This window comes from Microvirga sp. (assembly GCF_014699075.1).
In the GTDB taxonomy this organism is placed as follows: Bacteria; Pseudomonadota; Alphaproteobacteria; order Rhizobiales; family Beijerinckiaceae; genus Microvirga.
This window is the reverse complement of sequence record NZ_JACXAB010000010.1, coordinates 1-56941: the sequence shown is the minus strand read 5'-3', so window position 1 is coordinate 56941 and position 56941 is coordinate 1. Positions and strand designations below refer to the sequence as shown.

At 64.8% G+C, this 56941-nt stretch carries 53 protein-coding genes and 1 pseudogene (1 of these 54 cut by a window edge); 28 read left to right on the top strand and 26 right to left on the bottom strand.

All coding sequences use genetic code 11. The annotated features are described in order from the left end of the window. On the top strand, positions 1-2400 hold the 3' portion of the coding sequence (acnA, locus tag IC232_RS16045; protein ID WP_190845995.1) for an aconitate hydratase AcnA. 306 nt of this gene lie to the left of the window's left edge; 2400 of the gene's 2706 nt are visible here — the last part of the coding sequence; the start codon falls outside the window, past its left edge; the stop codon is at positions 2398-2400. A gap of 136 nt (positions 2401-2536) precedes the next feature. On the opposite strand, the gene IC232_RS16040 is transcribed toward acnA, so the two are convergent. Then, entirely contained in the window at positions 2537-2935 is a 399-nt protein-coding gene (locus IC232_RS16040; RefSeq protein WP_190845994.1) for a hypothetical protein, read from the bottom strand. Continuing rightward, positions 2928-3986 carry a glycosyltransferase family 4 protein gene (locus IC232_RS32435; protein WP_246812243.1) on the bottom strand — a complete coding sequence of 353 codons (1059 nt, stop codon included), beginning with the start codon at positions 3984-3986 and terminating at the stop codon, positions 2928-2930. Before IC232_RS32435 ends, IC232_RS16040 begins: the two co-directional genes overlap by 8 nt. Before the next feature lie 444 nt (positions 3987-4430). On the opposite strand from IC232_RS32435, the gene IC232_RS32430 reads away from it, so the two are divergent. Beyond that, a complete protein-coding gene (locus tag IC232_RS32430; protein ID WP_246812242.1) occupies positions 4431-4769 on the top strand; it encodes a hypothetical protein in 339 nt (112 codons plus the stop codon). Here the strand turns inward: IC232_RS32430 and IC232_RS33275 are convergent. Then, positions 4737-5042 (bottom strand): annotated as a pseudogene (locus tag IC232_RS33275) (glycosyltransferase family A protein); the annotation flags it as partial. The gene IC232_RS32430 and the pseudogene IC232_RS33275 overlap by 33 nt on opposite strands. A gap of 517 nt (positions 5043-5559) precedes the next feature. Here IC232_RS33275 and IC232_RS16030 point away from each other — a divergent pair. Together IC232_RS16030 and ppa are read left to right on the top strand one after the other, a co-directional pair. Then, positions 5560-6066, top strand: a complete 507-nt coding sequence (locus IC232_RS16030) for a GNAT family N-acetyltransferase (protein ID WP_190845992.1) — start codon at positions 5560-5562, stop codon at positions 6064-6066. Positions 6067-6314: 248 nt separating this feature from the next. Then, positions 6315-6842: an inorganic diphosphatase gene (gene ppa, locus IC232_RS16025; RefSeq protein ID WP_190845991.1), complete on the top strand. Its 528-nt coding sequence runs from the start codon at positions 6315-6317 to the stop codon at positions 6840-6842. A 59-nt stretch (positions 6843-6901) separates the two neighbouring features. Here ppa and IC232_RS16020 read toward each other — a convergent pair whose 3' ends face one another. Beyond that, positions 6902-7642, bottom strand: a complete 741-nt coding sequence (locus IC232_RS16020; RefSeq protein WP_190845990.1) for a cation transporter — start codon at positions 7640-7642, stop codon at positions 6902-6904. 71 nt (positions 7643-7713) lie between these two features. Between IC232_RS16020 and IC232_RS16015 the strand changes: the two genes are divergently transcribed. Next, positions 7714-8142 (top strand): helix-turn-helix domain-containing protein, encoded by a 429-nt coding sequence (locus tag IC232_RS16015; RefSeq protein ID WP_312895179.1) that lies wholly within the window; start codon positions 7714-7716, stop codon positions 8140-8142. Positions 8143-8157: 15 nt separating this feature from the next. Here the strand turns inward: IC232_RS16015 and IC232_RS32905 are convergent, their stop codons facing one another. Together IC232_RS32905 and IC232_RS16005 are read right to left on the bottom strand one after the other, a co-directional pair. After that, positions 8158-10215 carry a M10 family metallopeptidase C-terminal domain-containing protein gene (locus tag IC232_RS32905; RefSeq protein WP_190845988.1) on the bottom strand — a complete coding sequence of 686 codons (2058 nt, stop codon included), beginning with the start codon at positions 10213-10215 and terminating at the stop codon, positions 8158-8160. Positions 10216-10311: 96 nt separating this feature from the next. After that, positions 10312-11577 carry a ubiquinone biosynthesis hydroxylase gene (locus tag IC232_RS16005; RefSeq protein WP_190845987.1) on the bottom strand — a complete coding sequence of 422 codons (1266 nt, stop codon included), beginning with the start codon at positions 11575-11577 and terminating at the stop codon, positions 10312-10314. Between the two features lie 184 nt (positions 11578-11761). On the opposite strand from IC232_RS16005, the gene tesB reads away from it, so the two are divergent. The 3 genes from tesB (at position 11762) to IC232_RS15990 (ending at position 14706) form a co-directional block, all read left to right on the top strand. Continuing rightward, positions 11762-12622, top strand: a complete 861-nt coding sequence (gene tesB / locus IC232_RS16000; RefSeq protein WP_190845986.1) for an acyl-CoA thioesterase II — start codon at positions 11762-11764, stop codon at positions 12620-12622. Positions 12623-12991: 369 nt separating this feature from the next. Continuing rightward, on the top strand, positions 12992-13330 hold the full coding sequence (locus IC232_RS15995) for a P-II family nitrogen regulator (RefSeq protein WP_190845985.1): 339 nt from the start codon (positions 12992-12994) through the stop codon (positions 13328-13330). A gap of 35 nt (positions 13331-13365) precedes the next feature. Next, positions 13366-14706, top strand: coding sequence for an ammonium transporter (locus IC232_RS15990; protein WP_190845984.1), 1341 nt, complete (start codon positions 13366-13368; stop codon positions 14704-14706). Between the two features lie 312 nt (positions 14707-15018). Here IC232_RS15990 and IC232_RS15985 read toward each other — a convergent pair whose 3' ends face one another. The 3 genes from IC232_RS15985 to IC232_RS15975 are packed head-to-tail and all read right to left on the bottom strand — an operon-like array spanning position 15019 to position 16992. After that, positions 15019-15618, bottom strand: a complete 600-nt coding sequence (locus IC232_RS15985) for an SCO family protein (RefSeq protein WP_190845983.1) — start codon at positions 15616-15618, stop codon at positions 15019-15021. Positions 15619-15633: 15 nt separating this feature from the next. Beyond that, positions 15634-16572, bottom strand: a complete 939-nt coding sequence (locus IC232_RS15980) for a DUF1775 domain-containing protein (protein ID WP_190845982.1) — start codon at positions 16570-16572, stop codon at positions 15634-15636. A 39-nt stretch (positions 16573-16611) separates the two neighbouring features. After that, on the bottom strand, positions 16612-16992 hold the full coding sequence (locus tag IC232_RS15975; RefSeq protein ID WP_190845981.1) for a hypothetical protein: 381 nt from the start codon (positions 16990-16992) through the stop codon (positions 16612-16614). Positions 16993-17179: 187 nt separating this feature from the next. Between IC232_RS15975 and IC232_RS15970 the strand changes: the two genes are divergently transcribed. The 5 genes from IC232_RS15970 to IC232_RS15950 all read left to right on the top strand — a co-directional run bounded on the left by IC232_RS15970 (position 17180) and on the right by IC232_RS15950 (position 24602). Then, on the top strand, positions 17180-19765 hold the full coding sequence (locus IC232_RS15970; RefSeq protein WP_190845980.1) for a DNA translocase FtsK: 2586 nt from the start codon (positions 17180-17182) through the stop codon (positions 19763-19765). A gap of 100 nt (positions 19766-19865) precedes the next feature. Continuing rightward, positions 19866-20792 carry an outer-membrane lipoprotein carrier protein LolA gene (locus IC232_RS15965; protein WP_190845979.1) on the top strand — a complete coding sequence of 309 codons (927 nt, stop codon included), beginning with the start codon at positions 19866-19868 and terminating at the stop codon, positions 20790-20792. Positions 20793-21019: 227 nt separating this feature from the next. After that, positions 21020-21835 carry an exodeoxyribonuclease III gene (gene xth, locus IC232_RS15960; RefSeq protein WP_190845978.1) on the top strand — a complete coding sequence of 272 codons (816 nt, stop codon included), beginning with the start codon at positions 21020-21022 and terminating at the stop codon, positions 21833-21835. 39 nt (positions 21836-21874) lie between these two features. Further along, positions 21875-22774: a Gfo/Idh/MocA family protein gene (locus IC232_RS15955; RefSeq protein WP_190845977.1), complete on the top strand. Its 900-nt coding sequence runs from the start codon at positions 21875-21877 to the stop codon at positions 22772-22774. A 115-nt stretch (positions 22775-22889) separates the two neighbouring features. Then, positions 22890-24602 carry a methyl-accepting chemotaxis protein gene (locus IC232_RS15950; RefSeq protein ID WP_190845976.1) on the top strand — a complete coding sequence of 571 codons (1713 nt, stop codon included), beginning with the start codon at positions 22890-22892 and terminating at the stop codon, positions 24600-24602. A 12-nt stretch (positions 24603-24614) separates the two neighbouring features. Here the strand turns inward: IC232_RS15950 and IC232_RS15945 are convergent, their stop codons facing one another. After that, positions 24615-25109, bottom strand: coding sequence for a cyclic nucleotide-binding domain-containing protein (locus tag IC232_RS15945; RefSeq protein ID WP_190845975.1), 495 nt, complete (start codon positions 25107-25109; stop codon positions 24615-24617). A gap of 9 nt (positions 25110-25118) precedes the next feature. After that, positions 25119-25805 (bottom strand): response regulator transcription factor, encoded by a 687-nt coding sequence (locus tag IC232_RS15940; protein ID WP_190845974.1) that lies wholly within the window; start codon positions 25803-25805, stop codon positions 25119-25121. Positions 25806-26039: 234 nt separating this feature from the next. On the opposite strand from IC232_RS15940, the gene IC232_RS15935 reads away from it, so the two are divergent. Together IC232_RS15935 and IC232_RS15930 are read left to right on the top strand one after the other, a co-directional pair. Next, positions 26040-26573: a L,D-transpeptidase gene (locus IC232_RS15935; protein WP_190845973.1), complete on the top strand. Its 534-nt coding sequence runs from the start codon at positions 26040-26042 to the stop codon at positions 26571-26573. 4 nt (positions 26574-26577) lie between these two features. Next, positions 26578-27426, top strand: coding sequence for a RimK family alpha-L-glutamate ligase (locus tag IC232_RS15930; RefSeq protein WP_190845972.1), 849 nt, complete (start codon positions 26578-26580; stop codon positions 27424-27426). 263 nt (positions 27427-27689) lie between these two features. Here IC232_RS15930 and IC232_RS15925 read toward each other — a convergent pair whose 3' ends face one another. Then, positions 27690-29204 (bottom strand): ABC-F family ATP-binding cassette domain-containing protein, encoded by a 1515-nt coding sequence (locus IC232_RS15925; RefSeq protein ID WP_190845971.1) that lies wholly within the window; start codon positions 29202-29204, stop codon positions 27690-27692. Between the two features lie 335 nt (positions 29205-29539). Next, positions 29540-30475 carry a LysR family transcriptional regulator gene (locus IC232_RS15920; protein WP_190845970.1) on the bottom strand — a complete coding sequence of 312 codons (936 nt, stop codon included), beginning with the start codon at positions 30473-30475 and terminating at the stop codon, positions 29540-29542. Positions 30476-30593: 118 nt separating this feature from the next. Here IC232_RS15920 and IC232_RS15915 point away from each other — a divergent pair, with 118 nt between their 5' ends. After that, on the top strand, positions 30594-31586 hold the full coding sequence (locus IC232_RS15915) for an aldo/keto reductase (RefSeq protein ID WP_190845969.1): 993 nt from the start codon (positions 30594-30596) through the stop codon (positions 31584-31586). 150 nt (positions 31587-31736) lie between these two features. On the opposite strand, the gene IC232_RS15910 is transcribed toward IC232_RS15915, so the two are convergent. Beyond that, entirely contained in the window at positions 31737-32423 is a 687-nt protein-coding gene (locus IC232_RS15910; RefSeq protein ID WP_190845968.1) for a YggS family pyridoxal phosphate-dependent enzyme, read from the bottom strand. Between the two features lie 125 nt (positions 32424-32548). On the opposite strand from IC232_RS15910, the gene leuS reads away from it, so the two are divergent. From leuS to holA, 3 genes are read left to right on the top strand one after another with little or no spacing between them, the layout of a single operon-like run. Then, the gene (gene leuS / locus IC232_RS15905) at positions 32549-35170 is read left to right on the top strand and encodes a leucine--tRNA ligase (RefSeq protein WP_190845967.1); all 2622 of its coding nucleotides are present in this window, start codon (positions 32549-32551) and stop codon (positions 35168-35170) included. Continuing rightward, positions 35157-35687, top strand: a complete 531-nt coding sequence (gene lptE, locus IC232_RS15900; RefSeq protein WP_190845966.1) for an LPS assembly lipoprotein LptE — start codon at positions 35157-35159, stop codon at positions 35685-35687. The genes leuS and lptE overlap by 14 nt, the downstream gene beginning before the upstream one ends. A gap of 4 nt (positions 35688-35691) precedes the next feature. Continuing rightward, complete coding sequence (holA, locus tag IC232_RS15895; protein WP_190845965.1) at positions 35692-36711, top strand: DNA polymerase III subunit delta; 1020 nt, start codon at positions 35692-35694, stop codon at positions 36709-36711. 27 nt (positions 36712-36738) lie between these two features. On the opposite strand, the gene IC232_RS15890 is transcribed toward holA, so the two are convergent. The 7 genes from IC232_RS15890 to mnmE form a co-directional block, all read right to left on the bottom strand. Next, entirely contained in the window at positions 36739-36990 is a 252-nt protein-coding gene (locus IC232_RS15890; RefSeq protein ID WP_190845964.1) for a hypothetical protein, read from the bottom strand. Positions 36991-37112: 122 nt separating this feature from the next. Then, the gene (locus IC232_RS15885) at positions 37113-37307 is read right to left on the bottom strand and encodes an SMI1/KNR4 family protein (protein ID WP_190845963.1); all 195 of its coding nucleotides are present in this window, start codon (positions 37305-37307) and stop codon (positions 37113-37115) included. 31 nt (positions 37308-37338) lie between these two features. After that, positions 37339-38220 (bottom strand): ParB/RepB/Spo0J family partition protein, encoded by an 882-nt coding sequence (locus IC232_RS15880; RefSeq protein ID WP_190845962.1) that lies wholly within the window; start codon positions 38218-38220, stop codon positions 37339-37341. Between the two features lie 17 nt (positions 38221-38237). Next, positions 38238-39077: a ParA family protein gene (locus IC232_RS15875; RefSeq protein WP_190845961.1), complete on the bottom strand. Its 840-nt coding sequence runs from the start codon at positions 39075-39077 to the stop codon at positions 38238-38240. Next, positions 39074-39700 (bottom strand): 16S rRNA (guanine(527)-N(7))-methyltransferase RsmG, encoded by a 627-nt coding sequence (rsmG, locus tag IC232_RS15870; protein ID WP_190845960.1) that lies wholly within the window; start codon positions 39698-39700, stop codon positions 39074-39076. Before rsmG ends, IC232_RS15875 begins: the two co-directional genes overlap by 4 nt. Next, positions 39697-41583, bottom strand: coding sequence for a tRNA uridine-5-carboxymethylaminomethyl(34) synthesis enzyme MnmG (mnmG, locus tag IC232_RS15865; RefSeq protein ID WP_246812240.1), 1887 nt, complete (start codon positions 41581-41583; stop codon positions 39697-39699). Before mnmG ends, rsmG begins: the two co-directional genes overlap by 4 nt. A 214-nt stretch (positions 41584-41797) precedes the next feature. Continuing rightward, positions 41798-43108, bottom strand: coding sequence for a tRNA uridine-5-carboxymethylaminomethyl(34) synthesis GTPase MnmE (gene mnmE / locus IC232_RS15860; protein ID WP_190845958.1), 1311 nt, complete (start codon positions 43106-43108; stop codon positions 41798-41800). 126 nt (positions 43109-43234) lie between these two features. Here mnmE and IC232_RS15855 point away from each other — a divergent pair, with 126 nt between their 5' ends. Then, a complete protein-coding gene (locus tag IC232_RS15855) occupies positions 43235-45259 on the top strand; it encodes a thioredoxin domain-containing protein (RefSeq protein ID WP_190845957.1) in 2025 nt (674 codons plus the stop codon). A gap of 9 nt (positions 45260-45268) precedes the next feature. Here the strand turns inward: IC232_RS15855 and IC232_RS15850 are convergent, their stop codons facing one another. Beyond that, positions 45269-45778 carry an Lrp/AsnC family transcriptional regulator gene (locus IC232_RS15850; RefSeq protein ID WP_190845956.1) on the bottom strand — a complete coding sequence of 170 codons (510 nt, stop codon included), beginning with the start codon at positions 45776-45778 and terminating at the stop codon, positions 45269-45271. Positions 45779-45902: 124 nt separating this feature from the next. Here IC232_RS15850 and IC232_RS15845 point away from each other — a divergent pair, with 124 nt between their 5' ends. Next, positions 45903-46832, top strand: coding sequence for a DMT family transporter (locus IC232_RS15845; RefSeq protein ID WP_190845955.1), 930 nt, complete (start codon positions 45903-45905; stop codon positions 46830-46832). A 201-nt stretch (positions 46833-47033) separates the two neighbouring features. Here the strand turns inward: IC232_RS15845 and rho are convergent, their stop codons facing one another. From rho to hemE, 3 genes are all read right to left on the bottom strand, one after another. Continuing rightward, a complete protein-coding gene (rho, locus tag IC232_RS15840; RefSeq protein WP_081928863.1) occupies positions 47034-48299 on the bottom strand; it encodes a transcription termination factor Rho in 1266 nt (421 codons plus the stop codon). A 439-nt stretch (positions 48300-48738) separates the two neighbouring features. Then, entirely contained in the window at positions 48739-49167 is a 429-nt protein-coding gene (hemJ, locus tag IC232_RS15835; RefSeq protein WP_409564936.1) for a protoporphyrinogen oxidase HemJ, read from the bottom strand. A 9-nt stretch (positions 49168-49176) separates the two neighbouring features. Continuing rightward, complete coding sequence (gene hemE / locus IC232_RS15830; protein WP_190845953.1) at positions 49177-50214, bottom strand: uroporphyrinogen decarboxylase; 1038 nt, start codon at positions 50212-50214, stop codon at positions 49177-49179. A gap of 380 nt (positions 50215-50594) precedes the next feature. Between hemE and IC232_RS15825 the strand changes: the two genes are divergently transcribed. From IC232_RS15825 to dnaQ, 5 genes are read left to right on the top strand one after another with little or no spacing between them, the layout of a single operon-like run. After that, the gene (locus IC232_RS15825; RefSeq protein WP_190845952.1) at positions 50595-51425 is read left to right on the top strand and encodes a pyruvate, water dikinase regulatory protein; all 831 of its coding nucleotides are present in this window, start codon (positions 50595-50597) and stop codon (positions 51423-51425) included. A gap of 3 nt (positions 51426-51428) precedes the next feature. Next, the gene (locus IC232_RS15820) at positions 51429-52046 is read left to right on the top strand and encodes a Maf family protein (protein WP_190845951.1); all 618 of its coding nucleotides are present in this window, start codon (positions 51429-51431) and stop codon (positions 52044-52046) included. An 11-nt stretch (positions 52047-52057) separates the two neighbouring features. Beyond that, complete coding sequence (locus tag IC232_RS15815) at positions 52058-52906, top strand: shikimate dehydrogenase (RefSeq protein ID WP_190845950.1); 849 nt, start codon at positions 52058-52060, stop codon at positions 52904-52906. Continuing rightward, the gene (gene coaE / locus IC232_RS15810) at positions 52903-53508 is read left to right on the top strand and encodes a dephospho-CoA kinase (protein WP_190845949.1); all 606 of its coding nucleotides are present in this window, start codon (positions 52903-52905) and stop codon (positions 53506-53508) included. The genes IC232_RS15815 and coaE overlap by 4 nt, the downstream gene beginning before the upstream one ends. A gap of 13 nt (positions 53509-53521) precedes the next feature. Then, positions 53522-54244 (top strand): DNA polymerase III subunit epsilon, encoded by a 723-nt coding sequence (gene dnaQ / locus IC232_RS15805; RefSeq protein WP_190845948.1) that lies wholly within the window; start codon positions 53522-53524, stop codon positions 54242-54244. Positions 54245-54516: 272 nt separating this feature from the next. On the opposite strand, the gene secB is transcribed toward dnaQ, so the two are convergent. Then, positions 54517-54999, bottom strand: a complete 483-nt coding sequence (gene secB, locus IC232_RS15800) for a protein-export chaperone SecB (RefSeq protein WP_190845947.1) — start codon at positions 54997-54999, stop codon at positions 54517-54519. A gap of 263 nt (positions 55000-55262) precedes the next feature. Between secB and IC232_RS15795 the strand changes: the two genes are divergently transcribed. Then, the gene (locus IC232_RS15795) at positions 55263-55985 is read left to right on the top strand and encodes a Tim44/TimA family putative adaptor protein (RefSeq protein ID WP_190845946.1); all 723 of its coding nucleotides are present in this window, start codon (positions 55263-55265) and stop codon (positions 55983-55985) included. 62 nt (positions 55986-56047) lie between these two features. Then, the coding region (locus IC232_RS15790; RefSeq protein ID WP_246812239.1) for a murein transglycosylase A at positions 56048-56941 on the top strand (894 nt) is incomplete at its 3' end.

Here is a 56941-nt window from a genome sequence, read left to right as displayed (position 1 = left end):
GCCGCTATGCGCGACGCCATGAAGAACCTCGGTGGCGACCCGCGCAAGATCAACCCGCTGGTGCCCGTCGACCTCGTCATCGACCACTCGGTGATCGTGGACGAGTTCGGCACGCCCAAGGCCTTCGACCGCAACGTGGAGCTGGAATACCAGCGCAACGGCGAGCGCTACCGCTTCCTCAAGTGGGGCCAGACCGCCTTCGAGAACTTCTCCGTCGTGCCCCCGGGCACCGGCATCTGCCACCAGGTGAACCTGGAATTCCTCTCCCAGACCGTCTGGACCCGCAAGGACACGGCGACCGGCGAGGAAGTGGCCTATCCGGACACCCTGGTCGGCACCGATTCGCACACCACCATGGTCAACGGCCTTGCCGTTCTCGGCTGGGGCGTGGGCGGCATCGAGGCGGAGGCCGCCATGCTCGGCCAGCCGGTCTCCATGCTCATTCCCGAGGTGATCGGCTTCAAGCTCACCGGCAAGCTGAAGGAAGGCGTGACCGCCACCGACCTCGTGCTCACCGTCACCCAGATGCTGCGCAAGAAGGGTGTGGTCGGCAAGTTCGTGGAGTTCTACGGCCCCGGCCTCACCGACATGTCGGTGGCCGACCGCTCAACCATCGGCAACATGGCTCCCGAATACGGCGCCACCTGCGGGTTCTTCCCCATCGACGTGAAGACCATCGATTACCTGCGCACCACGAGCCGCACGGACGAGCGCGTGGCTCTCGTCGAGGCCTATGCCAAGGCGCAGGGCATGTGGCTCACCCCCGATATGGCGGACCCGGTCTTCACCGACAGCCTCGAACTCGACCTGGGCGACGTGGTTCCCTCGCTGGCCGGCCCCAAGCGCCCGCAGGACCGCGTGACGCTGGACACCTCCAAGACCGAGTTCCTCGGCGCCATGGAGAAGGAGTTCCGCAAGGCCGGCGAAATCGGCAAGCGCGTGAAGGTGGACGACGCCAACTACGATCTCGGCCACGGCGACGTGGTGATCGCGGCGATCACCTCCTGCACCAACACCTCGAACCCGAGCGTGATGATCGGCGCAGGCCTGCTCGCCCGCAATGCGGTGAAGAAGGGCCTCACCTCCAAGCCGTGGGTGAAGACCTCGCTGGCGCCCGGATCGCAGATCGTCGAGGAGTACTTCAAGAAGGCCGGCCTCCAGGGCGACCTGGATGCACTCGGCTTCAACATCGTCGGCTTCGGCTGCACCACCTGCATCGGCAACTCGGGCCCGCTGCCGGAGAACGTCTCGAAGGCGATCAACGACAACGATCTCGTGGCCGTGTCGGTGCTCTCCGGCAACCGCAACTTCGAGGGCCGCGTGAACCCGGACGTGCGGGCGAACTACCTCGCCTCGCCTCCTCTGGTGGTGGCCTATGCGCTCGCCGGCTCGATGCTAGTGGACCTCGCCAAGGATCCGCTCGGCACGGGCTCCGACGGCAAGCCGGTGTACCTGAAGGACATCTGGCCCTCGTCGGCGGAAGTGCAGGACTTCATCGACCGCACGATCACCAGCGAGCTGTTCAAGAGCCGCTACTCGGACGTGTTCTCGGGCGACGAGAACTGGAAGAAGGTCACCTTCGAGCCGGGCCTGACATACGAGTGGGACATGGGCTCGACCTATGTGCAGAACCCGCCCTACTTCGAGGGCATGACCAAGGAGCCGAAGCCCGTCACGGACATCCTGAACGCGCGCATCCTCGGCCTCTTCCAGGACTCGATCACCACCGACCATATCTCGCCCGCAGGCAACATCCGCGCGGCGTCGCCGGCCGGTGAATACCTGCAGTCGCATCAGGTGCGGGTGGCCGACTTCAACCAGTACGGCACCCGGCGCGGCAACCACGAGGTCATGATGCGCGGCACCTTCGCCAATATCCGCATCAAGAACCAGATGGTTCGGGACGAGAGCGGCCACGTGGTCGAGGGCGGCTACACCATCCATCACCCGTCGGGCGAGCGGATGTTCATCTACGACGCCGCCATGCGCTACAAGGACGAGGGCGTTCCGCTCATTGTGCTCGCCGGCAAGGAATACGGCACCGGCTCGTCCCGCGACTGGGCGGCCAAGGGCACGAACCTGCTCGGCGTGCGCGCGGTGATCGCCGAGAGCTTCGAGCGCATCCACCGCTCGAACCTGGTCGGCATGGGCGTGGCCCCCTTCGTGTTCGAGCAGGGCACGTCCTGGGAGACGCTGGGTCTCAAGGGCGACGAGACCATCACCATCAAGGGCCTCGCCGGCGACCTGAAGCCGCGCATGCGCATGGAGATGGAAGTCGCCTCCGCTGACGGCTCGGTGAATCGCGTTCCCGTGCATTGCCGCATCGATACGCTGGAGGAAGTCGAGTACTTCCGCAACGGCGGCATCCTGCACTACGTCCTGCGCCAGCTCGCGGCGTAAGGCATACAACGAACGAAGCGCCCGCTCTTCATGTGAGAGCGGGCTTACTAAAGAAAAGAGGGGCGCTTCAGGAATGGAGCGCTCCTTTTTTATGTGTGGATTCGCCCGACCAATGCGGTAGAGCGAAGCCAGATCCTCACTCCTGATCGTAAGGGGCTTCGGCACCTTGCGGCCGTGGAAACACTATGTGAGCGACGCGTCGAAGAGGCTGCAGGGCTCTGGCTAGGACAGAATTTCCGGTGGCAAGCCTTATATAAGCGTCCGCCAATGCATGCGCTCGCGACGCTGCCAGAGCTGCATGTGTTCTCCGAAACTCCTCCAATTCGATCCTGGCCTTGTTCAGATCGTTCTGTAATTGGAAAGAAGCCGTCTTACTTCCTCTCCTGGCAGCAAATTTTTCGAGCTGCTCCCGCTCGAGGGCCGCGATCCGACGGATATCCCGTGCCCGCTGTTCTGCAAGGCGTGCAAGCAATTTGTAGTATTCAAGATCTTCGGAGCCGCAAGGCGACGGCTGGATATCGCTCTTCTTAAGCATGCTGCAACTGCCTCTGGCGAAGGCCGAAAAGATCGGCGACCCGCGCCCTGTAGGCGCCGGGCGAATGGACTCTGCGGACAAAAGCGTGGGCTTTTTCAGCAACCGAGCGGATGAGGTCGGGATCGTTCACAAGCGTGCGAATGGCCTGTACATAGGAATCCGCCATGTCGCGGTCATCGGCCAGCGAGGGCAGCAGAATCCCGGTTTTACCGTCAACAACCTCTGCAATGCTGCCGACATCCGGGGCGATGACCGCGAGGCCGTAGCTCATGGCCTCAAGAATGACGTTGGGAATGCCGTCATGCAGGCTCGTGTAGAGAAAGATCGCAGACTGGGAAAGCGGCAGGGAGCCGAAGCCGTCATAAGGTCCGTGGTATCGAAGGTTGGGCAGGCGTTCCAGCATACGGGGATTGAATCCCTTGGCTACGGAGCCGCCGAACACATCCATGTGGATATCGGGTGCGCTGCGGCTGAGATGCGAGGCGATTAGCGGAAGCAGAGAAGGTCTCTTCTCCATGTCCGTCCGCGAAGCCCAGAGAATGCGCTGGCTAGCAGCGGCATCTCGGGACGGCAGCACCGCCGGTGCCTCAACGGCGGGATGGAGGCAATGCCATTTATGATTCTGAAGGCCGATCCGATGATGATCCTTCTGGATCGTCGTCATGCTGTCGCAAACGATCTTGGAGAGATGATCGAGGTTGTCGGCGATGAGGTCGACCGATGAATGAACGATTGAGCGCTGACCGTTTATGATGCGCTCTATGTCGGCAAAGTGGTAATAGATGGCCTCCCGATCCTTCAAGACCACGCCATACAGCTCCAGGAATTTGTCGCCGAATGCGGAATTGCGTATGTGAATCCGCGTCTCGGGTGGACACGTCTCGATGATTTTCAAGGTGAGCAGACAGCGCTGATCCAGCGACATCAAATGGCAGTGAAGCGCCATGTCGACCACCACCGCATTCGGCGGCAGGCGGTCCATCCATTGCGACCTGTCGATATGCTCCCCCAGAATGACGAGAAAGTTCTTGAAAGGGTCGAGCTCGTACATGGTCTCCATGAGGTTGAGGAAGTATTTCTCCGCTCCACCGCGCGGCATGAAGGGCAACAGAAACACGTCGCTGAAGTTTCGGTCCCTGACGAGAGAGCATAGATCCAGATAAGCCGTACCCAGGGGGTAATCCTGCTTGAAATTCCGGGAGATTGGGCAGGCAATATATTTCTCGACCGAGATGGACGGCTCGATCGCATTGGCCTGCACAATGAAGTCCCTGATGCTGGGATCGTGGACCGACCAGCGTCTTGTCGCAGAGACAGCGGATCTGGATTGTGCGGCTCCCGCCGGACAATCCTGCTCGTAACGGCGTGAGAGCTTCAGGAAGGTTTCTGGCTCGAAGAGCCGGGTCGGCGGAATTTGCCGGACCGACATTGCATCCGCCGCCTTCAACAGACTTCCGGGCCTTTGGCGGTAGAACAGAACGGTTCCGGGAACCGTATGGACCTCCACGCCCAAGGCCACCGCTTCTGCATTGAAGTGCCAATCCTCATAGGCATACCCCTTCTGGAGACGGACATCCCAGTAAGGAATGCTGAGGAATATGTCCTTGTGAGCACAGACCCGAGAGATATAGGGCTGCCCATCAACGAACGCTCGGGGAGGCACAGCCTCCGATCCCTGATAGAGCGTAATCCAAGGCGGATTCCCGAAGCTCAGAACGGCCTCGGGAAAGTACAGGGAGTTCTTTCCCTTGCTCTGGGCTTCTCTCAAAATGGCATGAAAGTAGTTGTAGGATACGAGATCGTCTGCATCGGCCGTGAAGATGAACTCTCCTGACGCGTGATTGATGCCGTCGTTGCGGGACAATCCAAGGGAGCCGTTGTCGACTTCAATGATCTTGGTGCTCTGGTAGGGACTCAGATCAAAGGATGTGAGGACTTGACGGGTCTGGTCGTCCGTTCGGTCAAGGACAGCGACAAGCTCGAGGCGGGTTCCATTCGAATGGGCAAACTTCGCTGCTTCGGCCAGAGAAAGGAGCGTACGCCGCAAGAAAACGGCTTCTCGATGTATATTGAGGACGAGCGATGCGTGAAAAGGAAGGTCTGCCATCAATGTATTACCAACTTCGAGCGTTCCTTGAGCAGGTACGCCACGCATCTGATCCAGAATCAGCTGCTATCAATGCAGGTAATATGATTGTATTTCAATGCGAAAAGCCAACGACCCTGCCGGTCTGAGATCACTAGCCGCAGGAGCCAATCAACCTAACATAGGTTAACCCTCTGCTGCCTTTGCTCGAATTTTATGCTTGTCCAGCTGTTGTCTTCCTGCACCCGTTCGTTTGACGAGAGCGGGCGCTGTTCCTGAACAGTATAGGCATCTCCGGAGATGGAGCGATCTTCTCGATTAGCTTAGATCACGAAAAGTCGTGATAGTAGAGCTCGGTTTCAGTGGATGTTCATGAACAGCTCTCGATCCATTGTGACGTTTTGACATGCTTCCCATCTCATAAGTTGTGCTTAGGACGCCACACTTTCATCAGCCGGCTCCAGCTCCGTTAAGCCCCCGTTAACCGTCCCGGCATGACACTGAATTCATTGCTTCTCTCACCCGTTTTGCCAAAGCCATGAGCGACCTCCTCGTCAGTATCCGTCATGCGAAGCCCGACGATGCGGCTTTCCTGTCGAAGGTGTTCGACACGGCTTGGCGGGAGGCATATTCCGGCATCATTCCGGGCGTGACCCTCGAAAAGATGTTTTCCCGGCGCAGCGAGCACTGGTGGCGCTCCACCGTGTCGCGCGGGCGTCCGCTTGTGGTGCTGGATCTCGGCCAGGGCGCGGTGGGCTATGCCTCCTATGGCCGCTGTCGCGACCGGTCGCTGCCGGCGAACGGCGAGATTGACGAGCTCTACCTGCTGCCGGAATATCAGGGCATCGGCTTCGGACGCCGCCTGTTCAAGGCGGTGCGCAACGACCTGCGGCACCGGGAGCTCGACAGGACCGTGGTCTGGGCCCTGGAGGACAACACCCGCGCCTGTGCCTTCTACGAGAGCATGGGCGGGCAGAGCGTCGCCCGCGTCGAGGAGCGCATCGGCGGAACGCCGCTGGCCAAGGTAGCCTATCTCTTCCGCTGACGCCGGTTCTCCCCGGATGAGGCCGCCTTTCGGCTAAAACCCTCAAAAATTCAACCCTCGGTCCTTGTTGCCGAAGCCTGCTCCGGCTAGTGAAGCGTCCAGCTTCGGGAGCGGCCGTCCGGCGTTCGGGCTCACGCCGCTCCCAAACCCAGCTTCTGCCGCATTTTCACCGGTGTCGCGGTGTCCTGTTCAACACGGGAACGCCGCGCCCGCAAAGATGCTCAAGCCTTGTTCCGGAGAACAGCTCTATGCGCCTTGACGCGTTAAAGATTGGAAAGAACCCGCCGGACGACGTGAATGTCGTGATCGAAGTGCCGATCGGCGGCGAGCCCATCAAGTACGAAATGGACAAGGAATCCGGCGCCCTCGTGGTGGACCGCTTCCTTTATACCGCCATGCGGTATCCCGGAAACTACGGCTTCATTCCCCATACCCTGTCGGGCGACGGCGACCCCTGCGACGTGCTCATCGCCAACACCCGGGCGATCATCCCCGGCGCCGTCATGAACGTGCGCCCTGTGGGCGTTCTGGTGATGGAGGACGATGGCGGCCAGGACGAGAAGATCATCGCGGTGCCGTCGAGCAAGCTGACCCAGCGCTATGACCGGGTGGCGAACTACACCGACCTGCCCGAGATCACCATCAAGCAGATCGAGCACTTCTTCGAGCACTACAAGGATCTCGAGCCCGGCAAATGGGCCAAGATCATCCGCTGGGGCGACGCCGAGGAAGCCCGGCGCCTGATCCTCGAGGCGGTCGAGCGCGCCAAGAAGTAAGCTTCGCTCCCACCGGAGACGATAAAGGCCGGGCAAATGCCTGGCCTTTTCTTTGCCCGCTACTCGGCCGGGACCGGTGAGGTCGGGCCGGTGCTGCAATACTCGGCCCAAGCCTGCCGCAGGATCTGCACCGCCGAGGACAGGAACAGCCCGGCCATGAGGCCCGCCACGATCAGGTCCGGCCAGGCGCTCGCGGTCCACCAGACGGCCCCCGCCGCCCCGGTGACGACAATGTTGCCGATGGCGTCGTTGCGCGAGCACAGCCACACTGAGCGCACATTGGCGTCGCCGTCCTTGTAGCGCATCAGCAGGAGCACGCTGGTGACGTTGGCGGCCAGCGCCAGAAGCCCGATCACGCCCATGATTTCAGCCCGCGGCAGGCCGAGGATCAGCACGTGATAGAGGGTCGAGCCCAGCACCCAGGCGCCCATCAGCGACAGGCTCACGCCCTTGAACAGGGCCGCGGTGGCGCGGGTGCGAAGCGATGCGCCGATCACCGCAAGGCTCAACCCGTAGGTCACCGTGTCGCCGAGGAAGTCGAGGGCGTCCGCCTGGAGGGCCTGTGAGCGGGCCAGATGCCCGGCCACGATCTCGGTCACGAACATGGCGGCATTGATCAGGATCACCGTCCAGAGCACCCGCTTGTAGCGCGGATCGACCCCGTCGAAGACCGGCACGCCGCCGTGGCAGCCGCAGGCCTCCTCGGCATGAGCATGCCCCTTCGCCGGATGGGCCTCATGCGCAGGGTGGTCGTGGGACGAACAGCATGCCCCGTGCTGGTGACCGCAGGCCTCACCCATCCGAATCTCCTTTTCGTCATCGGATGCCATCTATACAATCTCTAGCGACTAGAGGTTCAAGAGGAAAAATCGTGGATCTGTCGATTGGGGACCTGTCGCGCCGGGTGGCCGTAAAAGTACCGACCATCCGCTATTACGAGCAGATCGGTCTTCTGCCCGCACCGCCGCGCACCGAAGGGCGCCAGCGCCGGTATGGGGCTGAGCACGTGTCCCGCCTCAGCTTCATCCGGCATGCGCGGGATCTCGGCTTCGACGTGGAGGCGATCCGCGAGCTTTTAAGCCTGGCGGCACAGCCGGATCAGTCCTGCGAGCCGGCGGACCAGATCGTGCTGCGGCACTTGGAGAGCGTGGAGCGCCGCATCGCGCAGCTGACCCTCCTGCGCTCCGAGCTGCGGCACATGCTGGAGGATTGCCGGCATGGGCCCGTGCGGGAGTGCCGGATCATCCAGGTGCTGGCCGATCACGACCAATGCCGGCATGAGCATGGAAAGGTGAGTTAGAGCGTCCGACCGGCGTCAGATCACGAAGAAGTCCTTGTGGCTGATCTTGAGGTTCTTCGAGATGGTGGCGAACTGGATCGCCTTGGCCGATCCGGATCCGTCGGGATCGTAGAACAGGGCGCCGCCCTGCTTGTAGTAGAGGATCCGGTCGCCCTCGTCCTTGAACTGGTTGCCGGTGACGAAGGCCTTGCTCGACAGGGCACCTTTCGCGATTTTGGTAAAGATTGTCCGGGACAGGTGAATGACGTCGTCCGTCGGGTTGAAATCCTGGATGTAATCGAGGTTGGATTTCGCGTTTGGCTTCTGATCGAACACGAAAACGTCCTTGCCCGTCCCGCCGACCAGAGTGTCGCTGCCTGCCCCGCCGGTGAGCGTATCGTGGCCGATCTGGCCGAAGAGCGCATCGTTGCCGCCCAGGCCGAGGAGCCGGTCGTTGCCTGACTCGCCGACCAGCTGATCCCCCTTTGCGGTGCCGGAGCGGATCAGCGGGTTCGTTTCGACGACATTCCGCACACTGATGATAAACGTCTCGGTATAGGCGCCACCGTACTTGTCCTCGGCCTTGATCGTGATCGTGTGCTGCGCGGCCGACTCGTAATCGAGGGCTTTCAGCAGGACGAGCCCGCCGCTGCTATTGAGGCCGAAGATGCCGTTCGGGTTCGACGACAGGCTGAAGGTCAGGTCGTCGTCATTCGGGTCGGTGCCACGGGGAGTTCCCAGAACAGAACCCACGGCTTTGTCCTCGGACACCGATGTTCCCGACAGGAAGATGTCGGTTGGATTCGCGTTGGTGAGGGCGATGGTGGTGTCGGAGAATTTCACCAGACGCAGATCTTTGAGCGTATCGGTGCCGTCCGCCTGGGTTCCTCGCGCATGGGTGATCGTGAAGGTGCCGTCGGCGTTCTTGACCCGGTCGTAGTCACTGCTCCTGCCCGAGAACACAGCCATGGTCTCCCCGGACCCGCCGGTGAGCGTGTCGTTGCCCTTGCCGCCTTCAAGCGTGTTGTTTCCGCCCCCGCCCTGCAGCCGGTTGTCCGCGTCGTTGCCGATGAAATGGTCGGCGCTGGAGCCGCCTTCGAGATTCACGATTCCGGTCAGAGTGTCGGAGCCGTAGCTGCCGGTGTTCTGAGCGACCGCAATCCGAAGATCGACCTTGGCTCCGGAAGAGCCGGTGTAGCGGGCCGTATTGGTGCCGGCGCCCCCATCGAGCCTGTCGTTGCCCTGTCCGCCGTCGAGCGTGTCGTTGCCGTCTCCGCCCTTGAGCGTGTCGTTGCCCGACCCGCCCTGCAGCGTATCGAGGCCGTTGCCGCCTTCGAGAACATTCTGGCCCGTGTCGCCGATGAGCGCATCGTTACCGGAACCTCCGACGACATTCTCGATGTCGATGAGGGTATCGGTGCCTTGGTCGCCGTGGATGGCCTGAGCGGTCGTCCTGCTGAGATCGACGGTCACGCCACCGCCGGTCGCCTCCGAATAATCGGCCGTGTCGTTGCCGCCTCCGCCAAAGAGAACGTCGTCGCCAGCCCCGCCGGCGAAGATCTCCGATCCTGCGCCTCCGAAGGCGGTATCGTTGCCGAGTCCGAGCTTGATGGCCCCGCCCGCCACGGTGCCGAGAATGCCGTCATAAACGTCGTTGCCTGCCCCGAGATCCAGAAGAACGGCATTGGCTGCAGCAGATGTCGTCTTCAGTTCACCTGTGTTGACGATCCGGTCGACGCCGGCACTGCCCTGGATGGCGCGACCTACGGACACAATCGTTCCCGAATTGACGACGGAATAGGTCGTCGTCCCTGTGAGCCGAATGGCAGCTCCAGTCTCTGATAAGGCCTGTATGCTACCCTCGTTGGTGACGGTACTGCCGTGTCCCGTCAGTGCGATGCCGTCGATCTCTCCACGGATCGTGCTGCTTTTCCGGATCAGGATGTGGTCGATTTCGTTGGCTTTGATCGCCGCTGGGGTGTTGCTGATGATGTCGAGATCGATCACGACCATGTCGAAACCGGCGAGTTCGAGCCTTGCCTCGGTGCCGGGATCAGGGAGCGGGTTGGAGTCGTCGTAGATCACGTTGGGCATGGCGCATCCGCAGCTTGACGGGACTAAGGGCGCACCGAGACTACATTATCACATACCTAAAAGGAATTACTTCAAGGTCTGAATTTGGAAGTACTCCTAAAGGGCCTCGCCCCTGAGCAGTCGCGGCGCTTGCTGTCTCGTCAGTCCCGCCGCCTCGCGGATGAAGAAGCGCTTGAGGCCCGGCATGCGGTCGACGAGGCCTAGCCCCAGATCGCGGATCAGGCGCACGGGCAGCACGTCGTTGGAGAACAGCCGGTTGAGCCCGTCCGTCACCACTCCCATGGTGGTGATGTCGGTGCGCCGTGCCCGCTCATAGCCGTCGAGCACGTCTGCCGCGCCAGGGTCCATTCCCAGACGCATGGCGTCCGTGATGATCTCGGCGAGCGCCGCCGCGTCGTGCAGGCCGAGATTGAGCCCCTGGCCGGCGATCGGGTGGATCACGTGGGCGGCATCGCCCAGGAGCGCCAGACGCTCGGCCACGAAGGACCGCGCCACCCCGAAGGACAGGGGGAAGGCCTGCGGCTTCGTTTCGAAGGAGAGTTGGCCGAGTTGCAGCCCGAAGCGGCGTTCGAGTTCGATCAGCAGATCCTCGGGATGCGATTCGAGCAGGGCCGGCACGTTCTCGGCCCGCTCGGTCCAGACGATGGAGGAGCGGTGCTTGGTGGAGCCGTCGCCCTGCGGCTCGGCCTTCAGCGGCAGGATCGCGAAGGGGCCGGAGGGGAGGAAATGCTCCACTGCCCTGCCCTCGTGGTCACGCTCATGAGCGATGGTGGCGACGATGCCCGACTGCCGGTAGGGCCAGGAGATCCAGCCGATGCCTGCCTGCTCGCGCAGGCGCGAGCGCCCGCCATCGGCGGCAACCAGCAGGGCGGCGCTCAGGGTTTCGCCGTCAGTCAGGGTCACGTCGGTGCGGCTGCCCTGGACGGCAAAGCCCTTCACGCCCTCAGGTCTTAAGCTCACGCCGGCCGTGCGGCAGGCCTCATACAGCGTCGCCGTCAGGTCGCCGGCCGTGATCATGTGGGCGAAGGGCTCGTTGCCGTCCACCTCGCCCGCGAAGGTCAGGAAGGTCGGACGCACCGGATCCTGCAGACGGCTGTCGGTGATCACCATGTCGAGGATGGGCTGGGCGCGCTCCGCCACCTGGTCCCAGACGCCGAGCGCCGTCAGCATCCGGCGCGCCGCCGCCGCGATGGCATAGGAACGCTTGTCGCCATGCGGATCGCGCTTGAGCGCCGGATCGCACATGACCACGTCGATGCCGTCGGACAACGCGGTCTTCAGCGCCAGTGCCAGGGACAATCCGGCGAGGCCACCACCCGCGATGACGATGCGCGGTTGCGCCGAACCTGTTGCTGCGCTCATCGTGTGTTCTCCCAGGCCATCTGAGCGAAGAGCCCTTGGCGGCCGAAATCGCATGCGTCAGAGAAACTCTCCGACCCAGACGTTATAGGTGGGTGTCAGCCAATCATCGACCAGCGTCAAGCTTGACGTGTCGAGGCCGCTCCGTGATGGATGACCTTTCGTGATCACAGGATTTTTGAGGCCCATGTCCCGCGCCGTCACCGATCTTCTTGCCATCCTCGACCTCGAACAGCTCGAGGTGAACCTGTTTCGCGGCCAGAGCCCCAAGAGCGGCTGGCAGCGGGTGTTCGGCGGGCAGGTGATCGGGCAGGCGCTGGTGGCCGCCACCCGCACCGTGGAGGGACGCCATCCCCATTCGCTCCACTGCTATTTCATGCTGCCGGGGGATCCCAAGGTTCCGATCATCTACGAGGTCGACCGCATCCGCGACGGCAAGAGCTTCACCACGCGCCGGGTGCTGGCGATCCAGCACGGGCAGGCGATCTTCTCCATGTCGGCGTCCTTCCATGTGGAGGAGGACGGCTTCGCCCATCAGGCCGATATGCCGAAGGTGCCGGGCCCGGACGAACTCCCCAGCGAGGAGGAGGTGAAGGGCGGCCTGATCCTCAAGATGCCGGAGCCCATGCGCACCTATTACGAGCGCGAGCGCCCGCTGGAGATCCGCCCCGTGGAGCTCAACCGTTACATGTCCCGCGATCCGGGCGAGCCGCGCTTCCATGTGTGGATCAAGACCACCGGCCGGCTGCCGGACGATCCGGCGATCCACCAGAGCGTGCTGGCCTACGCGTCCGACATGACGCTCCTCGACACCTCGCTCATCCCCCATGGCCGGACGGTGTTCGAGCCCGAGATCCAGCCGGCGAGCCTCGACCACGCCATGTGGTTCCACCGGCCGTTCCGGGCCGACGAATGGCTGCTCTATGCGCAGGATACGCCCAATGCCGGCGGCGCCCGCGGCCTGTCGCGCGGCCTCATCTTCCGACAGGACGGCACCCTGATCGCCTCGGTGGCCCAGGAAGGCCTCATCCGCGAGCGCCGGCGCTGAACTAATTAAGGTTGCGACACTCCCAGCCCTCCTCCCCCTTGTGGGGAGGAGTTGGAGGTGAGGGTGTAAACGAGTGCCTATCCGCGTGTGGCGCCAGCACCCCACCCTGCCCCTCCCCACAAGGGGGAGGGAAAGAGAGCCTGGGCTAACTAAGAGAGCCGGCTCTCAACTGCTCAAAGATTCATCAAACGGGCTACTTTCCAGCCAAATCCCCACTGCCTTGAAAAGAGGCAGCAGCCTCTCGCCATAGCCGGCAAGGTTTGGCACGTTCCTTGCATAAAGCCCCCCGACACCCGCGCCTGGAGCCGGGTTCGCGTTGGAACCGTCACCCGGAGTTTTCGGGCAGACGCAAGCAAGGGGGCCTGACCCATGAAGATTGTGATGGCGGTCATCAAGCCGTTCAAGCTCGAGGAAGTGCGCGATGCGCTCACCACCCTCGGCGTGCACGGCCTCACTGTGACCGAGGTGAAGGGATATGGACGGCAGAAGGGCCATACCGAGATCTATCGCGGCGCCGAATATGCCGTGAGCTTCCTGCCGAAGCTCAAGATCGAGGTGGCCGTGCCGAGCGAGCTGGTCGACCCGGTGATCGACGCGATCACGGCCTCCGCGCGCACGGGCCAGATCGGCGACGGCAAAATCTTCGTCACCTCGCTCGAAAAGGCGGTTCGCATCCGCACCGGCGAGACCGACGGCGACGCCCTTTAATCCTCTTTTTTGCTGATTTTTCGAGGTTCGATCCGATGACCTTCTGTCCTCTTCTCCTGCCGGCGCTCGGTGCGCTGGGTATAAGTCTCGTGGCTCTCGATCCTGCCCTGGCGCAGGACGCCGCCGCTCCAACCGTCAACAAGGGCGACACCGCCTGGATGCTCGTCTCGACGATCCTGGTGATCCTCATGACGATCCCGGGGCTCGCCCTGTTCTATGGCGGCCTCGTGCGCACCAAGAACATGCTCTCCGTGCTCATGCAGGTCTTCGCAGTGTTCTCCCTCGTGTCGATCCTGTGGGTGTTCTACGGCTACTCAGTGGCCTTCACGTCCGGCGGCGAAGGCATGCTCGGCGCCATCGTCGGCGGATTCGGGAAGGCGTTTCTCGCCGGCGTGACGACGGATTCCACCGCCGACACCTTCACCAAGGGCGTGGCGATCCCGGAATTCACCTTCATCGCCTTCCAGCTCACCTTCGCGTGCATCACGCCGGCTCTGATCGTCGGCGCTTTCGCGGAGCGCATCAAGTTCTCGGCCGTGATGCTCTTCACGGGCCTGTGGCTGACCTTCGTCTACCTGCCCATCGCCCATATGGTGTGGTTCTCGGAAGGCTATCTGTTCGGTCTCGGAGCGCTCGACTTCGCGGGCGGCACGGTGGTGCACATCAACTCGGGCGTCGCCGGCCTCATCGGGGCGCTGCTCATCGGCAAGCGCATCGGCTACGGCCGCGACCTGCTCGCGCCGCATTCGCTGACGCTCACTTTTGTGGGCGCCTGCCTGCTGTGGGTCGGCTGGTTCGGCTTCAACGCCGGCTCCAACCTCGAGGCCACCGGCGGCGCGGCGCTTGCGCTCCTGAACACCATCGTGGCCCCGGCCGCGGCCGGTCTCGCCTGGATGACCGTGGAGGCGCTCCACAAGGGCAAGGCCTCGCTGCTCGGCATCGCCTCGGGCGCGGTCGCGGGCCTCGTGGCCATCACGCCGGCTGCGGGTCTTGCCGGCCCGATGGGCTCCATCGTGCTCGGTCTCGTGGCCGGCGCAGCCTGCTACTTCGCGGTCACAGGCGTGAAGAACGCGCTCGGCTATGACGACGCGCTGGACGTGTTCGGCATCCACGGCGTCGGCGGCATCATCGGCGCCATCGGCACCGGCATCGTAGCGGCTCCCTCGCTGGGCGGCTACGGCGTCGGCGAATACTCGATCGGCGGCCAGGTGGTGACGCAGGTCATCGCCGTGGTGGTGACCCTGGTCTGGACCGGCATCGGCTCCCTGGTGCTGTTCAAGATCGTCGATGCTATCGTGGGCCTGCGCGTCACGCACGACCAGGAGCGCGAAGGTCTCGACCTCGCCGACCACGGCGAGCGCGCCTACAATTACTGAAGAACAGCCTTCCAGAGGCACAAACGGAAAAGCCCCGGTCATGATGGCCGGGGCTTTTCTTATAATCATCCGAACAACGTCATCCCGGACGAAGCGGAGCGAAGATCCGGGATCGCATGCAGGATAGGGTGCAGGTCTCCCTCTCCCTGAGGGAGAGGGTTGGGGTGAGGGGTTACAGGCTCATCCGGAGAGGACGCTAACCCCTCACCCGGACCTCCGGTCCGACCTCTCCCCCCGGGAGAGGTGATCCTGCGCCACACTCGTCCGACGATCCCTGGTTCTGCTCCGCAGCCCCGGGATGACACTGATCAATTACCCGTTCTTCACCAACTGCCGCAGCTTCGCGCGCCGGGTCTCCTCCGGCTCCTGGAAATTGGATGTGCCGTAGAACTCGCCCTTGCTATTCATGAGAAACAGCGTCGCCGAGTGGTCCATGGTGTAGCTGCCGTCGGTGGGCACCTTGCGGTAATAGATCTTGTAGGCGCGGGCCGCCGCCGCGATCTCGTCCTGTGTGCCGGTGAGACCGACGATGCGCGGATCGAAGGACGACAGGTATGTCTTCATCAGCTCCTGCGTGTCGCGCTCCGGATCCACCGTGATGAAGGCGGCCTGCAGCTTTTCGGCATCTTGGCCCAGCGCCGCCATATCCTGCGTGAGGTCGTAGAGCGTCGTCGGGCAGACCTCCGGGCAATGGGTGAAGCCGAAGAACACCACGAAGGGCCGGCCCTTGAGGTTCTCTTCGGTGAACGGCTTGCCCTCATGGCTCGTGAGCCTAAACGGACCGCCGATCGGCACCTTGCCGGCGCTCTGCTGCGATCCGGACGGGAAGAGCAGCAGGCCCGCCGTGACGACGAGCACCAGCAGGCCCGCCGTGAAGACGAGAAAGGGAATGAGAAGGCGTTTCATGGTCATCGCTCGTCTCCCGTGTCAGTGCTTGTGCTCGGCGGGAGCTGCCCCACCCATGCCGCGCACGGTGTATTCCACCTCGACAGGTCCGGCCTTCTCGAAGGTGAGCGTTCCCTTCAGGGTCTGCCCCTCCTTCAGGGGCTCCTTCAGGTCCAGGAACATGAGATGGAGCCCGCCCGGCTTCAGTTCGACGGTGGCACCGGGCTTGATCTCGAGCCCGTCCTCCACCGGCTTCATGCGCATGACGTCGCCCTCGAGCTTCATCTCATGCACCTCGACCTTGGAAGCGAGCGGAAAGGATCCGCCGGTGAGGCGGTCGGGCGCTGTGCCGGTGTTGGTGATGCGAAGATACCCGCCGCCCACCTTGGCGCCGCCGGGGGTGGCGCGCGACCAGGGCTGCTCAAGGGTCAGGGACCCTGCTTTCATCGGGGTCGGCGCAGCACCTTGCGCGGCCGCGATCTTCACGCCCGGCGCAGGCGATTTGAGGTTGTGCGGGTCCTCGCCGGTGGCGGGCACCTGCGTCCATTCCTCCACTGCGCCGTCGCATTCCTGCACCACGGGGAAGAAGACCGTGGCGCCGGGCTGGTAGGCATCGGTGAAGCGGGCCTGGAACACGAACTCGTCGTAATGCCCGTCATCGAGGGAGCCGGTCCAGATGATGTCGGTCACACCCTCCGAAACGGCCTCGCCCTGGACCTGATAGGCGCGCACATAGGCGCCCTTGGTGGCCTCAAGCTTCCAGCCGGCCTTGGGCATGGGTTTCACGGCGACGATCCCTTCCGGGATACGCACGCGCACTTTCAAGGTCGGCTTGCCGTCGCATCCGTGCGGGATGCGTAAAGTGGCCTTGTAGGTAGAGTTGGGCGCCGCCTGCCCATTCTCGAAGGTCACATGGGCGAGAGCAGGGGAAGAAATGGCGATGAGCGCGCCAGCAAGCGCGCCGAAGCGGGACAAAGTCATGAATGGAAGTCCTTGCAGAATGGGAATCGAAGTCGGCGATTAACCGAGGCGCGGCGGCGCGCGCGATCCCAGGGGCAGGACATTGGAGGTAAGGCGTAGGCGCGGCAGCTCCGTCGTGCGGTCACTTGCGAGGCTGAAAGATGCGATCCGCTCGGGAGCAGCTGTAAGGGGTGCCGGCCCTGCCGTCCCGGAGCCGTGGCAGCTCAAGGTGCAGCAGAGAGTCCCGTGATCCTTGGCAGGCGAATGATCGGGCCCGGCCGAGCCGTCCTGAACGCAGATGATCCCCACCGTCTCGGCCGCAACCGCCGCATGAACGGCGCCGCTCGCGGACAGCAGCAGGGCCTGCAGGACGAAGGCATAGGCCATCACCGCCGCAATAGCGGCGCGTGTCCAGCCCTGTGCCGAGGTCCTGCATCTCATGGCCGGGACACTGGTCTTTTGCCCGGCGAACGTCAACCGCGCAAAAGGCCACTGGAGCTTCCAGCCATGCGCGACCAATGAAGCCACTTTTCCCCACCCGATGCACTTACGGTTAAAGGACCCTTAACCCGCCCGCGCTAGCATCCAGGCAATACTGTCTCGTCCTGTGGTTTTTTCGAGTGGTTTGATGCGCGCGGCCCGCCGTTCTTCTTCCGCCTATGATGGCCTCTTCAGCTCTTTGCGAGCCTTCCTGGCCCGCCGGGCCCAGGAGCTGACGGGCCTGTGCCTGATCGCCTTCGCGGGCGCGGTCGCCGTGGCGCTCGCCACCTGGTCGGTGGACGATCCAAGCCTGAACAACGCCACCGACCTGCCGGTGCGCAACCTCATCGGCTGGCCCGGCGCCATCGTGGCCGATCTGTTCATGCAGCTTCTAGGGCTCGGCGCCATCGCGGCCGTGCTGCCCCTGGCGCTGTGGGGCTGGCGGCTCATGAAATCGGGCGCGCTCGGCCGCCTGCAGCTGCGCCTCGCCCTCTGGGTGATCGGCGCGGGCGCCGCGACGGCGCTGGCCAGCGCCCTCCCCCCGACCCAGAGCTGGCCCCTGCCCACGGGCCTCGGCGGCGTGGTCGGCGATGCGATCCTGGCCGGCGCCAAGGCCATCACGGGGCTGTCCAACGGCTCGGCCAGCGCTGTGCTGGGCTTCCTGTTTGCCGGCGTCGCGATCCTGACCCTCTCGGCGGCCTGCGGCCTGGGACCTGCAGACGAGCGGCATCGCGAGGAGCCGGAGGAGATCGAGGATCCGGTCCCGGTGCGCCGGCGCAAGCTTCAGGACTGGGACGAGGCGGAGGAGATCGGCCGCGACGAGCCGGGCTGGGGCATCGTGTCCCTTGGGGCGCTGGCCCATGGGGCGATGAGCCTGCGCGCTGCCGCCCGCCGCTGGCGGGAGGGCCGCAGCGCCGTTCCCGACGAGGACTACGACGACGCGCCCGCACCCGCGAAGCGCTCCGCCCGTCAGCGGGGCGTCCGCCGCGAGCCCATCCTCGACGGCGCACCGGCCCGCCCGCGACAGTTGCCGGCCTCCGCTCCCATGCATGACGATGAAGACGAGGCCCCCTGGGACGAGGACGAGGCTCCCCCGGCGCGCCCTGCCGCCAGGCCCGAACCTGCCCCGACCCGGGTCGCGCCGGCCCACACGGCGCCGAAACCCGGCAAGCGCATGGCGCGTGAGTCGCAGCCGTCGCTGCTGGATGAGGAGAACTACCAGCTGCCGCAGCTCGGCCTGCTCGCCGAGCCCAAGCGCCCGGCCGGTCCCACCATCTCGGCCGAGGCCCTGGAGCAGAACGCGGCCCTGCTCGAAGGCACGCTCGAGGATTTCGGCGTCCGCGGCGCCATCTCCAAGGTCAATCCCGGTCCTGTTGTGACGTTGTATGAGTTGGAGCCTGCGCCTGGGACGAAGTCGTCTCGCGTGATCTCTTTGGCCGACGACATCGCCCGCTCCATGAGCGCGGTGTCGGCCCGCGTGGCGGTGGTGCAGGGCCGCAACGCCATCGGCATCGAGCTGCCCAACCACAAGCGCGAGACCGTGTTCCTGCGCGAGCTCCTCGCCTCCCAGGACTTCGAGAGCACCAAGCAGAAGCTCGCGCTCTGCCTCGGCAAGACCATCGGGGGCGAGCCGGTCATCGCCGATCTTGCCCGCATGCCGCACCTCTTGGTGGCCGGCACCACCGGGTCGGGCAAGTCGGTGGCGATCAACACCATGATCCTGTCGCTCGTCTACCGCCTCACGCCGGCCGAGTGCCGGCTGATCATGGTCGATCCCAAGATGCTGGAGCTGTCCGTCTACGACGGCATCCCGCACCTGCTCACCCCTGTTGTGACCGACCCCAAGAAGGCCGTGGTGGCGCTGAAATGGGCCGTGCGCGAGATGGAGGACCGCTACCGCAAGATGTCCAAGCTCGGCGTGCGCAACATCGACGGCTTCAACGCCCGCGTGGTGGAGGCGAAAGCCCGCGGCGAGACCATCACCCGCACGGTGCAGACCGGCTTCGACCGCGAGACCGGCGAGGCGGTGTACGAGGACGAGGTGATGGAGCTCGATGCGCTGCCGTACATCGTGGTGATCGTCGACGAGATGGCCGACCTGATGATGGTGGCCGGCAAGGAGATCGAGGGCGCCATCCAGCGCCTGGCCCAGATGGCCAGGGCTGCCGGCATTCACGTGATCCTGGCCACGCAGCGGCCGTCTGTGGACGTGATCACCGGCACGATCAAGGCGAACTTCCCGACCCGGATCTCGTTCCAGGTCACGTCGAAGATCGACAGCCGCACCATCCTGGGCGAGATGGGCGCCGAGCAGCTCCTGGGGCAGGGCGACATGCTGTACATGGCGGGTGGCGGGCGGATTACGCGCGTGCACGGGCCGTTCTGCTCGGACGAGGAGGTGGAGAAGGTGGTGGCGCACCTCAAGCGCCAGGGGCGGCCGCAGTACCTGGAGGCGGTCACCGCCGACGAGGAAGAGGCAGCCCCACCGGACACACCGGTGTTCGACCAGGGCGAGTTTGGGGCACCCAGTGGCGACCTGTACGATCAGGCGGTGGCGGTGGTGCTGCGGGACAAGAAGGCGTCCACATCCTACATCCAGCGCCGGCTGCAGATCGGCTACAACCGGGCGGCCTCGCTCATGGAGCGCATGGAGCAGGAGGGCATCGTCGGACCCGCAAACCACGCCGGAAAAAGAGAGATTCTGCTTGAATCTCCGGGAGTGGGAGACGATTAAAGCCCCTGACCGGAACCTTGGCCGCGGCCCTGCGTCATTGTTGAGCCCTATGCAATGGCCCGGCAACCGTCATGATGGTTTCGGTCAGGAGATTCTTCGGATGCGTCCCCTCCCCTTTGTTGCTTTGGTGACGGCCTTGTCCGCTGGTGCGGGCATCCTGCCGGCCATGGGGCAGACGCTGCCGATCGAGATGATCCTCCCGCCCGCGCGGCCCGCCGTCCACGGCTTCAGCCGCACGGCCGCGCCCCTGCCGACCGCCTCTTTCCATCATGCGGGATCCGCGCAACATGCGGCTCAGCCGGTCCGGCCGGTGATTCCCAGGCCCGCCAACGCGCAGCAGATGCTCGCCGCGACGGCGCCCCTGCCGCCGAGCCGCCCGGTCATGGATGAGCCCGAGGCTAACCCTGAACCAATCATCATTACCCCGAAGCCCATCGTCACTGCTTCGGCCGTTCCGGTGGCCCTCAACCAGCCGCTGCCCAACAGCGTGGTGGTGGAGCGGGCCAATGCCTTCTTCACGAACCTCAACACCATGGTGGCGGACTTCACGCAAGTGGGCGGCGACGGGCGCCGGCAGGGTGGCACGCTCTATCTCCAGCGGCCCGGCAAGGTGCGGTTCGAATACGATCCCCCGGCCACCCTCCAGGTGGTGGCCGACGGCCGCTCGGTGGCCGTGCGCGACCGCAAGCTCGCCACGCAGGATCTCTATTCCATCTCGCAGACGCCGCTGAAATTCCTCCTGCGCGAACGGGTCAATCTCGGCCAGGACATCAAGATCACCGGCATCACCAACGACGGCAATGCGGTGCGGATCAACCTGGAGGATTCCTCGACGCTCGGCGGCACCTCCCGGATCACGCTCTTTTTCGACCCCCAGGTGGAGAGCCTGAACCAGTGGCGCATCATCGACGCGCAAGGGTTCCAGACCATGGTGGTGCTCGACAAGGTCGAACGGGGCCGCCGGATCGACCAGGATCTGTTCAAGATCCAGTACGAGGCGGTCATCGGCGCGGGGAATAACCGGTAGCCGGGAGACCCAAGTGGAGACCGCAGCACCCCACAGCCTCATCCTGAGGAGGACCGTCAGGTCCGTCTCGAAGGACGAGGCGTCTCCAGGGACCACTGGATCATCCTTCGAGACGCCGCTGCGCGGCTCCTCAGGATGAGGCCAGAGTGAAAACGGACCTGAAGCCCGCCCTTCCCTCCAGACAAAATCTGTCGTAGCCGAAAAGGGTCTTCCGAGGGGCCTCATCCGTGCAACTGACCGTCTCGACCTGGAACATCAATTCCGTTCGCCTGCGCATCGATCAGGTGGGCCGCTTCCTGAAGGAGCGCCGCCCCGACATCCTGTGCCTGCAGGAGACCAAGTGCCCGAACGACAAGCTGCCCCTGAAGGACCTGCAGGCCTTCGGCTATCCGTTCGTGGTCCATATGGGCCAGAAGGGCTATAACGGCGTCGCCATCCTGTCCCGCTATCCCTTTGCCGAGACGAGCTTGATGGAGATGTGCGGACGCCAGGATGCCCGCCACATCACCGTGACCTTGAGCCGGGAGGCCAAGGCCGCGGCGGGTCTGACCATCCATAATTTCTACGTCCCGGCCGGCGGCGACATCCCGGATCCCGAGATCAACGAGAAATTCCGCCACAAGCTCGATTTTCTCGCCGAGATGCGCGCATGGGGCAGCAAGGCCAAGCCCGCCGCCGGCCCGGCGATCCTCGTCGGCGACCTCAATGTGGCGCCCCTCGAGCACGACGTGTGGAGCCACAAGCAGTTGCTCGACGTGGTGAGCCATACGCCGGTGGAGACCGAGATGTTCGAGGACCTGCGCCAGGAGGCGGAGTGGATCGACGCCATGCGGGTTCTGCGGCCCGAGCCGGAAAAAATCTATTCCTGGTGGAGCTACCGCTCGCCGGACTGGGCCGCCGCCGACAAGGGCCGGCGCCTCGACCACATCTGGCTGTCGAAGGGCCTGAAGGATACCTTGCGCACCATGGACGTCACCCGCGACACCCGCGGCTGGGAGCGCCCCTCCGACCACGCGCCCGTGACGGCGGTGCTGGAGCTGTAAGCCGCGCGTCCAACCCTCACACACTCGGCGGATTTGATCATGCACGGCATTGGAATTGTCGGCCTCGGCACGATGGGCCGGCGCCTCGCGGACAGCATCAGGGCGAATCCTGCCTTCACGATCGTGGCAGCCTACGATCCAGCCGTTACGGAGACTGCGATCCCGATGGCCGGCAGCGTCGCCGAGCTCGTCGGCAACCCGGCCGTTCGCTGCGTGTACGTGGCGACGCCGCCGCTCACCCATGAGGAGATCGTCAGGACCGTGGCGGCCAGTGGCAAGGCGCTTCTCTGCGAGAAACCGCTCGCAGCCTCGCCGGAATCAGCCCGGGCCTGCGTCGATGCAGTCACACGGGCGGGCATCCCGGCCGCCGTCAACTTTCCCTTTGCAAGCGCCCCCGCGGCCGTCCGCTTGAAGGAACTGGTCGACACCGGGGCTCTCGGCGAGAACCTGTCGGCCCATCTGACCCTGCGCTTCCGGCAATGGCCCAGGGAGTGGCAGCAGGGCGCCGCCTCGTGGCTCGCCGGGCCGGAGCAGGGCGGCTTCACCCGGGAGGTGGTCTCCCACTTCGCCTTCCTGGCCCTGCGCCTGTTCGGCCCGGGGCGCCTCGCGGAATGCACGGTCGAGCGCGGACCCATGGGTACCGAAACACGGGTCCGTGCCGTGCTGCAGTTCGCGTCAGCCTCCATGACCATCGATGCCGCCGTGGACGGCGACCAGAACGAATTCAACCGCTTCGAGGTGAAGGGCTCACGAAGTTCGGCCGTCATGAGCGAGTGGTACCGCCTGACCCATGAGAGCGGCGATATCGCGCCTGAGCGGGCCGATGCCCGACAGATCGCGGAGCTTGCCCTGCTTCTGGACGGCCGCCCCAACCGGCTGGCGACCTTCGAGGAAGCCGCCCAGGTTGTTTCGCTCATCGAAGAGATTCTGAAATCCTAGAATCTCGCGCTTCAGCACTCGGGGTCGCGCGGGAGTTCGCGTGCGATTGCCTTTGACGGGTTGTTAACCGCTGTTTGCGAAAGAGGCTGCACAACGTTCCCTAAGGTCAACAACCGTGCAGTTCCTCGCCAACCGGAAGCTTTCCCACCTCACGACCGCCGCCATGGTGGCCTTCGTCGTGATGACCGCCGCCGCCCTCTTTGCGGTCGTGTCCCTTCAGACCCGCTCTGACGTCCAGAGCAAGGCGCTGGCGCAGCTGCAATCCAACGTGCGGACGTTTGTCGGCATCCTGCGCGGCTCCATCGGCAGCCTGACCGTCAAGAAGGACAGCACGGGGGCGATCACCGGGATCACGGTGAACGACGATGCCGTGTTCTACAGCGACGAGCTTGCCGACCGCATCGCCGAGGCCACGCAGGCGCCGGCGACCCTGTTCGTGAAGGACAAGACGAGCGGAGACTTCATCCGCCGGGCCACCAACATGCGCAACCCCGACGGGACGCGCGCGGTCGGCACCGCCATGGACCGCAAGGGCGTGGTCTTCCCCATCGTGTCGGCCGGCAGCACCTATGTGGGCCAGGCGAAGATCCTCGGGGGTGACTATCTCCTGGTGAACCTGCCCGTCTTCGGCCAGAGCGGACAGGTTCTGGGCGTGCTCGGCAGCGGGTTCCAGGTCACCGCGCTCGAAGCCTCGGCCAACCGCCTCATGTGGCAGATGGGCATGGTGTCGCTCGCCGCCGTTCTCGTGCTGACGCTGGCGGCGATCCTCTCGGCCCGGATGCTGTTCCGGCCGATCCCGAAGCTTGCCGGCACCATGAACGGCCTCGCCCATGGTGACACCTCCGTGACGGTGCCCTACCTTGCCTGGAAGAACGAGATCGGCGAGATGGCCCGCGCGGTGGAGATCTTCCGCGAGAACACGGTCGAGCGTCAGCGGCTTGCCGTCGAGCAGGCCGCCGAGAGCGACGCCAAGATGCAGCGCGCTTTGAGGCTGGACGGCCTGACCCGTCAATTCGAATCCAACGTGTCGGCCCTGACGCAGGGGCTCGCCACCGCCGCATCGCAGATGGAAGCCACCGCCCAGACCATGACGGCCACGGCCGAGCGCACCAACCAGCAATCCGTCAGCGTGGCGGCCGCAGCCGAGCAGACCTCGGGCAGCGTGCAGACGGTGGCAGCCGCCACCGAGGAGATGTCGATCTCGATCCGGGAGATTGCCCGGCAGGTCACCCAGTCGTCGCAGATCTCGTTCGAGGCCGTCGAGAGCGCCAAGCGCACCAACGGCATCGTGCAGGCGCTCGCCGACGGCGCGCAGAAGATCGGCGAGGTCGTTGCCCTCATCAACAGCATCGCGAGCCAGACCAACCTGCTGGCGCTCAACGCCACCATCGAGGCCGCCCGCGCCGGCGAGGCCGGCAAGGGCTTCGCGGTGGTGGCCTCCGAGGTGAAGAACCTGGCCACCCAGACCGCCAAGGCCACTGAGGAGATCGGCTCGCAGATCGCTCAGATCCAAGGCGCAACGCAGGAGGCGGTGGATGCCATCCACGGCATCCAAACCGTGATCGACCAGATCTCCAGCATCTCCACCGGCATCGCCGCCGCCATGGAGGAGCAGGGCGCAACGACGGGCGAAATCTCGCGCAGCGTCCAGGAAGCGGCCCGTGGCACCGGTCAGGTGACGCAGAGCATCGACAGCGTGAAGCACGGTGCAGGCGAGACCGGCGTTGCGGCGGTTCAGGTGCTGGACGCAGCGCAGGAGCTGGCCCGTTACGCCGAGAATCTGAGCCGCGAGGTCGACGTCTTCCTGTCCGACGTCAAGGCAGCGTGAGGGTTAAACCCCTCACTTGTCCTCCTGCGGGACGTCCGGACGGTCCTCGCCGTCGATGGCGATGAGCTGCTGGCGCACGCGCTCCAGGCCTTCCGTGAGGCGGGTCAGCTCCTCGGCCATGGCCTCGTGGATCGCCGCGGCGGCGTCCGGGAACTCCTCCAGCACCCGGCGCATCAGGCTGGGGGTCACGCGGATGATGGCGGAGGGCTCCTGCGCCGTGGCGGTGGCGCGGCGCTCGATGCGGGCGAACAGGGCCGCCTGCCCGATCAGCGCGCCGGTGCCGGCCACGAAGGCGGCCGGCGAGCCGTCGTCGGTGGCATCGAGCGCAATGGACCCGCGGGTCACCACATAGCCGCCGTCGGACCGGTCGCCCTTCTTGAACAGCACGTCGCCCTCCCGGTACGTGCGGTTCTCCGACGCGAAAGCGACGAGGCGCAGCGCATCCTTCTCCAGCAGGTTGAACAGCGGAGCCTGGCTCAAAGTGGCGATGTCGTCGTCGAGGGCCATGATGCGTGTTTAAGGGATCAGCTTGTAGCCGCCCGGCTCCGTCACCAGGATGCTGGCATTCGACGGATCGGTCTCGATCTTCTGGCGCAGACGGTAGATATGCGTCTCCAGGGTGTGGGTGGTGACGTTGGAATTGTAGCCCCACACCTCGGTGAGCAGGGTGTCGCGACCGACCACGGCCTGGCCGGCCCGGTAGAGATAGCGCAGGATCGCCGTCTCCTTTTCCGTCAGCTTGAGCTTGGAGCCCTTCTCGGTGGTGAGCATCTTGGAGCCGGGACGGAAGATGTAGGGCCCGATCTGGAACACCGCGTCCTCGCTCGCCTCGTACTGGCGCAGCTGCGCGCGGATGCGGGCAAGCAGCACGGCGAACTTGAAGGGCTTCACCACATAGTCGTTGGCGCCCGCCTCCAGGCCCATCACGGTGTCGGTTTCCGAGCCTTGCGCGGTGAGCATGATGATCGGGCTGCGGAAGCCGTTCTGGCGCATGACCTTGACGGCCTCGCGGCCGTCCATGTCGGGCAGGCCCACATCCATGATGGCGAGATCGATCCGGTCGCCCTTCACGGCCTCGATGGCGCCATTGGCCGTCTCCGCGATGGTGACCTGGAACTCGTCATGAAATCCGAGCTGTTCGGCTAAGGTGTCGCGCAGATCCTGATCGTCATCGACGACGAGGAGGCGGCTGGCATTCGACATCTGAAACCCTTCACACGATGAACTGCATGGTGGCTGGAGCGGCCCTTCAAAAGCGAAGAACCCTCAAGCCCCGAGCCGGTTCGTTCGCCCCTTGTCGCCGCTCATGATCCGGATCGACTACCGCCGCCGAGGGTGAACGTCGGCGCGAGCCTTGAGCTGCGGATCATGCTCGACGCATAAGAGTAGTCATTCCCAGCTTGACAACAAGGGGCGTCCGAGGCCCTTCCACTGCCGATGAAACACTCTCGCGTCAATGTTATCCGTGTTTTCCGCTCCCCGCTCGACCATCGGCGCGGGTCTCTCAGGGCGGGAAACCTCGTGATTCCCTGCGCCTTGGGACGCTCCGGCACCTCCCGGGCCAAGCGCGAGGGCGACGGCGCCTCGCCGGTCGGGCGGTTCAAGATCCTGCAGGCCTTCTACCGGGCCGACCACGGACCGCGCCCCCGCACCGGCCTGCCCTTGAGAGCCATTCGCCCCGGGGACGGCTGGTCCGACGACGTGCGGGACCGGCGCTACAACCGCCTCGTTCCCCTGCCCTGCCCCACGAGCAACGAAAAGATGTGGCGCGACGACCACCTCTACGACGTGGTGCTCGACATCGCCTGGAACCGCGGCCCCATCATCAAGGGCCGCGGCAGCGCCATCTTCCTGCACCTCGCCCGCCCGGGCTTCCTGCCCACGGAAGGCTGCGTGGCCGTGGACCGCCGCATGATCCGGCGGCTCCTGGAGCGGATCGGGCCGAAGACGCAGATTGAGATCGTGGGGTGACCGCATGATCCTGATCGCCACCTGTTCCGAATACCCGCACCCGACGCCGAACCTCGAGGCCCTGGTGAGCGCCCTGAAGGCGCAAGGCCTGGACGCGGCCTATCTGCCCTGGAAGACGACGCCGCTGGAGACCTTTGTCGCGACCGACGCGGTGCTGCCGCTATGCTGCTGGGATTACTACGACAATCCCGGGCGCTTTCTCGCCTGGATCGATGCGCTGGAGGCCAGGGGCGCCAGACTGCTCAACCCGCCCGAGCTGCTGCGCTGGAATTTCCGCAAGACCTATCTGCTGGAATTGGCCGCGGCGGGATTGGCCGTGCCGAAGACCTTCCACTTAGCCGACGCCAGCCGTGAGACGATCGCGCAGCGGATGGAGGCGGAGGACTGGGGAACCGCCGTGCTCAAACCAGTCTCCAGTCAGAACGGACATGGCATCCAGAAACTGGATCATGCGGAGCGCGCCCGATGGTCGCTTGAGAGCATGACCGGCGAAGTTCTGCTACAGGAATTTCAAGCCGATATCGGGGCGCTCGGCGAGACCACCATGACCTTCATCGACGGCGCGTTCTCCCATGCGGTCCGCCGCGTGCTCAAGCCCGGCGAATGGCGGGCCAATCCGCAATACGGCATCACCTACGAGCGCGTCGCGGTGAGCCGGGACGTCATCGAAACAGCGCAGGCCTATATCGATCACCTGCCGCAAACGCCGCTTTACGCGCGCGTCGACGGGCTCGTTCGCTCCACCGGCTTCATGCTGATGGAGCTGGAACTGATCGATCCGTACCTCTATCTCGAATTCGCGCCCGGCAGCGCGGATGTGATGGCGCGGGCCATCCTGCAGCGGCTTGGGTAAGGATGCAGATCAAGCTGCAGCCAGAGAGGCCGGCGACCGGAAAGCCGGGACACAATGTCTTCTTCCAGGATGTGTGAAGGTTGCGACAGCATCCCCTCTCCCGTGCGGGAGAGGGGCAGGGGTGAGGGTATGACGGTCAACCAGCCCGGCGATGCCATCGCGGCTGTGGCACGGTTCCCGTAGCGCCACATCCGGCATCGTCCTTCCCTCACCCCAACCCTCTCCCACATGGGAGAGGGAGTGTTGCGTACCATCGCAATCGCTCAGCCGATTACACTCTTGTAAAACGCCTCCGGTCCGTCGATCTCGCGCAGCCTCCCCTTGTCGATGAGCAGGAAGCGAGTGCCGATGGCGGTCACGAAGCTGCGGTCGTGGGAGACCACGATGCAGGTGGCTTCCGCATCGAGGATCTCAGATTCCAGCTGCTCGCGCCCCGGGATGTCCACGTGGTTGGTGGGCTCGTCCATCAGATAAAAATTCGGCTCGGAGAGGCGCAGCGCCAGAAGCCCGAGCCGCGCCTTCTGGCCCGGCGACAGCCTGGCGATCGGCAGCCCCTGCCGCTCGATGGAAAAGCCCGCCTCCGCCAGAACCGCGCGGCTGCGCTGATCGCCCAAACGAAATTGCGACAGAATGAAATCGTGCGCCGTCGCCTTGTCCGGCAGCTGGCGCATGTCCTGATCGACGTAGCCGAGAGCGAGGCTCGGGCTCACCCGAATGCTGGGCAAGCCGTCGGGCAACCGCATCGCTCGATGCAGCAATTGGACCAGTTGCGATTTGCCCGCGCCGTTGCGGCCCAGCACCACGATCCGGTCACCCTGCGCCACCTCGAGCTTGGGGATCGTGAAGAGCTTGCGTGCATCGGGCGTATGCACCGTCACGTTCTCCAGCGCCACCAGCACCCGCGCATGGGTGCCGCGATTGCCGAGCCGGATCTCGCCCGTGCGTTCCTTGTGCACGGACCGTGCAGTCTGCTCCAGGGCTTCGGCCCGGCGCTTGATCTGCGCCGACTTGATCTGCGCGGCCTCGCTGCCGCTGTTGATGCCCACATTGCGCAATTCCTGCGCGCTCTGGCGCAGGCGCTTGACCTCGCGCAGGGTTTTTTCGCGCTGCGCCTGAGCCGACGCATCATGCGCCTCCAGCAGATCGCGGGCACGCCGGTAGGGATACGCGAAGGAGATGGATTCCTCCGGTCTTAAGAAGAGCGTCTTGCTCGTGCAGGCATCGAGAAAGTCGCGGTCGTGGCTCGCCACCACGATGGGCGCGGTATAGCCCGCAGTGTTGATCCACGCTTCCAGCTTGAACAGCTTCTCCAGATCGAGATGGTTCGTGGGCTCATCCAGCAGAAGGATGTCCGGCTCGGTGATCCAGGCGCGCGCAATGAGCGCGAGCCGCTGCCAGCCGCCGCTGAGCGCCCGCATGGGCAGGCGGCGCAGATCGGCCGGCGTATCGAACTCGTCGAGCACCATGTCCACGCGCCATTCTTGGGCAACGCGCTCATCGACTGGAATCGCCTGATGCAGGACGTCGTGGAAGGACAGGTCGAGGAGACCGGCGGGAACGTCCTGCTCGACAAGCGCGACGCGCAGGCCCCGCGAGCGGACGATGTCGCCATGCGTGGGCTCAACAAGGCCGGCGAGGCATTTCAGCAGGGTGGATTTGCCGGCCCCGTTGGCCGCCACAAGGCCGAGGCGGTCGCCCTCGCCGATGACGAGGTTCAGGTTCTGGAATAGGGGCGTGTGGGCGACGATGCCGACATTGCGAAGATTCAGGGAAGTCATGGATGAGGTCTCTGGTGCAGCGCGCTCAGGCCTAGGCCTCAAGGAGCGCGAAAAATCGTGAACGTGTCAGACGCGCCGGATCCTTGCGGATGACAGGCGCGATAAGCCGTTCAGAGCTGACCAGAATGACATGAAGGCGGTTGAGAGCATCTTCGGCAAAAGCGGGACCGGTTTTACGCTCGAAGATGCGGCACTGAAAATCCGCTGTCAGATCCGTTCGATGGTCGGCCCTGCAACATGCTGCTGCAGGGCATGCCAGGGGCCGAACTTGCGTTGATGCATCGCTTCCAGCATGCAGCCCTCCCTGGTTCGAGTAGCGGATCAATCGTTTGAGCTTAACCGGAATGGACCACGGATGCAACGCCGCCGGCTCCAAGCTCCGGCCGGCGCTTGATGAAATCGACGAAGGCGCGCAGGGGTGCGGGCATGTGGCGGCGGCTCGCGTAGTAGAGGAAGGGTCCTGAGAAAGGCTGCAGCCAGTCCTCCAGCACCGGCTCCAGGGCGCCGCTCTTCAACGCGTTGTCCAGGAACCCCGCGAAGGTGGCGATCAGCCCAAGGCCCTGGATGGCGGCGGCGATCTCCAGGTCTATGTTGTTGGCGATCACCCGCGGCGTGGGGCTGATCTTCACGACCTCACCGTCGCGTTCGAACTCCCAGGGGTGCATCACCCCGCTGGCGAAGCGGTGGCGGATGCAGGCATGGTTCAGCATATCCTTCGGGTGCGCGGGACGACCATGCGCGGCGAGATAGGCGGGCGACGCGGCGACGATGAAGCGCTGCACCCGCGGGCCGATGGGCACGGCGATCATGTCCTTCTCCAGCCGCTCGTCGTAGCGGATCCCCGCATCGAAGCCCGCTGCCAGCACGTCGAGGAAGGTGTCGTCGGTCGTCACCTCCAGGCTGATCCCGGGATGAGCGGCGAGGAACGGGCCGATGATCGACGGAAGCACCAGGCGCGCCACGGCGGTCGGAACGTTGAGGCGCAGGGTCCCGGTCGGAGAATCGCGAAAATCGTTCACCGCTTCGAGGGCGGCAGACACCTCGCCGAGCGCCGGCGCAAGACGCTCCAGCAGCCGCTGGCCCGCTTCCGTGGGCGTGACGCTGCGGGTGGTGCGGTTGAGCAGGCGAACCCCCAGCCGCGCCTCGAGTCGACGCAGGGCCTCGCTCAAGGACGAGGCCGAGACCCCGCGCAGGCGCGCCACGCTGCGGAAAGAGCGTGCGCGGGCGACCGCCGCGAAGGTATCGAGATCCGCCAGGTCCACATCGGTCATTGTTCGAAAATCCAAACAGCCTGTTCCTGTTATGACGGATTATCGCACGGGCAGGAAGCGGGCATGATCCGTCCATGCCAGCCCGCAGAGCTGGCCAGACATCTGAGGAGATCACACCATGCAGCAGCGTCGTCTCGGACAAACCGGCCCTTCCGTCTCAGCCCTCGGCCTCGGCTGCATGGGCATGTCGGGCATGTACGGCCCGGCCGACAGGCAGGAGAGCATCAGCACCATCCATGCGGCGCTTGAGGCCGGCGTCACCCTGCTCGATACGGGCGATTTCTACGGCATGGGCCACAACGAGATGCTGATCGGCGAGGCGCTGCAGGGGCGCCGCGATCAGGCGCTCGTCAGCGTGAAGTTCGGCGCCATGCGCGAACCAAGCGGCGCCTGGCTCGGCTACGACGCCCGGCCGCAGGCGGTCAAAAGCTTCCTGGCCTATACCCTGCAGCGCCTGAGGGTCGATTACATCGACATCTATCGCCCGGCCCGGCTCGATCCGAACGTGCCGATCGAGGACACCATCGGGGCCATGGTCGACATGGTGAAGGCCGGCTATGTGCGCCATATTGGGCTGTCGGAAGTGGGCGCCGACACCATCCGCCGCGCCGCCGCCGTGCATCCGATCTGCGACCTGCAGATCGAGTATTCCCTGATCTCGCGGGGGATCGAGGACAGCATCCTGCCCGCCTGTCGCGAACTCGGCATCGGCATCACGGCCTATGGGGTGCTCTCCCGCGGCCTGATCAGCGGCCATTGGCAGGACAAGGCCACCGGCCCCGGCGATTTCCGCTCCCACAGCCCGCGTTTTCAGGAAGGCAATGTGGAGAAGAACCTCCAGCTGGTGGAAGAACTCCGCCGGCTGGCCGAGGCCAAGGGCGTGAGCGTGGCCCAGATCGCTATCGCCTGGGTGGCCGCTCAAGGCGAGGACATCGTGCCCCTCATCGGCGCCCGCCGCCGCGACCGGCTCAGCGAGGCGCTTGGCGCGCTCGACGTGACGCTGACGGACGAGGATCTCGCGGCCATCGAGCGTGTCGTCCCCAAGGGCGCGGCCGCCGGCGAACGCTATCCCGCCGCCCAGATGGCGATGCTGGACAGCGAGAGGGTTTGAGGAAAGGGGTGAGTAATCGCTCCTCACGGTCTCTCACCTCATCCTGAGGAGGTCGCACAGCGTCCGTCTCGAAGGAGCTTCCAGAGGGCGCTGGAAGCTCCTTCGAGACGCAGACTACGTCTGCTCCTCAGGATGAGGGTTGAGGAAGGATCAACGACTTGGGTGGCGCGGTCTGGCCCCGAAAATCGCGCTGCCCACCCTAACATGGGTGGCCCCTAACTGGATCGCCGCATCGAAGTCGGCGCTCATGCCCATCGACAACGCTTTAAGGCCATGCCGCTGGGCGATGGTGTTGAGCAGGGCGAAATGCGGCGACGGCGGGTCCTCGGCCGGCGGGATACACATGAGGCCGTCGATCGTCAGGCCATATTTCGTGCGGCAGGCCTCGAGGAAGGCATCGACCTCGGTGGGGATCACCCCGCCCTTCTGCGGCTCCTCGCCGGTGTTCACCTGAACGAGAAGACGCGGGGTCCTGCCCTGCCGGGTGATCTCCTTGGCCAATGCTTCCGCCAGCGAGGGCCGGTCGAGGGTGTGGATCACGTCGAAAAGCTCCACCGCCTCACGCGCCTTGTTGGATTGGAGCGGGCCGATCATGTGCAGCTCCACGTCCGGATAGCGCTCGCGTAAGAGCGGCCACTTGGCTTTCGCCTCCTGCACATAGTTTTCGCCAAACACCCGCTGTCCGGCGGCGAGCACCGGCTCGATAGCCTCGGCCGGGAAGATTTTTGAAACGGCCACGAGGGTGATGGAGGCAGGGTCGCGGTCGTAATCGGACGCCGAGCGCCGGATGCTCTCCTGCACCAACTTCAGGCCTGCGACGGCATCGTTCTCGCTCATGGGACCCTCTCGCGATCATCTCGCACACGCGAAACCGTTGACCGCGCGGGAGAGCTGTGTCCTAGTCCGCCGCAACGTGGCGGCGCAAGCCGCTTGAATCTTCAAATGACGGATAAAGACGGAAAATGAGGCCTGAGCGCTACAACGCCAAGGAAGCCGAGCTGAAATGGCGGAAGGTCTGGAACGACCGCGACCTGTTCAAGACCAACAACGACGACCCGCGTCCGAAATACTACGTGCTCGAGATGTTCCCCTATCCGTCGGGACGCATCCACATGGGCCACGTGCGCAACTACACCATGGGCGACGTGGTGGCGCGCTACAAGCGGGCCCGCGGCTTCAACGTGCTGCATCCCATGGGCTGGGACGCCTTCGGCATGCCGGCCGAGAACGCCGCCATGCAGAACAAGGTCCACCCCAAGGAATGGACCTATGCCAACATCGCCACCATGCGCGCGCAGCTGCAATCGATGGGTCTCGCCATCGACTGGAGCCGTGAGATCGCCACCTGCGATCCGAGCTATTACCGGCACCAGCAGCGCATGTTCCTGGACTTCCTGGAGGCCGGGCTGGTCGACCGCAAGACCGCCAAGGTGAACTGGGACCCGGTGGACCACACCGTGCTCGCCAACGAGCAGGTGATCGACGGGCGCGGCTGGCGCTCGGGCGCCCTGGTCGAACAGCGCGAGCTGACCCAGTGGTTCCTGAAGATCACCGATTTCGCCCAGGACCTGGATGACCAGCTCGACACGCTGGATCGCTGGCCGGAAAAAGTGCGCCTGATGCAGCGCAACTGGATCGGCCGCTCCGAGGGCCTGCTGGTGCGCTTCGCGTTGCGCCCTGAGACCGTGCCGAACGGCGAGACCGAGCTGCAGATCTACACCACGCGCGCCGACACGCTCTTCGGCGCGAAGTTCATGGCGGTTGCGCCCGATCATCCGCTGGCCAGGGCCGCGGCCGAAAAGAACCCGGAGCTCGCCGCCTTCATTGAGGAGTGCAAGCGCGTCGGCACGGCCCAGGAGGCCATCGACAAGGCCGAGAAGCTCGGCTTCGACACCGGCATCCGGGCCGAGCATCCGTTAGACCCGAGCTGGACGCTGCCGGTTTATGTGGCGAATTTCATCCTGATGGAATACGGCACCGGCGCCATCTTCGGCTGCCCGGCGCATGACCAGCGGGACCTGGATTTCGTCAACAAGTATGGCCTGGGCAACACGCCTGTCGTGTGCCCGCCGGATGTGGACCCGGCCGCCTTCGTGATCACCGACGTGGCCTATGACGGCGAGGGCCGGATGATCAATTCCCGCTTCCTCGATGGCATGACCATCGCGGAGGCCAAGGAAGAGGTCGCCCGCCGGCTGGAAGCCGAGACCCGCGGCAACCGTTCTGTGGCTGAGCGCAAGGTGAATTTCCGCCTGCGCGACTGGGGCATCTCGCGCCAGCGCTATTGGGGCTGCCCGATCCCGGTCATCCATTGCGATGCCTGCGGCGTCGTGCCGGTGCCGAAGGACCAGCTGCCCGTGGTGCTGCCGGAGGACGTGTCCTTCGACGTGCCGGGCAACCCGCTCGACCGGCACCCGACCTGGACGCACGTGAATTGCCCGCAATGCGGCGCCAAGGCGCGGCGCGAGACGGACACCATGGACACCTTCGTGGATTCGTCCTGGTATTTCGCCCGCTTTACCGATCCGACCCTGACGGATCAGCCGACGGATCGCGCAACAGTCGATTCCTGGCTGCCGGTGGATCAATATATCGGCGGCATCGAGCATGCGATCCTGCACCTGCTCTATTCGCGCTTCTTCACCCGCGCGATGAAGAAGACCGGTCATGCCGGCCTGGACGAGCCGTTTGCCGGCCTGTTCACGCAGGGCATGGTGGTGCACGAGACCTACAAGGATCAGAGCGGCGGCTGGGTGCTGCCCTCCGACGTGCGCTTCGAAGCCGAGGGCAATGTGCGCAAGGCCTTCCATGTGGAGACCGGTGCTCCGATCGAGATCGGCTCGATCGAGAAGATGTCGAAGTCGAAGAAGAACACGGTCGATCCTGACGAGATCATCGCGTCCTACGGCGCGGACACGGCCCGCTGGTTCATGCTGTCCGACTCGCCGCCGGAGCGCGACGTGATCTGGACCGAAGAAGGCGTGCAGGGCGCGGGCCGCTTCATTCAGCGCGTGTGGCGCCTGATCGGCGAGATCGCGGACCGTATGTCTGGCAGCAACGGCGCTTCCGCCGAGGGTCCGATTGCGCTCGCCGTGCGCAAGGCCGCCCACAAGGCGCTCGCTGCCGTCGAGGAGGATGTGGAGCGCCTGCGCTTCAACCGCTGCGTCGCCCATCTCTATGAATTGGCCAACGCGCTGCAGGATCTGGCGAACCAGGCGAAAAGCGCGGATGAGCCGGGCGTCGGCGCAGCCTTCGCGGAAGCCGGACGCATTTTCGTGCAGCTGCTCGCTCCCATGATGCCGCATCTGGCGGAGGAATGCTGGGAGGGCTTAGGTCAATCCGGCCTCGTGGCGGATGCCCCCTGGCCGCAGGTGGACCGCTCGCTGCTGGTCGAGGACACGGTAACCCTGCCCGTGCAGGTCAACGGCAAGAAGCGCGCCGACGTGACGGTTGCCCGCGACGCGGATCAGGCTACAGTCGAGGCTGCCGTGCTGTCCCTCGAGGCCGTGCAGAAGGCCATGGAGGGCAAGCCCGCCCGCAAGATCATCGTCGTTCCCCAGAGGATCGTGAATGTCGTCGCTTAACCTGATTGCCCGCGTCGCTCTCGTGACGGGCCTTCTCTTCAGCCTGTCCGCCTGCTTCCGGCCTCTCCACGGCCCGACGACCTCGGGGCAATCGCTCCAGACGGAGCTTGCCTCCATCGACGTGCCGGAGGTGGAATGGCCGCCTCAGCTGGCCAATGCGGGGCACTACCTGCGCAGCGAGCTGATCTATGCGCTTAACGGCTCAGGCTCGGCGACGCCGAAGCGCTATAATCTGCGTCTCGCCTTCACGAAGTCACAGACGAGTCCGATCGTTGATACGCAATACGGCACGGCGAGCTCCGTCATCGTCGGCGGAACGCTGACCTATACGCTGACGAGCCTCGACGGAGCCACGGTGATCACTCAGGGCACGGCCACGTCCAGCGCAAGCTTCGACCGCTTCCCGCAGCGTTTCGCCAACATCCGGGCGGCGCGTGACGCGGAGATCAGAGTCGCCAAGGATCTCGCCGACCAGGTGAGGACCCGGCTGTCGGCGGTGCTCGCCACCAGAACCTGACATCATGGTGGCCGTCAAAGCCGGTGACGTGGAGGGGGCGCTGCGGCGTCCTGATCCGCGCATCGGCGTCTTCCTGTTCTACGGGCCCGACATGGGCCTCATCAACGAGCGCGCCCGGATGGTGGCCGAGCGCTCCGTGGACGATGCCTCCGACCCGTTCCAGATGATCCGCATCGACGGCGACGACATCGCGGCCGATCCCGGACGCTTGGCGGACGAAGCCGGCACCATGGGCCTGTTCGGGGGCAAGCGCGCCATATGGGTGAAATCCACCTCGCGCAACATCGCGCCGGCCGTGGATGCCGTCCTGAAAGGCGAATTGCAGGACACGGTGATCGTCATCGAAGGCGGCGATCTCCAGAAATCGTCACCCCTGCGCACCCTCTGCGAGCGCTCGCAGAAGGCGCTTGCCCTGCCCTGTTATGCGGACGAGGCCAAAAATCTCGGTGCCGTGGTCGACGAGGCCCTGAAGGCGGGCGGCTTTTCGATCCAGCGCGACGCCCGCACGGCCCTGATCGCGAGCCTCGGCGGCGACCGCCTCGCCACCCGCGGGGAACTCAACAAGCTGATGCTCTATGCCCATGGCCAGCGGGAGATTACGCTCGCCGACGTGGATGCCATCATGAGCGACGTGTCGAGCCTCGCCATGGATGCGGTGATCGACGCCGCCTTCGCCGGCGAAGGCACGGGCCTCGAGACCGGCTCCCGGCGCCTTGCGGCTGAGGGCGTGAATGCGGGCGTGCTGCTCGGCGCAGCGCTCCGCCATGCCCTGATGCTGCTGACGGCCCGCCTTACTATCGAGGAAGGTCGCTCGATCCCGGCCGTGATGGAAACCATGCGCAGCCTGCATTTCCGGCGAAAGCCCCTGGTGGAGCGCCATCTCCAGCGCTGGACCGGCGACAGCCTGAAGACCGCCATCTCTCTACTGCAAACCAACCTGCTCCAGACCCGCCGCATGGCCGATCTCGGCGACACCATCGCGGCCAAGACCCTGCTCGACATTGCAAGGACGGCGCGGCGGTGATCTGGTTTAAATGACAACTATTTAGCTTCAGAACACGAGCGGCTTGGCGAGCTTATCGTAGATCGGGATGTGCCAGTCGTCATAATCCGATCTGTCAGGTTCGTCGTAAAGAGAAGCGATGAATGCTTCGAAGGATGGCGCCTGAAGCCAGAGCTGATCGTTGCCTTCGGTGCCCCAGATTTTCGTGCTGTGCAGCCAGCAGAAGATCTGACCGAAATCGGCCGCACGGAGCGACAGAAGAATTTCCAAGCCGCCTGGATTGCACCCGATGAAGAGCATATCCGGGGAGTTCCGCGATCATAGACATCGCCACGCCAATATCGTTCAGCGTCAGCCCAGGAGTAGAAGGGATCAATGTAGGTGACGGGCTCGGTGGAAGGGTAGAACTCCAACGGGACGGTCTAGCGAAAGAGGCGTGGATAGACGCAGCCGCCATTGAAGGCGAGCATGAACCGGCGATAGGCATCGGGCAGGGAGTGGCCGGTGCTCCCTTCCCAACGGGCGATGTCTTCGCTCGGATCCTTTACGTAGAACCAGTCCTGTTCACCCTCGTTCCATCGCTCCGTGAGAGGAGCAATCAAGCGCCTCGTGCTCATTTGCCCCTCTAAACCAACCCTGCCTCGAACCTTATGGATTCAACCGCCGGCACAGTCCGTCCAACTGGTCCAAGGTCTTGTATTTGATGCGCAATTCGCCGCCCTGGCCCTTGTGATCGATGCTGACGGTGAGGCCGAGCACGTCCTGCAGCGCCTTCTCAAGGGCGCGGGTGTCGGGGTCCTTCGCCGCTTGGCCGGGCTTAGGCGCTTTCGCCGCTGCCTTGGACGAGGCGCCCGTATCGCTCTGCGCGATCTCCTCAACCTGGCGCACGCTCATGCCCTCGTCGATGACGCGCTTGGCCACCTGAACCGGGTCGTTCACCGAGAGCAGCGCGCGGCCGTGGCCGGCTGTGAGCTTGCGGTCGATCAGCAGCTTGCGCACCGGTGTCGGCAGCTCGGTGAGGCGCAGCATGTTGGCGATGTGGCTGCGGCTCTTGCCGATGATCTTGGACAGGTTCTCCTGTGTGTAGGAGAACTCGGCCATCAGGCGCGAATACCCCTCCGCCTCCTCGATGGGGTTGAGGTCGGCGCGCTGGACGTTCTCGAGGATCGCGTATTCGAGCGAGGTCTTGTCGTCGATCTCGACCACCACCACAGGAACCTTATGCAGCCCCGCCTTCTGGGCCGCGCGCCAGCGGCGTTCGCCGGCGACGATCTCGAACTGGTTGTTGGTGTTCGCGAACGGACGCACCACGATGGGCTGGATGATGCCGCGGTCCTTAATCGATTGGGTGAGCTCACTCAGATCGGTATCGTCGAAGACTTTCCGGGGATTGCGCGGGTTCGCGCGCAGGAACTCCACCGGGACGGAGCGCGGGATATAGCCCTTGCGCTCAAGACTGCCCATCTCCTCCCCGACTTCGCCGATGAGCGCGGCCAGTCCACGGCCTAGGGATTTCATCTCTTTAGCCATTGCGGTCTCTCACACTCTCAGGCGGCGCGCAGCGCGCGTTCGCGCTGGATGACTTCGGAGGCCAGCCGCAGATAGGCTTGCGAGCCGGCGCATTTCAGATCGTAGAGCAGAACCGGCTTGCCATGGGACGGCGCCTCGGACACGCGCACGTTGCGCGGGATCATGGTCTCGTAGACCTTGGCGCCCATGAACTGGCGCACATCGGCCACCACCTGTCCCGACAGATTGTTGCGTGGGTCGAACATGGTCAGCACGACCCCGTGGATTGTCAGTTCCGGGTTGAGAGCCGAACGGACCTGCTCGACGGTCTTGAGCAGCTGGCTAAGGCCTTCCAGAGCGAAAAATTCGCATTGGAGCGGCACCAGAACGGCGTCAGCAGCGGTCAAGGCGTTGATGGTCAGGAGATTGAGCGATGGTGGGCAATCGATCAAAATATAGGTAAAAGGTTCGCTTACCTCAGGGGCCGAAAGTTCCTGAATCGCGGAGCGGAGACGATGAGCCCGGTTCCGCTCGTTGGCGATCTCCAGCTCGATGCCGAGGAGGTCGAGCGTCGAGGGCGCGACCGACAATCCGGGCACCACCGTCTCGGTGATGCTCTCCTCAAGCGATGCCTCGCCGGCCAGCACATGATAGGTCGAGGTCTGCCGGTTCTTGCGGTCGATGCCGAGGCCCGTCGAGGCGTTGCCCTGCGGGTCGAGATCGATGATCAGCACCCTCTCGCCGATGGCGGCGAGCGCCGTGCCGAGATTGATCGCCGTCGTGGTCTTGCCGACGCCGCCCTTCTGGTTGGCGAGCACGAGAACACGCGGCTTCACCCCACGCGCGCCTGCTTCGGGTCCGGTACGGTCGGTCATCATGAATGGCTCTCGATGGAGGTTATGCGAAGAATCCTGGCTTCAGAATCGGTCGAGCTCGGCAGGACTTCCGTCTCGAATGTCCACTTTTTCCGGGCCTCGGTCAATTCGATCTCGGCGTCGCGGCCCTTGGGGAAGAGCCCGATTGTCCCCGCTTTCAACATGGGTTCAGTCCAGTCCAGAAGCTGGACCAGCGATGCCAGGGCGCGTGCGGAGACCACATCGGCCTTAGCCACGAAGCCCGGAATGACGGTCTCCAGCCGCGCTTCATGCACGGTCGCGGCCGAGCCGGTCAGGCGCGAGATGTGGCGGAGGAAGGCGCATTTGCGCGAATTGCTTTCGACGAGATGGACCTTCAGCCCCCTCTCAGCCCCCGCTATGGCGAGAACAAGACCCGGAAAACCGGCCCCGGAGCCGAGGTCGAGCCAGGTCCTGGCCCCGGGAGCAAGGGCGAGAAGCTGGAGCGAGTCGACGATGTGACGCTCCCAGATCCGGTCGAGCGTGGCCGGTCCGACGAGGTTTTTGATTCCCTGCCAGCGGCGAAGCTCCCGTTCCAGCAGCTCGAGCTTCTCAAATGTTTCACGTGAAACATTGAGGTCCGCTGCCGTCTTGGCCGTGGCTGTCATGCCTGCCCCGCTTCGACGGAACGGGCAGCGCGCCCCGGCGCCTTGCGGGCATGAGCGGCCAGAAGCGTCAGGGCTGCGGGCGTGATGCCTTCGATCCGGGCTGCTTGGCCTAGGGTCTTCGGGCGCACCCGATCGAGCTTGGCCTTGATCTCGTTTGACAGTCCAGGCAGTCCCTGGAAGTCGATGCTCTCCTCCAGCACCACGCTCTCATCGCGGCGGTAGGCGGCAATATCCGCCTGCTGCCGGTCCAGATAGACCGCGTAGGTGGCGTCCGTCTCCAGGCGCTCGCGGACGGGGGCGCTTACCCCAGCAAGGTGCGGCCAGATCCGCAGGAGGTCGGACCAGCCAATATTCGGATAGGAGAGAAGCTGATAAGCCGAGCGGCGGATGCCGTCCTGGTTCAGCTCCAGCCCGTGCCGCGCCGCTTCCTTGGGGGTGAGGGCGAGGGTGTGAAGCTGCTGCCGCGTCTCCCGGATCTCCTCCTGAGAGGCCCTGAAATGCGCCTCGCGCCCAGAGCCGACGCAGCCGATCTCCAGCCCCTTGCCGGTCAGGCGCTCGTCCACATTGTCGATGCGAAGGCTTAAACGGTACTCGGACCGGGAGGTGAACATGCGGTAGGGCTCGCTCACGCCACGGGTGATCAGGTCGTCGACGAGCACCCCGATATATGACTCGGCCCGGTCGAAGACGATGCCATCCTGGTTGGAAGCCCGGCGGGCGGCATTGAGACCCGCCACCAGCCCTTGAGCGGCCGCTTCTTCATAGCCCGTGGTGCCGTTGATCTGGCCCGCCAAGAACAGCCCCTGCATGGCCTTGGTCTCGAGCCCTGCGTTCAGGTTGCGTGGATCGACGTAATCGTACTCGATGGCATAAGCCGGCTGGAGCATGTGCACCTTCTCGAGGCCTGGGATGTGTTTGAGGAACGCGAGCTGCACATCCTCCGGCAGGGAGGTGGAGATGCCGTTTGGATAGACCGTGATGTCGTCGAGGCCTTCCGGCTCCAGGAAGATTTGGTGTCCGTCCCGGTCGCCGAAGCGCACCACCTTGTCCTCGATGGAGGGGCAGTAGCGCGGCCCCGTCCCCTGGATCTCGCCAGAATACATGGCCGAGCGGTGCAGGTTGCTCCGGATCAGGTCGTGCACCTTGGCCGTGGTGCGGGTAACGCCGCACTCGATCTGCGGATTGGTGATGCGGGTGGTGAGCAGGGAGAACGGCACCGGCTCGTCGTCGGCTGCCTGCTTGTCGACACCGGCCCAATCGATGGTGCGGCCGTCGAGGCGGGGCGGGGTGCCGGTCTTGAGGCGGCCGAGGGTGAAGCCGAGCCGGGCAAAGGTCTTGGGCAGTCCAAGCGACGGGCGCTCGCCCATGCGGCCGGCCGGGATCTTCCTCTCCCCGATATGGATCAGGCCCGACAGGAAGGTGCCGGTGGTGATGACCACGGCGCCGGCATCAAGCTGCCGCCCGTCTGTGAGGAGCAGACCGGCAATGCGGTTCTCCTGCACGATGAGATCATCGGCCTCGCCCTCGACGATGCTGAGGTTCGGCGTGTTCAGAAGCTCCGCCTGCATGGCGCGGGCATAGAGCTTGCGGTCGGCCTGGGTGCGCGGCCCGCGCACGGCTGGGCCCTTGCGGCGATTGAGGAGGCGGAACTGGATGCCGGCCCGGTCGGCAATGCGGCCCATGATACCGTCGAGGGCGTCGATCTCGCGCACGAGATGGCCCTTGCCGAGGCCGCCGATGGCCGGGTTGCACGACATGGCGCCCACGGTCGAGAGCTTGTGCGTCACGAGGGCCGTGCGCGCGCCCATGCGGGCTGCAGCCGCAGCCGCCTCGGCTCCGGCATGGCCGCCGCCCACGACGATCACGTCGAACGAAGAACTCATGATGCTTTCCATAACAGGGGTCTACGCAGCACCGGGTCTGAGGTCAAAAGGGCAAAATGTTTCACGTGAAACATTTTGGGCGATCCCCATCACCGCACAGCCCGTCCACAGGCTATCCAGAGGGGATTCAGCACCGTTCCACCGATTCGTGAACAGGCGAAATCGGGAGTCGCACAGAATCGGCGAATGGTTATCGGGCGGCTCACGGGGCTGCCTATTTGCCGATGCAGAAGCTGGAGAACAGCCGATCAAGCACGTCCTCCACGTCTACCCGTCCGGTGATCTCGCCGATGGCGCGGGCGGCGAGCCTCGCCTCTTCGGCCGCTAGTTCCAGCGGTCCCCGGCTCGCCAGCATATCCCGTGCCCGGATCATGCATTCTTGAGCACCGTCCAAGGCTTTTCGATGACGCTCGCGGGTGATCACCGCATCCCCCTGCCCCATCAGGCTCGCGGCTTCCGCCTCCAAGCGAGCGATCAGCTCCGGCAGCCCCTCGCCGGTTGCCGCCGCGATCATCAAATCGCAATCGGACCGGACACCGCTCACATCCGCTTTCGTCCCCACTCTCACGAGGCGCCGCGCCGGGGGCGGTGCGCTCACCTCCCCTTCCGGCGGCACGAGCCAGAGAACGAGGTCGGCGTCCTGCGCACGCGCCCTGGCGCGGGACACGCCCTCCTGCTCGATCAGGTCCGTGCTCTCCCGCAGGCCCGCCGTATCGACGATGATCACCGGCAGGCCGCCGAGATCGCAGTGGACCTCGAGCACGTCGCGGGTGGTGCCGGCAATCGGCGACACGATGGCCACATCCCGCTGGGCCAGGGCATTGAGCAGGGTCGACTTGCCGGCATTGGGCGGGCCTGCGAGCACCACGGTGAGGCCCTCCCGCAGCCGCTCGCCACTGCGATTGGCCAAGGCCCGACCGATCTCCCCCTGAACCCGGTCGATCATCTGTAGGATGTCGGTCTCCAGATCCTCCGGCACATCGCCTTCGTCCGAAAAGTCGAGGCTGGCCTCGAGGAGGGCGAGAACCTGCAAAATACTCTCGCGCCATTCCTCGGCGGCATTCCCGAGGCGCCCGCCGAGCTGGAGCATGGCCTGCCGGCGCTGGGCCTCCGTCTCGGCATCGATGATGTCGGCAAGCCCCTCTACCTGGGAGAGGTCCATCCGCCCGTTGAGAAAGGCCCGGCGGGTGAACTCGCCGGCTTCGGCCGCACGGCAGTTCTCAATAGACGAGAGAGCCCGCATGACGGCAGCGCGGGTGGCAAGACCACCGTGGATGTGCAGCTCGGCCTGGTCCTCACCGGTAAAGCTCCCCGGCCCCGGCATCCAGAGCACGAGCGCCTGATCGAGGGGATCGCCGGTGGCGGGATCGCGCAGGGTCCGCACCACTGCCCGTCGGGGCTCCGGCACGCCGCCCGTCATCCGCTCCAGGATTTTGCGGCTCTCACGTCCGCTGATCCGGATCAGGCACACGGCGGCCCGGCCGTGGCCGGAGGCAATGGCGAAGATCGTGTCGTCGGACCGCATGAACATGAACCCTGTGAGGAGAACAGGACTTAACCTTGATGAAGCCCTAAATCAAAGACGTCCGGGATCATACGGATCGGGATCGATCATCCCGGCCGGGTTACCCCGAAGTCAGGAGCAGGACCGATGAATCGTCTCGAAGCGGCCAGTTCCCCCTACCTCCTGCAGCACCGGGACAATCCTGTCCATTGGTGGGAGTGGGGGCCCGAGGCCCTGGCCGAGGCCAAGCGGCAGGGCAAGCCGATCATGATCTCCATCGGCTATGCCGCCTGCCACTGGTGCCACGTGATGGCGCACGAGAGTTTCGAAGACGCCGAGACCGCGGCGGTCATGAACGAGCTCTTCGTGAACATCAAGGTCGACCGGGAGGAGCGGCCCGATGTGGACCATGTCTACATGAGCGCCCTGCATCTTCTGGGCGAGCCCGGCGGCTGGCCGCTCACCATGTTCCTGACGCCGGAGGGCGAGCCCTTCTGGGGAGGCACCTACTTCCCCAAGGAGCCGCGCTTCGGCCGCCCCGGCTTCACCCAGGTGCTGCACGAGATCAGCCGCCTCTACCATGCGGAGCCGGAGCGGGTTCTCAAGAACCGCGACGCCATCAAGCAGCAGCTCGCCAAGGTCGAGGCGGGCGACGGCGGCGTGCTCGGTCTTGCCGATCTCGACCGGATGGCCTTGCGCCTGACGGAGCTGATCGACACGGAACATGGCGGACTCCAGGGCGCGCCGAAGTTTCCGAACCCGCCGATCCTCGAATATCTCCTGCGCTATGCCCGGCGAGCCAACGACGGCGCAGCCCGGCATCGCTTTCTCCTGACCCTGGAGCGGATGGCGCTCGGCGGCATCCAGGATCATCTCGGCGGCGGCTTTGCCCGCTACTCCGTCGACGAGCGCTGGCTCGTGCCGCATTTCGAGAAGATGCTCTACGACAATGCGCAGCTCCTGGAGCTCTATGCCTTAGGATACGCGGAGACGGGCCGCCCCCTCTTCCGGCAGGCGGCCGAGGGCATCGTCACCTGGCTCGAACGGGAGATGGTGACGCCCGAGGGTGCCTTCGCGTCGAGCCTCGATGCGGACTCGGAAGGCGAGGAGGGCCGGTTCTACGTCTGGAGCTTGCCTGAGATCCGCGACGTGCTCGGTGAGGAGGATGCCGCCTTCTTCGCGAAGGTGTACGACATCACCGAAGAGGGCAATTTCGAGGGCCACAACATCCCGAACCGGCTGATCTCCGGCGAGGCCCCACCCGCGGTCGAGGAGCGGCTGTCGGCCATGCGAGAAAAACTCCTGGAGAGACGTGAAATACGGATCAGGCCCGGGCTCGACGACAAGGTGCTGGCGGACTGGAACGGGCTGATGATCGGTGCGCTGGTGCGAGCCGCTCCCCTGTTCGGCCGGCCTGATTGGATTGTCCCGGCGCAACGGGCCTATCGGTTCGTATCCGAGGCGATGGCCTGGAACGGGCAGCTCGGTCATTCCTGGCGGGCCGGGTCCCTGATCTTTCCGGGCTTCGCCCTCGACCATGCCGCCATGATGCGGGCCGCGCTCGCGCTCTTCGAGGCAACGTCCGATGCCGCTTATCTGCGGGATGCGCTAGCCTGGCGTGACGTGCTGTTGACCGAATTCCTGGTGGAGGAGACCGGCTGCCTCGCCATGACAGCGAAAAACGCAGACCCTCTTGTTGTGCGGCCGCAGCCGACCCATGACGAGGCGGTCCCGAACGCCAACGGCGTCTTCGCCGAAGCCCTCGTGCGGCTGGCGCAGATCACGGAAGCCTCCGACGACATCCGGCAGGCCGCCGACACCCTGGACCGGCTCATCGGCGTCGCCCGTGCCTCGCCCCTCGGCCATACATCGATCCTCAACGCCCTCGACCTGCACCTGCGGGGGCTGAGCATCGTTGTCACGGGAAACAATGCGCAACCACTGTACGAAGCCGCAATGCAGATCCCCTACCCCGACCGCAGCGTTCGCCTCCTGCGGGAAGGCGAAACGCTGGATGACAACCATCCGGCCAAAGCCCTCGCCTCTTCTGGTCCGCAAGCGCAGGCCCTCGTCTGTGCCGGCCAGCGCTGCTCGCTGCCGGTCACGGATGCGGAGGGGCTGAAGGCGCGGGTGCGGGAGATGCTGGCGTCGGAGCCCAGCCGCCCGGCATGACACCCTGCCTCAGCAATCCGGCTCCGGCTTCACCCCTTCCCGCTTCAGATGCGTCAGCGGGAGAACCGCGTCGGATTTCACCCGGGTCAGGGCGAAGTTGGACCGGATGTCGCCGATCATCGACAGGGTCAGGAGCTTCTCCGTCAGCAGCCGCTCGTAGGCCTTGAGGTTCGGCACCACGATCTCGGCCATGAAATCGGCCGTGCCGGAGACCATGTGGCAGGCGACCACCTCCGGCATGCCTAGGAGCGCCTCCTGCAGCGCCTGTGCATTGTCGCGGGAATGTTTCTCCACCTTGATCTCGACGAAGACCGTGAGCCCCAGGCCCACCGATTCCCGGTCGAGCACAGCCCGGTAGGTGCGAATGAAACCGTCCCGCTCCAGGCGGCGCACCCGGCGCAGGCAGGGCGAGGGCGAGAGGCCGACCTGATCGGCCAGTTCTTGATTGGTCAGCCGTCCGTCAGCCTGCAAGGCGTTCAGGATCCGCAGATCGATGCCGTCGAGATCGATATAGGGCATGAGTTCACCGCTCCTGGGGTTTTGCGCAATTTTCTGCCAAGAAGCGCATTATCATAAGTCGAACTTCGCAAGGACGTGCTCTGCCCCGCAAGCCTATGCTTCAGGCGATCGAAGGAGGCTTGCCATGTCCGACCTTACCTGCACCCCATCTCCCCCTCAGGCCCGTCCTGCCGTGCTTGGCTGGATCGCCGCCTTGGCCACCGTGACGATCTGGGCGCTCTGGGCCGTGGGCACCCGCCATGCGGTCACCCATGATCTGCCGCCCGCCGCCATCGGTCTGGTCCGGTTCGGCGTCCCGGCTCTGGTGCTGATTCCGTTCAGCTGGCGAGTCGGATTGTTTCCCAAGGGGTTGGGCTTGACCAAAGGTCTCGGCCTCCTCGGCTCCGGCGCCCCGTTCTTCCTGATCGTCGCCTTCGGAATGCAGTTCGCCCCGGCGGCGGAAATCGGCCCGCTCCTGCCGGGCACCATGCCGCTCTTCGTCGCCTTGATCGGCTGGCTGGTTTTCGGGGAGCGGCTCACGGGCGTTCGGCTCCTCGGCTTCGCCCTGATCCTGGCCGGGATCGTGGGCATCGGGGGCTACGGCGTGCTGTTCGCCGCTGACGGCGCCTGGCGCGGTCATCTTCTGTTGCTCACCGGCGCGTGCCTGTGGGGGGTCTACACCCATGCCTATCGCCGCAGCGACTTGTCGGCCCTGCAGGCGGCCGCGCTCATCGGGCTCTGGTCGTTCCTCATCCTGCTGCCTTTCGGCCTTCCCGCCCTCGTGCAGGTGCTCGGCAAGGGACTGGCCGGACCGATCATCCTGCAGGCGCTTCTTCAGGGGCTATTGTCCGGCGTGGCGGGCATCGTGCTCTACGGCATGGCTATCGACCGTCTCGGCGCCTCGCGGGCGGCGGCTGTCTCGCCCCTGTCCATCGTGATGGCGGCGCTCCTCGCCATTCCGGTCCTGGATGAAATCCCAAGTCCTGCCGCCTGGATCGGAATAATTCTGGCGACCTCAGGCGTTGTGCTGGCGAGCGGCATTCTCAAGCAGCGCGGATCCACCGTCGCGACATGAGAGTGCAGGATTTCAGCCCCTACAGGAGCATGGATGTTCTTTTTCTTCTCGAACCGCCTGGGCTGCGGGGGCTCGCTCCTGATCTCCGCCGTGCTGACCGTGATCGTGCTGGCCCTCATGGGGGTGTTTTAGCGCAAACAAAAACCCCACCCTCTTGTGAGAGGATGGGGCTGTAAGTCCCAGGCGGACGCTCCGCCCGGCTTAGGTGTTCATCGAGTCGAAGAAGTCGCCGTTCGACTTGGTCTGACGCAGCTTGTCGAGCAGGAACTCGATGGCGTCCACCGTGCCCATCGGATTGAGGATGCGGCGCAGCACGTACATCTTCTTGAGTGTGTCGGCCGGAACCAGCAGCTCTTCCTTGCGGGTGCCCGAGCGGGTGATGTCGATGGCCGGGAAGGTGCGCTTGTCGGCGACCTTGCGATCGAGAATGATTTCCGAGTTGCCGGTGCCCTTGAACTCTTCGAAGATCACCTCGTCCATGCGTGAGCCGGTATCGATCAGCGCGGTGGCGATGATGGTGAGCGAACCGCCCTCCTCGATGTTGCGCGCCGCACCGAAGAAGCGCTTCGGGCGCTGCAGGGCGTTGGCATCCACACCACCGGTGAGCACCTTGCCGGACGACGGCACCACCGTGTTGTAGGCGCGGCCGAGGCGGGTGATCGAATCGAGCAGGATGACCACGTCGCGGCCGTGTTCCACCAGGCGCTTGGCCTTCTCGATCACCATCTCGGCCACCTGCACGTGGCGGGTCGCCGGCTCGTCGAAGGTGGAGGCCACGACCTCGCCCTTCACGGAGCGCTGCATGTCGGTGACTTCCTCCGGACGCTCGTCGATGAGCAGCACGATGAGGTAGCACTCGGGATGGTTGGTGGTGATCGACTGCGCCACGTTCTGCATCAGCACGGTCTTACCCGTGCGCGGCGGCGCCACGATGAGCGCGCGCTGGCCTTTGCCGATGGGCGACACGATGTCAATGATGCGCGGCGAGAAATCTTTGCGCGTGGGATCGGCGATTTCGAGATTGAAGCGCTCGTGCGGGAAGAGCGGCGTCAGGTTGTCGAAATGCACCTTGTGCCGAATCTTCTCGGGATCCTCGAAATTGATGGTGTTGACCTTGAGAAGCGCGAAGTAGCGTTCGCCTTCCTTGGGGCCGCGGATCGGGCCGTCCACCGTGTCGCCGGTGCGCAGGCCGAATTTCCGGATCTGGGAGGGCGACACGTAGATGTCGTCGGGGCCGGGCAGGTAGTTCGAATCGGCAGAGCGCAGGAAGCCGAAGCCGTCCTGCAGCACCTCGACGACGCCCGCGCCGATGATCTCCACCTCGCGCGCCGCCAGCTGCTTGAGGATCGCGAACATGAGCTCCTGCTTGCGCATGGTGCTCGCGTTCTCGACCTCGAGCTCCTCGGCGAAGGCGATGAGTTCGGTCGGCGTCTTGGATTTCAGGTCTTGAAGCTTGATTTCCCTCATCGGGGAACACTCTCGGGGTAAGGTCGCGGGCAGTTTGGGCTGTACGCGGGAGGAGACAGGGGAAACGTTCGACAGGGCCGCCGGGTTCACGAACCGTGACTGAAGAGCCCTGAGGGCCCGTGCAGCGCACCTGTCATTGAGGAAGAGAAGTCTTATGTAGCGGTTTTCGGCGCAAGTCTCAAGGGGCTTTGAAAATTTGCATTCCACAGGGGTCATCCCGGACGAAGCGCAGCGCAGATCCGGGATCGGGTGCAGGATGTGGCATTGAACTCCCTCACACTGAGGGAGAGGCTTGGGGTGAGGGATTACAGGTCCACCCGGAAAGGACACTGACCCCTCACCCGGACCTTCGGTCCGACCTCTCCCAATGGGAGAGGTAAAGGGCGCCACACTCGTCCAGCGATTCCGGGTTCTGCTGCGCAGCCCCGGAATGACATTGTCAGCCCGAGAACGGCTTCACGATCACCAGGATCACGATGCCGATCATCAGCACGGTCGGCACCTCGTTGAGGATACGATAATATTTCGCCGGGCGCGTGTTCTTGTCGGCGGCAAACTCTTTCAGACGGCGCACGTAGACGCCGTGCAGGCCCGACATGACGAGCACGAGGGCGAACTTGGCATGCATCCAGCCGGAGGTGTACCAGCCGCCGTCCCAGACGAGGTAGAGGCCGAGCACCCAGGTGACCGCCATGGCCGGGTTGATGATCGCCTTGAGCAGGCGCCGCTCCATGATCTTGAAGGTCTCGGACTGGATCGAGTCCTTGGGCGCGTCGCTGTGATAGACGAAGAGGCGCGGCAGATAGAGCATGCCGGCCATCCAGGCGATGACGGCGATCACGTGAAACGCCTTGAGCCACAGGTACAACATTTTTACTCAAGCCCGCCGCACGCGGGCGATCATCTGCGCCACGTGCTCGACCGGCGTCTCCGGCAGGATGCCGTGCCCGAGATTGAAGATATGCGGGCGACCGCGCACCGCATTCAGGATGTGATCGATCCCCTGCTCCATCGGAGCACCACCGGCAATCAGCGCCAGCGGATCGAGATTGCCCTGCGTGGCGAGCGTGTTCGGCAAGGTCGGGAGCACGAGAGCCGGATCCAGCGTCCAGTCGAGCGCCAGCCCGTCGCCTATCCCGGCGGATGCAAAGCGGTGGAGATTGGCGCCGCCGCCGCGCACGAACACGATCACCTTGGCCTGCGGTCGCGCCGCTTTGAGACCTTCCACCATGCGGCGGATCGGGTTGAGCGACAGGCGGTCGAACAGGGCCGGCGGCAGGGCGGACCCGAAGCTCTCGAAAATCTGCACGGCCTCGGCGCCCGCATCGACCTGGCGGATGAGATAGGTCGTGGAGGCGCGCACCAGCCGGTCGATAAGCTCGTCCATGAAGGCCGGGTCGCGATAGGCGGTGATCCGGGCCGGCGCCTGGTCCGGCGTGCCCTTGCCGGCAATCATGTAGCTCGCCACCGTCCAGGGCGCGCCGCAGAAGCCCAGCAGCGTGGTCTCCTTGGGCAGGCTCTTGCTCAGGCGGTCCAGGGTTTCGAAAACGGGATCCAGCCGCTCCAGCGGCAGCTCATCGGCCAGCCTGGAAAAATCCTTGTCTGACGTGATCGGCTCAAGCTTGGGTCCCTCGTTCTCGACGAAGCGCACATCCTGGCCGAGCGCATGAGGGATGACCAGGATGTCGGAGAACAGGATTGAGGCATCGAAGCCGAAGCGACGGATCGGCTGAAGCGTCACCTCCTCGGCAAGCCTCGGGTTGTAGCACAGGTCGAGGAAGGAGCCGGCCTGCTTGCGGGTCTCCCGGTATTCCGGCAGGTAGCGGCCGGCCTGACGCATGATCCAGATCGGCAGAGGCCAGACCGGCTCGCCGTTCAGCACGCGCAAAATCGCCTTGGTGGAACGCTCGCTCACAGGCCCTCTCTTAAAAGAAGAATCTTTGAATCTAAGAATCTGATGTTTCTCTTGGGCCGTGAATCACGAAGCCGCAACCCCATCCACAGACGGTCCACATCGCCCGACCGTTTAAGATATCCTTAACGGATGGGGCAGGCCCGCCACAATCCTTTCCGAAATCTTAAAGCTTAACAGCCCGTTAACGAAGATTAACCAAACCTGAATCGAATGCTTGCCGGTGATTCGTGCCGGATTCTCCCAAAGGGTCGATTCCAAACTCACACAACCGGGATCTCTGTTGATGGTTTGCAGCGTATCCCACAGGGCCTTTTGCTGGACCTCTGAGCCTGAGCGTTTTATCCACACTCATCGACTCCTCTACATGGAGACTTCGGGCCGTGGGACGCAGCTATTTCCATCTCCATCTCGTCTCCGACTCGACGGGTGAAACCCTGATCACTGTCGCCCGCGCGGTGGTGGCGCAATATGAAGGCGTGGCGGCCATCGAGCACGTCTATCCGCTCGTGCGCTCCAACACCCAGCTCGAGCGGGTGATCCACGAGATCGAGACCGCTCCGGGCATCGTGCTCTACACCCTGGTGGAGCAGGAACTGGCCAGCCGCCTGGAGGAGGTCTGCCGCGCCACCGGCTCGCCGCATCTCTCCGTGCTCGAGCCGGTCCACGCCCTGCTCTCCTCCTATCTCGGCACGCACTCGACCGCACGTCCCGGCGCCCAGCACATGCTGAACGCCGAGTACTTCAAGCGCATCGACGCCATGAACTTCACGCTCCTGCACGATGACGGGCACCTGCCGCACGATCTCGACGACGCGGACGTGATCCTGGTGGGGGTGAGCCGCACCTCGAAGACGCCCACCTCCATCTACCTCGCCAATCGCGGCCTCAAGACCGCCAACATCCCCCTCGTGCCCGGCGTGCCGCCCCCGGCCATTCTGGAGACGGCGAAGACCGCGCTGATCGTCGGCCTCGTGGCGACCCCTGAGCGCATCGTGCAGATCCGGCAGAACCGGCTGCTGAGCCTCAACGCCGACGACGACACCTCTTACGTGGACCGCGAGGCGGTGGCCGAGGAGCTGGCGGCCTCCCGGCGGCTTTTTGCCCGCAATGGCTGGCCGGTGATCGACGTGACCCGCCGCTCCATCGAGGAGACGGCGGCCGCGATCATCGATCTCCACCGCGACCGGCGCCAGCGCCTGAGCCGGGACTAGGCCATGCCCGCCCTCTGGACCCCCTCCGACAAGCTGCTGCTGGCCTCCACCAGCGCCACCCGCCTGACGCTCCTCGTGAGCGCGGGGCTCCCGGTCGAGACGCAGAATTCCGGCATCGATGAACGAGCGGTCGAAGAGGCAGCCGCGCACGAGGGCCTCGATCCGCCGTCGCTTGCGGGCAGGCTTGCGGCGGAAAAGGCCCTGGCGGTCAGCCGCCGCCACCCGGACAGGGTGGTGCTCGGGGCCGACCAGGTGCTGGCCTGCGAGGCGCAAGTGTTCCACAAGCCGGCCGATCGCGATGAAGCCCGCCTTCAGCTCAAGCGCCTCGCCGGGCAGCGGCACACCCTCCATGCGGCGGGCGCTCTCGCCATCGGCCGGCAGGTGGTGGAACGCTTCTCAGACAGCGCCCATCTCACCCTGCGGCCCCTGACGGACGAGGCCATCGATCTTTATCTCGACCTCGCCGGTCCCGACGTGCTCAAAAGCGTCGGCGTTTACCAGCTCGAAGGGTTTGGCATCCATCTCTTCGAAGCGGTCGAGGGGGATCATTCGACGATCCTGGGGCTCCCCCTTCTGCCGCTTCTCGCTGCCCTGCGCCGTCTCGGCTGCCTGGCTCTCTAGGACAAGATTTTATGGCGAAGGCCTTCGTCGTCGGCCATCCGATCAAGCATTCCCGCTCGCCGTTGATCCATGGTCATTGGCTGAAGACCTATGGTCTCGACGGCTCCTACGAGCGCATCGACGTGGCGCCTGTGGATTTCGGGGAATTCCTGGCGGGCTTCCACGCCCGCGGCTTTGCCGGCGGCAACGTCACCCTCCCCCACAAGGAGATGGCCTTTCTCGGCGTCGAGCGCAGGACCGAGCGGGCGCAGCGCGTGGGCGCCGTCAACACGCTCTGGGTCGAAGACGGGGTGCTCTGGGGCGACAACACGGATGTTGCCGGCTTCATCGGCAATCTCGATGCCAGCCTGGGGACAGGCTGGGAACAGGATGTGGAAACCGCCCTCGTGCTCGGGGCTGGCGGTGCCGCCCGCGCCGTAGTGGCGGGCCTTCAGGACCGGCCCCTCAAGCGCATCTTCGTGGCGAACCGCACCGGGTCGAAGGCGGAGGACCTCGCCCGCGATCTCAGGCCGGGTAGTTCCGTCTCCTTGGAAACCGCCGCCTGGGAGGCCCTCGGGCGGGTGATCCCGCACGCCCAGCTCATCGTCAACACCACGTCGCTCGGCATGGCGGGCCAGCCAACCCTCGCCATCAATCTCTCCCGCGCTCCCCGCAACGCCGTGGTGACCGACATCGTCTATGTCCCCCTGGAAACGCCCCTGCTCGCTGCCGCTGCCGCGCAGGGCCTGAGGAGTGTCGATGGTCTCGGCATGCTGCTGCACCAGGCGGTCCCCGGCTTCCGGCGCTGGTTCGGCGTCACGCCTGAGGTCACGTCGGAGCTGCGCTCCCTGATCCTGGCCGATCTCGAGGCAGCCCGATGACCTTCGTGCTCGGCCTCACCGGCTCCATCGGCATGGGCAAGTCGGCCACCGCCGATCTTTTCCGCCGGCTTGGCGTCCCGGTCCACGACGCCGACGCCACCGTGCACCGGCTCTATCGCGGCCGTGCCGCGCCGCTGATCGAACAGGCCTTTCCCGGCACGGTGGCGGACGGCACCGTCGATCGCGCCAAACTGGGGGCCGCCGTTCTCAACAGCCCGGAGCGCCTCAAGGAACTCGAAGCCATCGTGCATCCGCTCGTGCGAGAGGAAGAGGAGAATTTTCTCGCTTGCGTCTCTGCGCTTGCGCCCATCGCCGTGCTCGACATCCCCCTGCTGTTCGAGACAGGAGGCGACAGGCGCTGCGACGCCGCCCTCGTGGTCACGGCGCCGGCTCACGTGCAGCGCGAGCGCGTGCTCGCCCGGCCCGGCATGACGGCGGAGAAATTTTCTGCCATTCTGGCCAAACAGATGCCCGACGCCGACAAGCGCGCCCGAGCGCATTTCCTGGTCGACACCAGCCGCGGCTTCGCCTCCGCCGAGGCGCAGGTGCGCTCCATTGTCGTTTGCCTCGCCGGACGTCCCGGACGGCGTCACCGTTTTTGATGAAGAGTTTTTGATGTCACGTGAAATCGTTCTCGATACCGAAACCACCGGCACCAGTCATGCAAGCGGCGACCGGGTGATCGAAATCGGATGCGTGGAGATGCTCAACCACATCCCCACGGGCAAGAGCTATCACGTCTACATCAACCCGGAACGCCCGGTCTCGGCCGGTGCTTTCGCGGTGCACGGGCTCTCGGACGAGTTCCTGGCCGACAAGCCGGTCTTTGCCACGATTGCGGATGAGTTCATGGATTTCGTCGCCGATGCCCCGCTCGTCATCCATAACGCGGCCTTCGATATCGGCTTCCTGAATGCGGAACTCGCCCGCACCGGGCACCCGCAGTTTAACCTCGCCGATGCAATCGATACGCTCTCGATGGCCCGGCGCAGGCATCCGGGCGCGGCCAACAACCTCGATGCGCTGTGCACCCGCTATGGGATCGATAATTCCCGGCGCACCAAGCACGGGGCGCTCCTGGACGCCGAGATCCTGGCCGAGGTCTATATCGAGCTGATCGGCGGCCGCCAGGTGGGCTTCGACCTGTCGCTGCAGCCGACGGCCCGTCGGACTGCCGCTGCGGCGGAACAGGCCGCCCGCAATGCCCGTCCACGCACCCTGATCTCCCGGCTGACGGAGGCCGAGCGCGCAGCGCATGAGGCTTTCATCCAGTCCATCGGGCCGAGCGCGATCTGGCATGAGTACATCGGCGAGGCGAAGCCGGAGGCTTCTTCGTAAGAACCCGACCCTCATCCAGAGAATGCTCAGGCTTCCACAGCCTCACCTCTCCCGGTGGGGAGAGGTCGAGCGCAGCGAGGGTGAGGGGGGAGAGCGCTCTCCGGATAGACCTGTAACCCCTCACCCGGACCTCCGGTCCGACCTCTCCCTCAGGGAGAGGTGAACCAGCGCCTGGACTTGCTCTCACAGCTACCCGAAGCAGTAGCGGCACAAAAAATCGGACGAAGCTTTCGCCTCGCCCGATCTGAAAATTCCGAACCTTGTCCGAGTGCTTACGACAGCGTCTGACCGGCGCCGTTCTCCTGACCCTGCACCTCGGCGGCGCGCTGGCGGTAGAGGGCCACGAAGTCGATCGGGTCGATGTAGAGGGGCGGGAAGCCGCCGTTGCGCACCGCATCGGCCACCATCTGGCGGGCGAAGGGGAAGAGCAGGCGCGGGCACTCGATCATCACCACCGGGTGCATCTGCTCCTGCGGGATGTTCTGGATCCGGAACACGCCCGAATAGGTGAGCTCGAAGGCGAACAGCACGTCCTTGCCGCCGATCTTGGCATCGCCCTCGAGGGTCAGGTCGATCTCGAAATCGGCCTCGGCGAGCTGCTTGGCGTTCACGTTGACCTGCAGGTTGATCTGCGGGCCTTCCGTCTGCTGCTGCAGGGAGCGGGGGGCGTTGGGGTTCTCGAAGGAGAAGTCCTTGCAGTACTGCGCAAGGGCGTTCAGCGAAGGCGCTGCGTTGTTTGCCGCATTGTCGGCCATGGTTTGGTGCTCCCTAGGGGTGTCTCGTCGAGCCCGGGCGGAACGCCTCGTCGAGCGGGGCGTCGGCTAGCGGCGGGCCATGGATCTTCGCGCTACCATGCTTCTCATGCGGGAAGCAAGATTTTGAGCCAACTCATTCGCTTGTCGGGGGCACAGGTGGATGTTACGACCTCAAGACCCCATATGCGAAGAATGACACCTTCGCCTCCCCGACACAACGCCCGGCCGCAACCGGACGCGGGCAGGCTCACAACGGATCGACGATGCAGGATTCCTTCGACATCACGACCCTCATTTTCATTGTTCTCGCCGTGTTCGTGATCTGGCGCCTCCGCTCCGTCCTGGGGCAGAAGACCGGGAGCGAACAGCCGCCCTTCGATCCGCTGTCGCGCCGGGATGCCCCCCTGCGTCCGGGCAATGCCCCGGCCGAGCCCGATCACAATGTGGTGCGCCTTCCCGGAGCCAACGGCCCCCGTCCTGCCGCCGAGGTTCCCCCGGCCGAGCGCTGGAAGGGCATCGCCGAGCCCGGCACGCCCACGGCTCAGGCGCTTGATGGCATTGCCCGCCTCGAGCCGAACTTCGATGCCGCCGAATTTCTCGAAGGCGCCAAGTCCGCCTACGAGATGATCGTCACGGCATTCGCCCAGGGCGACCGCGCGACCTTGAAGGACCTTCTCTCCCGCGAGGTCTATGAGGGCTTCGAGCGGGCGATCACCGAGCGCGAGCGCCGGGGCGAGACGGTGGAGACCACCTTCGTGTCCATCGACAAGGCCGAGATGGCTGGGGCCGAGCTCCAGGGCAAGAATGCCCAGATCGTGGTGCGCTTCCTCTCCAAGCTGATCACCGCCACCCGCGACGCCTCCGGGGCCGTAGTGGACGGCAGCCTCGAGACCGTGGCCGACGTCACGGATGTGTGGACCTTCGCCCGGACCCTCGGCAGCCGCGACCCGAACTGGCTGCTCGTGGCAACCGAAGCGGGGCAATGAGGGATGCCGGGCGGGTCCTCGTCGCCTGTTGTCTTGCCAGTCTCCTCACTTGGACGCTGAACATGTCCGCCGCGGCCGCATCGGGGCTGAACGATCAGGCACGCCTGGAGCCCCTCTCCTTCAAGGATATCGAGGGCTGGGAGGCGGACGATCATGCCGTCGCCTTCCGGGCCTTTCTACGCTCCTGCCGGGCGCTTGAGGTCAGCGCCGCGGCACTGCGGCCGGCTCAAGTCCCGCAAGGAGACCTGCTGGCCGTCTGCCGTGTGGCGCTGAAAAGTCCCGATGTCGGCAAGGCCGACGCGAAGCGCTTCTTCGAGATGCATTTCCAGCCCGTCGAGGTCATCCCCCATTCCGGCAGGGGCTTTCTCACCGGCTATTACGAACCAGAGTTCCAGGGCTCGCGCACGCCGGATGCCACCTACCGGGTTCCGCTGCTCGACCGGCCTGACGACCTCGTCACCATCCCGCAAGGGGAGACTCTGCCCGACCTTGAGCCGGGTCTTCAGGCGGCTCGACGCACAGGCACAGGCCACGAACCCTATCCGGACCGTGCTGCCATCGAAGACGGTGTCCTGGGCGACCTCGCCAAGCCCATCGTGTACCTTCGCGAGCCGGGCGAGGCCTTCATCATCCATGTGCAGGGCTCGGCCCGCATCCGTCTCGCCGACGGCTCGGTGATGCGCGTGGCCTATGCTGGGCGCAACGGCCGGCCCTACACCTCGATTGGCCGGGTGCTGGTGCAGCAGGGCGAGATGGACCTGGAATCCATGACGCTGGCAAAGCTCATGGGCTGGCTTAAAAGTCATCCGGGTCCGGCCAAGGCCCTGATGCGGCAGAACCAATCCTACATCTTCTTCCGCGAGGCCGCGGAGTTGGCGCCCGCCGATGGGCCCATCGGCGGGGCCGGCCACCCGCTCGTGCCCGGCCGGAGCCTCGCCGTCGACCGCTCTCTCTGG

Coding starts and splice junctions, on each gene's coding strand:
- IC232_RS16040 (WP_190845994.1), bottom strand. CDS start 2,935: ATGCTTAAGAAGAGCGATATCCAGCCGTCGCCTTGCGGCTCCGAAGAT.
- IC232_RS32435 (WP_246812243.1), bottom strand. CDS start 3,986: ATGTACGAGCTCGACCCTTTCAAGAACTTTCTCGTCATTCTGGGGGAG.
- IC232_RS32430 (WP_246812242.1), top strand. CDS start 4,431: ATGGACCTCCACGCCCAAGGCCACCGCTTCTGCATTGAAGTGCCAATC.
- IC232_RS16030 (WP_190845992.1), top strand. CDS start 5,560: ATGAGCGACCTCCTCGTCAGTATCCGTCATGCGAAGCCCGACGATGCG.
- ppa (WP_190845991.1), top strand. CDS start 6,315: ATGCGCCTTGACGCGTTAAAGATTGGAAAGAACCCGCCGGACGACGTG.
- IC232_RS16020 (WP_190845990.1), bottom strand. CDS start 7,642: ATGGGTGAGGCCTGCGGTCACCAGCACGGGGCATGCTGTTCGTCCCAC.
- IC232_RS32905 (WP_190845988.1), bottom strand. CDS start 10,215: ATGCCCAACGTGATCTACGACGACTCCAACCCGCTCCCTGATCCCGGC.
- IC232_RS16005 (WP_190845987.1), bottom strand. CDS start 11,577: ATGAGCGCAGCAACAGGTTCGGCGCAACCGCGCATCGTCATCGCGGGT.
- tesB (WP_190845986.1), top strand. CDS start 11,762: ATGTCCCGCGCCGTCACCGATCTTCTTGCCATCCTCGACCTCGAACAG.
- IC232_RS15995 (WP_190845985.1), top strand. CDS start 12,992: ATGAAGATTGTGATGGCGGTCATCAAGCCGTTCAAGCTCGAGGAAGTG.
- IC232_RS15990 (WP_190845984.1), top strand. CDS start 13,366: ATGACCTTCTGTCCTCTTCTCCTGCCGGCGCTCGGTGCGCTGGGTATA.
- IC232_RS15985 (WP_190845983.1), bottom strand. CDS start 15,618: ATGACCATGAAACGCCTTCTCATTCCCTTTCTCGTCTTCACGGCGGGC.
- IC232_RS15980 (WP_190845982.1), bottom strand. CDS start 16,572: ATGACTTTGTCCCGCTTCGGCGCGCTTGCTGGCGCGCTCATCGCCATT.
- IC232_RS15975 (WP_190845981.1), bottom strand. CDS start 16,992: ATGAGATGCAGGACCTCGGCACAGGGCTGGACACGCGCCGCTATTGCG.
- IC232_RS15970 (WP_190845980.1), top strand. CDS start 17,180: ATGCGCGCGGCCCGCCGTTCTTCTTCCGCCTATGATGGCCTCTTCAGC.
- IC232_RS15965 (WP_190845979.1), top strand. CDS start 19,866: ATGCGTCCCCTCCCCTTTGTTGCTTTGGTGACGGCCTTGTCCGCTGGT.
- IC232_RS15955 (WP_190845977.1), top strand. CDS start 21,875: ATGCACGGCATTGGAATTGTCGGCCTCGGCACGATGGGCCGGCGCCTC.
- IC232_RS15945 (WP_190845975.1), bottom strand. CDS start 25,109: ATGGCCCTCGACGACGACATCGCCACTTTGAGCCAGGCTCCGCTGTTC.
- IC232_RS15940 (WP_190845974.1), bottom strand. CDS start 25,805: ATGTCGAATGCCAGCCGCCTCCTCGTCGTCGATGACGATCAGGATCTG.
- IC232_RS15935 (WP_190845973.1), top strand. CDS start 26,040: ATGAAACACTCTCGCGTCAATGTTATCCGTGTTTTCCGCTCCCCGCTC.
- IC232_RS15930 (WP_190845972.1), top strand. CDS start 26,578: ATGATCCTGATCGCCACCTGTTCCGAATACCCGCACCCGACGCCGAAC.
- IC232_RS15925 (WP_190845971.1), bottom strand. CDS start 29,204: ATGACTTCCCTGAATCTTCGCAATGTCGGCATCGTCGCCCACACGCCC.
- IC232_RS15920 (WP_190845970.1), bottom strand. CDS start 30,475: ATGACCGATGTGGACCTGGCGGATCTCGATACCTTCGCGGCGGTCGCC.
- IC232_RS15915 (WP_190845969.1), top strand. CDS start 30,594: ATGCAGCAGCGTCGTCTCGGACAAACCGGCCCTTCCGTCTCAGCCCTC.
- IC232_RS15910 (WP_190845968.1), bottom strand. CDS start 32,423: ATGAGCGAGAACGATGCCGTCGCAGGCCTGAAGTTGGTGCAGGAGAGC.
- leuS (WP_190845967.1), top strand. CDS start 32,549: ATGAGGCCTGAGCGCTACAACGCCAAGGAAGCCGAGCTGAAATGGCGG.
- lptE (WP_190845966.1), top strand. CDS start 35,157: ATGTCGTCGCTTAACCTGATTGCCCGCGTCGCTCTCGTGACGGGCCTT.
- holA (WP_190845965.1), top strand. CDS start 35,692: ATGGTGGCCGTCAAAGCCGGTGACGTGGAGGGGGCGCTGCGGCGTCCT.
- IC232_RS15890 (WP_190845964.1), bottom strand. CDS start 36,990: ATGCTCTTCATCGGGTGCAATCCAGGCGGCTTGGAAATTCTTCTGTCG.
- IC232_RS15885 (WP_190845963.1), bottom strand. CDS start 37,307: ATGAGCACGAGGCGCTTGATTGCTCCTCTCACGGAGCGATGGAACGAG.
- IC232_RS15880 (WP_190845962.1), bottom strand. CDS start 38,220: ATGGCTAAAGAGATGAAATCCCTAGGCCGTGGACTGGCCGCGCTCATC.
- IC232_RS15875 (WP_190845961.1), bottom strand. CDS start 39,077: ATGATGACCGACCGTACCGGACCCGAAGCAGGCGCGCGTGGGGTGAAG.
- rsmG (WP_190845960.1), bottom strand. CDS start 39,700: ATGACAGCCACGGCCAAGACGGCAGCGGACCTCAATGTTTCACGTGAA.
- mnmG (WP_246812240.1), bottom strand. CDS start 41,583: ATGAGTTCTTCGTTCGACGTGATCGTCGTGGGCGGCGGCCATGCCGGA.
- mnmE (WP_190845958.1), bottom strand. CDS start 43,108: ATGCGGTCCGACGACACGATCTTCGCCATTGCCTCCGGCCACGGCCGG.
- IC232_RS15855 (WP_190845957.1), top strand. CDS start 43,235: ATGAATCGTCTCGAAGCGGCCAGTTCCCCCTACCTCCTGCAGCACCGG.
- IC232_RS15850 (WP_190845956.1), bottom strand. CDS start 45,778: ATGCCCTATATCGATCTCGACGGCATCGATCTGCGGATCCTGAACGCC.
- IC232_RS15845 (WP_190845955.1), top strand. CDS start 45,903: ATGTCCGACCTTACCTGCACCCCATCTCCCCCTCAGGCCCGTCCTGCC.
- rho (WP_081928863.1), bottom strand. CDS start 48,299: ATGAGGGAAATCAAGCTTCAAGACCTGAAATCCAAGACGCCGACCGAA.
- IC232_RS15820 (WP_190845951.1), top strand. CDS start 51,429: ATGCCCGCCCTCTGGACCCCCTCCGACAAGCTGCTGCTGGCCTCCACC.
- IC232_RS15815 (WP_190845950.1), top strand. CDS start 52,058: ATGGCGAAGGCCTTCGTCGTCGGCCATCCGATCAAGCATTCCCGCTCG.
- coaE (WP_190845949.1), top strand. CDS start 52,903: ATGACCTTCGTGCTCGGCCTCACCGGCTCCATCGGCATGGGCAAGTCG.
- dnaQ (WP_190845948.1), top strand. CDS start 53,522: ATGTCACGTGAAATCGTTCTCGATACCGAAACCACCGGCACCAGTCAT.
- secB (WP_190845947.1), bottom strand. CDS start 54,999: ATGGCCGACAATGCGGCAAACAACGCAGCGCCTTCGCTGAACGCCCTT.
- IC232_RS15795 (WP_190845946.1), top strand. CDS start 55,263: ATGCAGGATTCCTTCGACATCACGACCCTCATTTTCATTGTTCTCGCC.